Origin of the sequence: Brevibacterium rongguiense, from assembly GCF_009857845.1 — a bacterium.
Taxonomy (GTDB): domain Bacteria; phylum Actinomycetota; class Actinomycetes; order Actinomycetales; family Brevibacteriaceae; genus Brevibacterium; species Brevibacterium rongguiense.
This window is the reverse complement of sequence record NZ_WWEQ01000001.1, coordinates 1-54737: the sequence shown is the minus strand read 5'-3', so window position 1 is coordinate 54737 and position 54737 is coordinate 1. Positions and strand designations below refer to the sequence as shown.

62 protein-coding genes, 1 pseudogene and 1 riboswitch (1 of these 64 running past the window's edge) are annotated in these 54737 nt (G+C 70.1%); of the genes and pseudogenes, 50 read left to right on the top strand and 13 right to left on the bottom strand.

Annotated features, from left to right (window positions below):
- The 30 genes and pseudogenes from fusA to map all read left to right on the top strand — a co-directional run.
- Nucleotides 1-1395: the 3' portion of an elongation factor G gene (fusA, locus tag GSY69_RS00315; RefSeq protein WP_160951926.1), read on the top strand. Its footprint begins 753 nt before the window's first position; only the last 1395 of its 2148 coding nucleotides appear in the window; the start codon falls outside the window, past its left edge; it ends in the stop codon at nt 1393-1395.
- A 101-nt stretch (nt 1396-1496) separates the two neighbouring features.
- A complete protein-coding gene (gene tuf / locus GSY69_RS00310) occupies nt 1497-2690 on the top strand; it encodes an elongation factor Tu (protein ID WP_160951925.1) in 1194 nt (397 codons plus the stop codon).
- Between the two features lie 232 nt (nt 2691-2922).
- The gene (locus GSY69_RS00305) at nt 2923-4620 is read left to right on the top strand and encodes a glycoside hydrolase family 13 protein (protein ID WP_235936166.1); all 1698 of its coding nucleotides are present in this window, start codon (nt 2923-2925) and stop codon (nt 4618-4620) included.
- Nucleotides 4621-4912: 292 nt separating this feature from the next.
- Entirely contained in the window at nt 4913-6100 is a 1188-nt protein-coding gene (locus tag GSY69_RS00300) for an extracellular solute-binding protein (RefSeq protein WP_328698700.1), read from the top strand.
- A gap of 41 nt (nt 6101-6141) precedes the next feature.
- Nucleotides 6142-6984: a carbohydrate ABC transporter permease gene (locus tag GSY69_RS00295; protein ID WP_160951964.1), complete on the top strand. Its 843-nt coding sequence runs from the start codon at nt 6142-6144 to the stop codon at nt 6982-6984.
- 1 nt (nt 6985) lies between these two features.
- The gene (locus GSY69_RS00290) at nt 6986-7825 is read left to right on the top strand and encodes a carbohydrate ABC transporter permease (RefSeq protein ID WP_160951924.1); all 840 of its coding nucleotides are present in this window, start codon (nt 6986-6988) and stop codon (nt 7823-7825) included.
- A 72-nt stretch (nt 7826-7897) separates the two neighbouring features.
- On the top strand, nt 7898-9169 hold the full coding sequence (locus tag GSY69_RS00285) for an ABC transporter ATP-binding protein (protein ID WP_160951923.1): 1272 nt from the start codon (nt 7898-7900) through the stop codon (nt 9167-9169).
- Between the two features lie 462 nt (nt 9170-9631).
- Nucleotides 9632-9940 (top strand): 30S ribosomal protein S10, encoded by a 309-nt coding sequence (rpsJ, locus tag GSY69_RS00280; RefSeq protein ID WP_009379191.1) that lies wholly within the window; start codon nt 9632-9634, stop codon nt 9938-9940.
- 9 nt (nt 9941-9949) lie between these two features.
- A complete protein-coding gene (gene rplC / locus GSY69_RS00275) occupies nt 9950-10624 on the top strand; it encodes a 50S ribosomal protein L3 (RefSeq protein ID WP_160951922.1) in 675 nt (224 codons plus the stop codon).
- Nucleotides 10625-10629: 5 nt separating this feature from the next.
- Nucleotides 10630-11304, top strand: coding sequence for a 50S ribosomal protein L4 (gene rplD, locus GSY69_RS00270; protein WP_160951921.1), 675 nt, complete (start codon nt 10630-10632; stop codon nt 11302-11304).
- Nucleotides 11301-11603, top strand: a complete 303-nt coding sequence (gene rplW / locus GSY69_RS00265) for a 50S ribosomal protein L23 (protein WP_160951920.1) — start codon at nt 11301-11303, stop codon at nt 11601-11603. Before rplD ends, rplW begins: the two co-directional genes overlap by 4 nt.
- A 33-nt stretch (nt 11604-11636) precedes the next feature.
- On the top strand, nt 11637-12473 hold the full coding sequence (gene rplB, locus GSY69_RS00260) for a 50S ribosomal protein L2 (RefSeq protein ID WP_160951919.1): 837 nt from the start codon (nt 11637-11639) through the stop codon (nt 12471-12473).
- A 15-nt stretch (nt 12474-12488) separates the two neighbouring features.
- Entirely contained in the window at nt 12489-12770 is a 282-nt protein-coding gene (rpsS, locus tag GSY69_RS00255; protein ID WP_160951918.1) for a 30S ribosomal protein S19, read from the top strand.
- A 38-nt stretch (nt 12771-12808) separates the two neighbouring features.
- Nucleotides 12809-13186, top strand: coding sequence for a 50S ribosomal protein L22 (gene rplV, locus GSY69_RS00250; protein ID WP_160951917.1), 378 nt, complete (start codon nt 12809-12811; stop codon nt 13184-13186).
- Nucleotides 13186-14010 carry a 30S ribosomal protein S3 gene (rpsC, locus tag GSY69_RS00245; protein WP_160951916.1) on the top strand — a complete coding sequence of 275 codons (825 nt, stop codon included), beginning with the start codon at nt 13186-13188 and terminating at the stop codon, nt 14008-14010. The genes rplV and rpsC overlap by 1 nt, the downstream gene beginning before the upstream one ends.
- A gap of 3 nt (nt 14011-14013) precedes the next feature.
- Entirely contained in the window at nt 14014-14430 is a 417-nt protein-coding gene (rplP, locus tag GSY69_RS00240; RefSeq protein WP_160951915.1) for a 50S ribosomal protein L16, read from the top strand.
- 2 nt (nt 14431-14432) lie between these two features.
- Entirely contained in the window at nt 14433-14684 is a 252-nt protein-coding gene (rpmC, locus tag GSY69_RS00235; protein WP_160951914.1) for a 50S ribosomal protein L29, read from the top strand.
- Nucleotides 14684-14959 (top strand): 30S ribosomal protein S17, encoded by a 276-nt coding sequence (rpsQ, locus tag GSY69_RS00230; RefSeq protein WP_160951913.1) that lies wholly within the window; start codon nt 14684-14686, stop codon nt 14957-14959. The genes rpmC and rpsQ overlap by 1 nt, the downstream gene beginning before the upstream one ends.
- A 136-nt stretch (nt 14960-15095) precedes the next feature.
- Nucleotides 15096-15464 carry a 50S ribosomal protein L14 gene (gene rplN, locus GSY69_RS00225; RefSeq protein ID WP_160951912.1) on the top strand — a complete coding sequence of 123 codons (369 nt, stop codon included), beginning with the start codon at nt 15096-15098 and terminating at the stop codon, nt 15462-15464.
- Between the two features lie 2 nt (nt 15465-15466).
- The gene (rplX, locus tag GSY69_RS00220; RefSeq protein WP_160951911.1) at nt 15467-15835 is read left to right on the top strand and encodes a 50S ribosomal protein L24; all 369 of its coding nucleotides are present in this window, start codon (nt 15467-15469) and stop codon (nt 15833-15835) included.
- Nucleotides 15835-16407: a 50S ribosomal protein L5 gene (rplE, locus tag GSY69_RS00215; protein WP_160951910.1), complete on the top strand. Its 573-nt coding sequence runs from the start codon at nt 15835-15837 to the stop codon at nt 16405-16407. The genes rplX and rplE overlap by 1 nt, the downstream gene beginning before the upstream one ends.
- A 58-nt stretch (nt 16408-16465) precedes the next feature.
- Nucleotides 16466-16864, top strand: coding sequence for a 30S ribosomal protein S8 (gene rpsH, locus GSY69_RS00210; RefSeq protein ID WP_160951909.1), 399 nt, complete (start codon nt 16466-16468; stop codon nt 16862-16864).
- A 15-nt stretch (nt 16865-16879) separates the two neighbouring features.
- A complete protein-coding gene (gene rplF, locus GSY69_RS00205; RefSeq protein ID WP_160951908.1) occupies nt 16880-17416 on the top strand; it encodes a 50S ribosomal protein L6 in 537 nt (178 codons plus the stop codon).
- A gap of 2 nt (nt 17417-17418) precedes the next feature.
- Nucleotides 17419-17799: a 50S ribosomal protein L18 gene (rplR, locus tag GSY69_RS00200; RefSeq protein ID WP_160951963.1), complete on the top strand. Its 381-nt coding sequence runs from the start codon at nt 17419-17421 to the stop codon at nt 17797-17799.
- Nucleotides 17796-18494 carry a 30S ribosomal protein S5 gene (gene rpsE / locus GSY69_RS00195; RefSeq protein ID WP_160951907.1) on the top strand — a complete coding sequence of 233 codons (699 nt, stop codon included), beginning with the start codon at nt 17796-17798 and terminating at the stop codon, nt 18492-18494. Before rplR ends, rpsE begins: the two co-directional genes overlap by 4 nt.
- On the top strand, nt 18494-18676 hold the full coding sequence (gene rpmD / locus GSY69_RS00190) for a 50S ribosomal protein L30 (protein ID WP_160951906.1): 183 nt from the start codon (nt 18494-18496) through the stop codon (nt 18674-18676). Before rpsE ends, rpmD begins: the two co-directional genes overlap by 1 nt.
- 1 nt (nt 18677) lies before the next feature.
- A complete protein-coding gene (gene rplO, locus GSY69_RS00185; protein WP_160951905.1) occupies nt 18678-19130 on the top strand; it encodes a 50S ribosomal protein L15 in 453 nt (150 codons plus the stop codon).
- 251 nt (nt 19131-19381) lie between these two features.
- Entirely contained in the window at nt 19382-20683 is a 1302-nt protein-coding gene (secY, locus tag GSY69_RS00180) for a preprotein translocase subunit SecY (protein ID WP_160951904.1), read from the top strand.
- A gap of 35 nt (nt 20684-20718) precedes the next feature.
- Entirely contained in the window at nt 20719-21288 is a 570-nt protein-coding gene (locus tag GSY69_RS00175; RefSeq protein ID WP_160951903.1) for an adenylate kinase, read from the top strand.
- Nucleotides 21288-22114: pseudogene (gene map, locus GSY69_RS00170) on the top strand (type I methionyl aminopeptidase). Before GSY69_RS00175 ends, map begins: the two are co-directional and overlap by 1 nt.
- 40 nt (nt 22115-22154) lie before the next feature.
- Here map and GSY69_RS00165 read toward each other — a convergent pair.
- Entirely contained in the window at nt 22155-22412 is a 258-nt protein-coding gene (locus tag GSY69_RS00165; protein WP_160951902.1) for a hypothetical protein, read from the bottom strand.
- A 104-nt stretch (nt 22413-22516) separates the two neighbouring features.
- On the opposite strand from GSY69_RS00165, the gene GSY69_RS00160 reads away from it, so the two are divergent.
- Both GSY69_RS00160 and GSY69_RS00155 read left to right on the top strand, forming a co-directional pair.
- On the top strand, nt 22517-23365 hold the full coding sequence (locus GSY69_RS00160; protein WP_160951901.1) for a hypothetical protein: 849 nt from the start codon (nt 22517-22519) through the stop codon (nt 23363-23365).
- A 204-nt stretch (nt 23366-23569) separates the two neighbouring features.
- Nucleotides 23570-23965, top strand: a complete 396-nt coding sequence (locus GSY69_RS00155) for a hypothetical protein (protein ID WP_160951900.1) — start codon at nt 23570-23572, stop codon at nt 23963-23965.
- A gap of 159 nt (nt 23966-24124) precedes the next feature.
- On the opposite strand, the gene GSY69_RS00150 is transcribed toward GSY69_RS00155, so the two are convergent.
- A complete protein-coding gene (locus GSY69_RS00150) occupies nt 24125-25189 on the bottom strand; it encodes a C2 family cysteine protease (protein WP_160951899.1) in 1065 nt (354 codons plus the stop codon).
- 298 nt (nt 25190-25487) lie between these two features.
- On the opposite strand from GSY69_RS00150, the gene infA reads away from it, so the two are divergent.
- From infA to rplQ, 6 genes are all read left to right on the top strand, one after another.
- Nucleotides 25488-25709 carry a translation initiation factor IF-1 gene (gene infA / locus GSY69_RS00145; RefSeq protein ID WP_101653563.1) on the top strand — a complete coding sequence of 74 codons (222 nt, stop codon included), beginning with the start codon at nt 25488-25490 and terminating at the stop codon, nt 25707-25709.
- An 83-nt stretch (nt 25710-25792) separates the two neighbouring features.
- Complete coding sequence (gene rpmJ, locus GSY69_RS00140) at nt 25793-25906, top strand: 50S ribosomal protein L36 (protein WP_160951898.1); 114 nt, start codon at nt 25793-25795, stop codon at nt 25904-25906.
- A 185-nt stretch (nt 25907-26091) separates the two neighbouring features.
- Nucleotides 26092-26460: a 30S ribosomal protein S13 gene (gene rpsM / locus GSY69_RS00135; RefSeq protein ID WP_160951897.1), complete on the top strand. Its 369-nt coding sequence runs from the start codon at nt 26092-26094 to the stop codon at nt 26458-26460.
- 32 nt (nt 26461-26492) lie between these two features.
- Nucleotides 26493-26897 carry a 30S ribosomal protein S11 gene (rpsK, locus tag GSY69_RS00130; protein ID WP_160951896.1) on the top strand — a complete coding sequence of 135 codons (405 nt, stop codon included), beginning with the start codon at nt 26493-26495 and terminating at the stop codon, nt 26895-26897.
- Between the two features lie 100 nt (nt 26898-26997).
- Complete coding sequence (locus tag GSY69_RS00125; RefSeq protein WP_160951895.1) at nt 26998-28002, top strand: DNA-directed RNA polymerase subunit alpha; 1005 nt, start codon at nt 26998-27000, stop codon at nt 28000-28002.
- Between the two features lie 21 nt (nt 28003-28023).
- Nucleotides 28024-28584, top strand: coding sequence for a 50S ribosomal protein L17 (rplQ, locus tag GSY69_RS00120; RefSeq protein ID WP_160951894.1), 561 nt, complete (start codon nt 28024-28026; stop codon nt 28582-28584).
- Between the two features lie 96 nt (nt 28585-28680).
- Here rplQ and purU read toward each other — a convergent pair whose 3' ends face one another.
- Nucleotides 28681-29559, bottom strand: a complete 879-nt coding sequence (gene purU / locus GSY69_RS00115) for a formyltetrahydrofolate deformylase (protein WP_160951893.1) — start codon at nt 29557-29559, stop codon at nt 28681-28683.
- Nucleotides 29560-29593: 34 nt separating this feature from the next.
- Nucleotides 29594-29698: riboswitch (ZMP/ZTP riboswitch) on the top strand.
- Between the two features lie 68 nt (nt 29699-29766).
- Here purU and glyA point away from each other — a divergent pair.
- The gene (glyA, locus tag GSY69_RS00110) at nt 29767-31029 is read left to right on the top strand and encodes a serine hydroxymethyltransferase (protein WP_160951892.1); all 1263 of its coding nucleotides are present in this window, start codon (nt 29767-29769) and stop codon (nt 31027-31029) included.
- Nucleotides 31026-31913 carry a bifunctional methylenetetrahydrofolate dehydrogenase/methenyltetrahydrofolate cyclohydrolase gene (locus GSY69_RS00105; protein WP_160951962.1) on the top strand — a complete coding sequence of 296 codons (888 nt, stop codon included), beginning with the start codon at nt 31026-31028 and terminating at the stop codon, nt 31911-31913. The genes glyA and GSY69_RS00105 overlap by 4 nt, the downstream gene beginning before the upstream one ends.
- A gap of 129 nt (nt 31914-32042) precedes the next feature.
- Here the strand turns inward: GSY69_RS00105 and GSY69_RS00100 are convergent, their stop codons facing one another.
- Complete coding sequence (locus GSY69_RS00100) at nt 32043-32534, bottom strand: GNAT family N-acetyltransferase (protein ID WP_160951891.1); 492 nt, start codon at nt 32532-32534, stop codon at nt 32043-32045.
- A gap of 58 nt (nt 32535-32592) precedes the next feature.
- On the opposite strand from GSY69_RS00100, the gene GSY69_RS00095 reads away from it, so the two are divergent.
- Nucleotides 32593-33405, top strand: coding sequence for an exodeoxyribonuclease III (locus GSY69_RS00095; RefSeq protein WP_160951890.1), 813 nt, complete (start codon nt 32593-32595; stop codon nt 33403-33405).
- 700 nt (nt 33406-34105) lie between these two features.
- Here the strand turns inward: GSY69_RS00095 and GSY69_RS00090 are convergent.
- A complete protein-coding gene (locus GSY69_RS00090; RefSeq protein ID WP_160951889.1) occupies nt 34106-34312 on the bottom strand; it encodes a CstA-like transporter-associated (seleno)protein in 207 nt (68 codons plus the stop codon).
- Nucleotides 34312-36546 (bottom strand): carbon starvation CstA family protein, encoded by a 2235-nt coding sequence (locus tag GSY69_RS00085; protein ID WP_160951888.1) that lies wholly within the window; start codon nt 36544-36546, stop codon nt 34312-34314. Before GSY69_RS00085 ends, GSY69_RS00090 begins: the two co-directional genes overlap by 1 nt.
- A 334-nt stretch (nt 36547-36880) precedes the next feature.
- On the opposite strand from GSY69_RS00085, the gene trpS reads away from it, so the two are divergent.
- Entirely contained in the window at nt 36881-37885 is a 1005-nt protein-coding gene (gene trpS / locus GSY69_RS00080) for a tryptophan--tRNA ligase (protein WP_160951887.1), read from the top strand.
- Between the two features lie 50 nt (nt 37886-37935).
- A complete protein-coding gene (locus GSY69_RS00075) occupies nt 37936-38937 on the top strand; it encodes an App1 family protein (protein WP_160951886.1) in 1002 nt (333 codons plus the stop codon).
- 71 nt (nt 38938-39008) lie between these two features.
- On the opposite strand, the gene GSY69_RS00070 is transcribed toward GSY69_RS00075, so the two are convergent.
- The 5 genes from GSY69_RS00070 to sdhC form a co-directional block, all read right to left on the bottom strand.
- Entirely contained in the window at nt 39009-40322 is a 1314-nt protein-coding gene (locus GSY69_RS00070) for a D-alanyl-D-alanine carboxypeptidase family protein (protein WP_160951885.1), read from the bottom strand.
- A gap of 344 nt (nt 40323-40666) precedes the next feature.
- Nucleotides 40667-41467, bottom strand: a complete 801-nt coding sequence (locus GSY69_RS00065; protein ID WP_160951884.1) for a succinate dehydrogenase iron-sulfur subunit — start codon at nt 41465-41467, stop codon at nt 40667-40669.
- Complete coding sequence (gene sdhA, locus GSY69_RS00060; protein ID WP_160951883.1) at nt 41467-43227, bottom strand: succinate dehydrogenase flavoprotein subunit; 1761 nt, start codon at nt 43225-43227, stop codon at nt 41467-41469. Before sdhA ends, GSY69_RS00065 begins: the two co-directional genes overlap by 1 nt.
- A 51-nt stretch (nt 43228-43278) precedes the next feature.
- Nucleotides 43279-43728, bottom strand: coding sequence for a succinate dehydrogenase hydrophobic membrane anchor subunit (locus GSY69_RS00055; protein WP_160951882.1), 450 nt, complete (start codon nt 43726-43728; stop codon nt 43279-43281).
- 3 nt (nt 43729-43731) lie between these two features.
- A complete protein-coding gene (gene sdhC, locus GSY69_RS00050) occupies nt 43732-44109 on the bottom strand; it encodes a succinate dehydrogenase, cytochrome b556 subunit (RefSeq protein WP_160951881.1) in 378 nt (125 codons plus the stop codon).
- A gap of 292 nt (nt 44110-44401) precedes the next feature.
- Between sdhC and GSY69_RS00045 the strand changes: the two genes are divergently transcribed.
- The 4 genes from GSY69_RS00045 (at nt 44402) to GSY69_RS00030 (ending at nt 48562) form a co-directional block, all read left to right on the top strand.
- Nucleotides 44402-45508, top strand: coding sequence for a mannose-1-phosphate guanylyltransferase (locus GSY69_RS00045; protein WP_160951880.1), 1107 nt, complete (start codon nt 44402-44404; stop codon nt 45506-45508).
- A gap of 253 nt (nt 45509-45761) precedes the next feature.
- Nucleotides 45762-46964 carry an amidohydrolase gene (locus GSY69_RS00040; protein ID WP_160951879.1) on the top strand — a complete coding sequence of 401 codons (1203 nt, stop codon included), beginning with the start codon at nt 45762-45764 and terminating at the stop codon, nt 46962-46964.
- A gap of 9 nt (nt 46965-46973) precedes the next feature.
- A complete protein-coding gene (locus GSY69_RS00035; protein WP_160951878.1) occupies nt 46974-48080 on the top strand; it encodes an adenosine deaminase in 1107 nt (368 codons plus the stop codon).
- On the top strand, nt 48077-48562 hold the full coding sequence (locus tag GSY69_RS00030; protein WP_160951877.1) for a hypothetical protein: 486 nt from the start codon (nt 48077-48079) through the stop codon (nt 48560-48562). The genes GSY69_RS00035 and GSY69_RS00030 overlap by 4 nt, the downstream gene beginning before the upstream one ends.
- Before the next feature lie 237 nt (nt 48563-48799).
- Here the strand turns inward: GSY69_RS00030 and GSY69_RS00025 are convergent, their stop codons facing one another.
- Nucleotides 48800-49522 (bottom strand): hypothetical protein, encoded by a 723-nt coding sequence (locus GSY69_RS00025; protein ID WP_160951876.1) that lies wholly within the window; start codon nt 49520-49522, stop codon nt 48800-48802.
- 108 nt (nt 49523-49630) lie between these two features.
- Nucleotides 49631-50128, bottom strand: coding sequence for a MarR family winged helix-turn-helix transcriptional regulator (locus tag GSY69_RS00020; RefSeq protein WP_160951875.1), 498 nt, complete (start codon nt 50126-50128; stop codon nt 49631-49633).
- Between the two features lie 237 nt (nt 50129-50365).
- On the opposite strand from GSY69_RS00020, the gene sucC reads away from it, so the two are divergent.
- From sucC to GSY69_RS00005, 3 genes are all read left to right on the top strand, one after another.
- A complete protein-coding gene (gene sucC / locus GSY69_RS00015) occupies nt 50366-51535 on the top strand; it encodes an ADP-forming succinate--CoA ligase subunit beta (protein WP_160951874.1) in 1170 nt (389 codons plus the stop codon).
- 27 nt (nt 51536-51562) lie between these two features.
- Complete coding sequence (gene sucD / locus GSY69_RS00010) at nt 51563-52459, top strand: succinate--CoA ligase subunit alpha (RefSeq protein ID WP_160951873.1); 897 nt, start codon at nt 51563-51565, stop codon at nt 52457-52459.
- Between the two features lie 117 nt (nt 52460-52576).
- Nucleotides 52577-54037 carry a class I SAM-dependent methyltransferase gene (locus tag GSY69_RS00005; RefSeq protein WP_160951872.1) on the top strand — a complete coding sequence of 487 codons (1461 nt, stop codon included), beginning with the start codon at nt 52577-52579 and terminating at the stop codon, nt 54035-54037.
- Nucleotides 54038-54737 lie beyond the last annotated feature (700 nt).

Below are 54737 nucleotides of genomic sequence, written 5' to 3'. Positions count from 1 at the left end.
GACCTCACCGTCGAGCAGCTGAAGAAGGGCATCCGCGAGCTCACCGTGACCTCGCAGGCCTACCCCGTCTTCGCGGGCTCCGCGTACAAGAACAAGGGCGTCCAGCCCATGCTCAACGCGGTCATCGACTACCTGCCGTCGCCGCTGGACGTGCCGCCCATGATCGGCCACGACACCAAGGACGAGGAGATCGAGCTCACGCGCGAGCCCTCGACTACGGAGCCGTTCTCCGCGCTCGCGTTCAAGGTCGCGACCCACCCGTTCTTCGGCACGCTCACCTATGTGCGCGTGTACTCGGGCCACGTCAAGACCGGCGACCAGGTGCTCAACGCCACGAGCGGCAAGAAGGAGCGCGTCGGCAAGCTCTTCCAGATGCACTCCAACAAGGAGAACCCGGTGGATGAGGCCTTCGCGGGCCACATCTACGCGTTCATCGGCCTCAAGGACACGACGACCGGCGACACGCTGTGCGACCCGGCCAACCCGATCGCCCTCGAGTCGATGACGTTCCCCGAGCCCGTCATCTCCGTGGCCATCGAGCCCAAGACGAAGGGCGACCAGGAGAAGCTGTCGGCGGCCATCCAGAAGTTCGTCAAGGAGGACCCGACCTACCAGGTCGAGCTCGACGAGGAGACCGGTCAGACGGTCATCCGCGGCATGGGCGAGCTGCACCTCGACATCCTCGTGGACCGCATGCGCCGCGAGTTCAAGGTCGAGGCCAACGTCGGCAAGCCGCAGGTGGCCTACCGTGAGACCATCCGCCGCAAGGTGGAGAAGCAGGACTACACCCACAAGAAGCAGACCGGCGGATCCGGCCAGTTCGCGAAGGTGCAGGTCACCATCGAGCCCCTCGAGGTCGAAGGCGACACCATCTACGAGTTCGACAACGCGATCACCGGCGGCCGCGTCCCGCGCGAGTACATCCCGAGCGTGGACGCCGGCATCCAGGATGCGATGCAGGTGGGCGTCCTCGCGGGCTACCCGATGGTGGGCGTCAAGGCCACCCTGGTCGACGGCGCGTACCACGACGTCGACTCCTCGGAGATGGCGTTCAAGATCGCCGGCTCGATGGTCTTCAAGGAGGCCGCGCGCAAGGCGAACCCGGTGCTGCTCGAGCCGCTCATGGAGGTGGAGGTCCGCACGCCCGAGGAGTACATGGGCGACGTGATCGGCGACCTCAACTCGCGGCGCGGGCAGATGCAGTCGATGGAGGACGCTTCCGGTGTGAAGGTCATCCGCGCCCTTGTTCCGCTCTCGGAGATGTTCGGCTACATCGGCGACCTGCGTTCCAAGACGCAGGGCCGCGCCGTGTACTCGATGCAGTTCCAGAGCTACTCGGAGGTCCCGAAGGCAGTCGCCGACGAGATCATCCAGAAGACCCGCGGCGGAGAGTAATCTCCCCGTTTGCCGCGGGGCACACGCCCCGCGGCAGCATCAATAAGGAAAGGCGCGGCGCATGGACCACATGAGCCGCACCAACCACGAGGAGGAACCCAGTGGCAAAGGCTAGTTTCGACAGGACTAAGCCGCACGTCAACATCGGTACCATTGGTCACGTTGACCACGGTAAGACGACTCTGACCGCGGCAATCACCAAGGTTCTGGCTGACAAGTACCCGGATCTGAACGAGGCCAAGGCCTTCGATCAGGTCGACAACGCGCCCGAAGAAAAGCAGCGCGGCATCACCATCAACGTGTCCCACGTTGAGTACCAGACCGAGAAGCGCCACTACGCGCACGTCGACGCTCCCGGTCACGCCGACTACATCAAGAACATGATCACCGGCGCGGCCCAGATGGACGGCGCGATCCTCGTGGTCGCCGCCACCGACGGCCCCATGCCGCAGACGCGCGAGCACGTGCTGCTCGCCCGCCAGGTGGGCGTGCCCTACATCGTCGTCGCCCTGAACAAGGCCGACATGGTGGAGGACGAGGAGCTCCTCGATCTCGTCGAGATGGAGGTCCGCGAGCTGCTAAGCGACCAGGAGTTCGACGGCGACAACGCGCCCGTCGTCAAGGTCTCGGCGCTCAAGGCCCTCGAGGGCGACCCCGAGTGGGTCAAGTCCGTCGAGGACCTCATGGACGCCGTGGACGAGTACGTCCCGGAGCCCGAGCGCGACATCGACAAGCCGTTCCTCATGCCCGTCGAGGACGTCTTCACCATCACCGGCCGCGGCACCGTCGTGACCGGTCGCGTGGAGCGCGGCGTGCTGCTGCCGAACGAGGAAATCGAGATCGTCGGCATCAAGCCGCACTCCTCGAAGACCACCGTCACGGCCATCGAGATGTTCCGCAAGACCCTCCCCGACGCGCGCGCCGGTGAGAACGTGGGCCTCCTGCTGCGCGGCACCAAGCGCGACGACGTGGAGCGCGGCCAGGTCATCGTGAAGCCGGGTTCGATCACCCCGCACACCAAGTTCGAGGGCCAGGTCTACATCCTGTCCAAGGACGAGGGCGGCCGTCACAACCCGTTCTACTCGAACTACCGTCCGCAGTTCTACTTCCGGACGACCGACGTCACCGGCGTCATCACGCTGCCCGAGGGCACCGAGATGGTCATGCCCGGCGACAACACCGACATGTCGGTCGAGCTGATCCAGCCGATCGCCATGGAGGACGGCCTGCGCTTCGCCATCCGCGAGGGCGGCCGCACGGTCGGCGCCGGCCGCGTCACCAAGATCATCGAGTGATGATCTTCGGCTGATCCGCGCGCCTGCGGTGCTGCGGGCCCCGGCAGGATTCGTCCTGCCGGGGCCCGTTCGCATGTCCAGGGCAGGCGCGCCGCGCCTTCGCGGCCCGCAGCCGCCGAGGGGCACCCGGGCAGGCGCGCCAGCCCGGCGGGGCCGCTGATAGCCTGGGGCGCGCGCGGCGGGGCCCGTCCCGCGCGCGGCACCCGTCCGCACGTTGAAGGGATCCCCGCCGTTGAGCGAGTCGCAGGCCCCCTGGTGGGCCGACGCCGTCATCTACCAGATCTACCCCCGCTCGTTCGCCGACTCCGACGGCGACGGGATGGGCGACCTGCCGGGGATCACCGCGCGGTTGGACTACCTGGCCGGCCTGGGCGTGGACGCCGTGTGGCTCTCGCCGTTCTACCGCTCGCCCCAGCGCGACGCGGGCTACGACGTCGCCGACTACCGCAGCGTCGATCCGATGTTCGGCACGCTTGCCGATGCCGAGGCGCTCATCTCCCGGGCCCACGCGCTCGGCCTGCGCGTCATCGTCGACCTCGTGCCCAACCACACCTCGGATGAGCACGCCTGGTTCCGCGCGGCGCTGGCCGCGCAGCCCGGTTCGCCGGAGCGGGCGCGCTATCACTTCGCGGACGGCCGGGGCGCGCACGGCGAGCTGCCGCCCAACAACTGGTCCTCCGTGTTCGGCGGCGGGGCGTGGACGCGGACCGCGGATGCCGCCGGGCGGCCGGGGCAGTGGTACCTCCACCTCTTCGACTCCTCCCAGCCGGACCTCAACTGGGACAGCCCGGAGGTCCACGCCGAATTCGCTGCTGTCCTGCGCTACTGGCTCGACCGCGGCGCGGACGGGTTCCGCGTCGATGTGGCCCACGGCCTCGTCAAGGCCGAGGGGCTGCCCGACCACGCCGGGACCGTCCACATGGTCTCCGGGGCAGACGACGAGCCGGCCGGCCACGATCCGATGGCCGCGGCCCCGTATTTCGACCAGGAGGGCGTCCACGCGATCTACCGGGAGTGGAACGCGGTGCTCGCCCAGTACCCGGGGCAGCGGATGCTCGTCGCCGAGGCGTGGGTCGAGCCGGTCGAGCGCCTGTTCCGGTACGTCCGGCCGGGGGAGATGCACCAGGCCTTCAACTTCGGCTTCCTCGTGGCCGGCTACGACGCGGCGGCGATCGACGCCTCGGTGCGGGCCACGCTCGAGGCGGCGCGCAGCGTCGGCGCGCCCGCGACCTGGGTGCTGTCGAACCACGACACGGTGCGCCACTCGGCGCGCTTCGGCCTGGCCCAGGCCCCGGCGCAGCAGCGGGGGATCGGCGCGGGGGACCCGCAGCCGGACCACGGCCTCGGGCGCCGCCGCGCGATCGTCGCTGCGATGATCGAGCTCGCCCTGCCGGGCTCCGCCTACCTCTACCAGGGCGACGAGCTGGCCCTCACGGAGCACACCGTGCTCGCCGACGAGCTGCGCCAGGACCCCGCGTACTTCCGGACGGCCGGCGCGGACCTCGGCCGGGACGGCGCCCGCATCCCGCTGCCGTGGGACTCCCAGGCCCCCGGCCTGGGGTTCGGACCCGGGCGGCCGGGCGACGCCGCGCCGTGGCTGCCGCAGCCCGCGGAGTTCGCGGCGCTGGCCGTGGACCGGCAGGAGGCCCGGCCCGGCTCGGCGCTGCACCTCTACCGGACCCTGCTGCACGTGCGGCGGGCCCGCGGGATGGGGCGGGCGCGGCTGCGCCCGGGCGCCGAGCACGATCCGGCAGGCGGGCTCATCCACTACGTCCTCGACTCGCCGGAGGGGACCACCGAGGTGCTGGCGAACCTCTCCGCGCGCGCCCGGGAGATCGCACCGCGCGCGGTGCTCGCGGCATCCTCGCCCGAGGCGCTGCGGGGCACGCTGCTGCCGGCCGACGCGGCCGTGTGGGCGGCCGCGGACTGAGCGCACCGCCCGCCCGAGCCAGCGGCCGAATCCGCGGCGCCACCAGCCCGAACGCCCAACCTCTGAGAATTCTTGGCGGTTGCGCAGAAGAGCGTGGGAACAGGGGTAGTCTGTCACCACGATTCGAACGGCGGAACTGGTGGTACGACGGCAATGACGCTCACAACCTCGCGCGGTCGACGGCGGCTGCGCCGCCTGGCGACCCGGCTGACGGCGGCGGTGACCGCCGTCGCCGCGCTGTCGCTGGCCGGCTGCGGCTCCGACACCGGCACCCCCCACGCTCACGTGGTACATCAACCCCGATGACGGGGGCCAGGAGACGATCGCGCAGAAGTGCACGGACGCCTCGGGCGGGAAGTATCGGATCAAGACGAGCCTGCTGCCCAGCGACGCCCCGGGCCAGCGCGAGCAGCTCATCCGCCGCCTCGCCTCGCACGACTCCTCCATCGACATCATGAGCCTCGACCCCGTCTTCGTCGCGGAGATGGCGCAGGCCGACTACCTCGCCCCGGTGCCCGCGCGGTACGAGCAGGAGTTCACCGAGGGCGTCAACGAGGCCTCCGTCGACTCCTCGACGCGCCAGGACCAGCTGGTGGCGGCCCCGTTCTGGGCCAACACGCAGCTGCTGTGGTACCGCAAGTCGGTGGCCAAGGAGGCGGGCCTCGACATGTCGAACCCCGTGACGTGGGACCAGGTGATCGCGGCCGCGCAGAAGTCGGACAGGCTGCTGGGCGCCCAGGGCATCCGCGCCGAATCGCTGACGGTCTGGGTCAACGCGCTCGTGGAGTCCGGCGGCGGCCACATCGTGGAGAACCCGGACGTCGAGCGCCCCGAGGACGTCAAGCTCGGCCTCGACTCCGAGGCGGGCAAGAAGGCCGCGGAGGTCGTGGGCACCATCGGCAAGGAGGGCCTGGCCGGCCCCACGTTCTCCAACCTCGACGAGAACAACACGATGCTCGGCTTCCAGGGCGACGACGGCGGGTTCATGGTCAACTGGCCGTTCGTCTACGCGGCGATGAAGAAGGGCGCGGAGGAGGGCACGCTCGACAAGTCCGTGCTCGACGACGTGGGCTGGGCGCTCTACCCCCGCGTCGACGCCGACCGCGCCTCCGCGCCGCCGTTCGGCGGGATCGAGCTGGGCGTCGGGGCGTTCGGCGAGCACCAGGCCGAGTCCTTCGAGGCGGTCAAGTGCATCCGGTCGAAGGACAACCAGATCGAGTACTTCCTCACCGACGGCAACGCGCCCTCGCTGCTGGCCGCGTTCGACGACTCCCGGATCCGCGAGGAGCTGCCCGCGGCCGCGACGATCAAGCAGTCGCTGGCGATGGCCAAGGCCCGCCCCACGACGCCGTACTACAACGAGGTCACCGGCGGCGTGCAGAAGACCTGGCATCCGCCGCAGGACGTCAGCCCCGACTCGACGCCGGCGGACGCGGCGAACTACATCTATGAGGTGCTGAGAGGGGAGCGGCTGCTGTGAGTGCGACCGATCGCGCGAAGTCCGAGGCCAAGCTCGGCTGGATGCTCTCCGCCCCGGCGGTCATCATCCTCCTGGCGGTCACGGCCTATCCCATCGTGCAGGCCATCTACTTCTCCCTGTTCAACTACCGGATGACGGATCCGGACAACCGGTCGTTCAACTGGGGCCACAACTACATCGTCATCCTCAGCGACCCGCAGTGGTGGCAGACCCTGGGCGTCACGGTGCTCATCACCGTCATCACGGTCGCGGTCGAGCTCGTGCTGGGCTTCGCGCTCGCGCTCGTGATGATCAACGCGATCCGCTCGGTGCGGCCCTGGGTGCGCACCGTCATCCTCATCCCCTACGGCATCATCACCGTGGTCTCCGCCTTCGCCTGGAAGTACGCGTTCGACCTGCCCACCGGCTTCGTGGGCACGTGGACGGGCAACAGCGACTTCGACTGGTTCGGCCACTTCGGCTCCTCGATCGTCGTCATCTGCCTCGCGGAGATCTGGAAGACCACGCCGTTCATCTCGCTGCTGCTGCTCTCCGGCCTCGCCCAGATCCCGGGCGACATGCTCGAGGCGGCCACGGTCGACGGCGCCAGCTGGTGGCAGCGGATGACGAAGGTCATCCTGCCCAACATGAAGGCCGCGATCCTCGTGGCGCTGCTGTTCCGCACGCTCGACGCGTTCCGCGTCTTCGACTCGGTCTTCGTCATGACCTCCGGTGCGCAGGACACGGCGACGGTGTCGTTCCTCGCCTACGACCAGTCGATCTCGCAGCTGCAGGTGGGCATGGGCTCCGCGCTGTCGGTCATGCTCTTCCTGTGCGTGGCGATCATCTGCTTCATCTTCATCAAGGGCTTCAAGGTCGATCTCGGCCAGGTGCGGGGAGACTGATATGAAAGCGAATCCGAAGAAGACGATCCTCTGGGTGATCGTCGGCCTCCTCATCGCGGTGTACGCGCTCTTCCCCATCGTGTGGATCGTGTCGCTGTCGATGAAGTCCGCCAGCGACATCGCCAACCGGCACTTCTGGCCCACGAACATCTCGTGGGAGAACTACCAGCTCATCTTCACCGGGGACGCGCACGACCTGTTCATCCCCGCGCTCATCAACTCGATCGGCATCTGCCTCATCTCCACCCTGGTGGCCGTGGTGCTCGCGACGCTGACCGCCTACGCGGTGGCGCGGCTGGACTTCCCCGGCAAGAGCCTCATCCTCACGATGGCGCTGGGCGTGTCGATCTTCCCCGTCATCTCGCTCGTCACACCGCTGTTCAACGTGTGGTCGAAGATCGGCCTCTACGACACGTGGCTGGGCCTCATCATCCCGTATCTGTCGCTCACGCTGCCCATCTCGATCTGGACCCTCGCGGCCTTCTTCCGGCAGATCCCGTGGGAGCTCGAGCAGGCCGCGCAGGTGGACGGGGCGACGCCGTTCCAGGCGTTCCGGAAGGTCATCGTGCCGCTGGCCTCGCCCGGCGTGTTCACCACCGCGATCATCGCGTTCTTCATCGCCTGGAACGACTTCCTCTACGGCATCTCGCTGACCTCCACCTCGGCGGCCCGCCCGGTGCCGGCCGCGCTGTCGTTCTTCACCGGCGCCAGCCAGTTCGAGGAGCCCGCCGGCGCCATCGCCGCGGCCGCGATCGTCGTGACGATCCCCGTCATCATCATCGTGCTGCTCTTCCAGCGCCAGATCGTCAGCGGCCTCACCTCCGGAGCCGTCAAGGGATGACGTCCGCACCCCGCCCCCACGCACACCGCCCCACCGCGCGCCCAGCGCCGCGCCGCCCCGAAGGAGCCGAGCATGTCTGAGATCGTCCTGGAGCACATCGTCAAGAAGTACGGTGACGGCTTCCCGGCCGTCAACGACGTGAGCCTGACGATCGCCGACGGCGAATTCGTCATCCTCGTGGGCCCCTCGGGTTCGGGCAAATCGACGCTGCTGCGAATGATCGTGGGCCTCGAGGACATCAGCGACGGCAGCCTGAGCATCGACGGCAAGCGGGTCAACGACGTCGCCCCCCGCGAGCGCGGGCTGTCCATGGTGTTCCAGAACTACGCGCTCTACCCCCACCTGACGGTCTACGAGAACATCGCGTTCCCGCTGCGCCTGGCCAAGGGGCAGTTCTCGGACCAGGAGATCGACCGCCGGGTCAACCAGGCGGCGCAGATGCTCGAGCTCGGCGAGCACCTGCAGCGCAAGCCTGCCAACCTCTCCGGCGGCCAGCGCCAGCGCGTGGCCATGGGCCGGGCGATCGTGCGCGACGCGAAGGCGTTCCTGTTCGACGAGCCGCTGTCGAACCTCGACGCGAAGCTGCGCGGGCAGATGCGCACGGAGATCTCGCGCATGCAGCGCACGCTGGGGACCACCACGGTCTACGTCACCCACGACCAGACCGAGGCGATGACGCTGGGCGACAAGGTCGCGGTCCTCAAGCGCGGGGTGCTCCAGCAGTACGCGAGCCCCAAGGAGCTCTACGACGAGCCCGTCAACCTCTTCGTCGCGGGCTTCATCGGATCCCCGCCCATGAACTTCCTGCCCGTCCAGAACCGCGACGGCGCCCTGCACTCCCCGTTCGGCTCGTTCTCCCTCCCGGAGGGCCGTGCCCGGGCGTTCGACGGTGCGCCGGAGCTGCTCATCGCTGGCATCCGGCCCGAGCACTTCCGCGACTGGGAGCTCGTCGAGCCGGAGGACCAGGCGCGCGGGGCCGAGTTCACCGCCAAGGTCGACGTCACCGAGTGGCTGGGCCACGAGCTCTACGTCTACCTGCCGTTCGAGGCCGATGCGGAGGTCCGCGAGGCACTCGAGGAGCTCGACCGCGACCTCGACGGCGAGTCGCTGCGCACGCAGATCGTCGCGGCGCTCGAGCCGGGCTCGCTCGTGCGCGAGGGCGATGACATGTCGCTGTGGTTCGACCCGGCCAACGTCATGGTCTTCGACCCGAAGACGGGGGACAACCTCACCCGGGACCCCGCCAACGCCCGGCGCCTGGCCGAGCGCTCGGAGCAGATGCGCCAGCGCGCGCTCGAGCGGGCGCAGGCCGAGGGCGCCTCGGTCGTCGGCGGCAAGGAGTAGGCCGTCCGCGCGCCCGTGGCGCGCACGTCCGAGGGGGCGGGACCGGAGCGCCGGTCCCGCCCCCTCGGGCCTGCGGTGGCAAAGCTCACATGGCAGTCGCTCGAGATGTGAGCTGTGCCACCGCAGGCCCCGACACGCCGTGCGACACGCCCGGGCGCAGGTGCTTTCGGCCCGCGGATTTGCGCGGCCCGCGCAGTCCGTGCCAAGATGGTCAGGTTGCATTTCGGACGATGACCCCTGCACAGCGGCCTCGCCGCGAACGGTCCGAAAGCCTCCGGAAAGAATCTGCGCACAGCGGTTTCGATGTACCGGGCAGCCAATGAAGAAGCGCGGAGTTCTGTCGGAAGACACGGACGACACGCCCGACCTCGGGGGTCGGTCAGCTCAGCCGGCGCAGACCGCGCGATCCGCACAGGACCGCGGTTGATGGCCGGGAAGATCAACGGAAAGAGATACGACGCCATGGCGGGACAGAAGATCCGCATCCGGCTCAAGTCGTACGACCACGCGGTGATCGACAGTGCAGCACGCAAGATCGTGGACACTGTGACCCGCGCGGGCGCTACGGTGGTGGGCCCCGTGCCGCTGCCGACCGAGAAGAACGTGTACTGCGTCATCCGGTCGCCGCACAAGTACAAGGACAGCCGCGAGCACTTCGAAATGCGCACGCACAAGCGGCTCATCGACATCGTCGACCCGACGCCGAAGGCCGTTGACTCGCTCATGCGCCTCGACCTCGCCGACGACGTCAACATCGAGATCAAGCTGTAAGGGGGAGCCATGGCAAACACCCGTTCCAAGCCGCTCCCCACCACGCGCAGCGTCAAGGGCCTGCTGGGCACCAAGCTCGGCATGACCCAGGTGTGGGACGAGAACAACGTCCTCGTGCCGGTCACCGTCATCAAGACGGGCCAGAACGTCGTCACGCAGGTGCGCAGCGCAGACACCGACGGCTACCCCGCGGTCCAGATCGCCTACGGCGAGATCGACCCGCGCAAGGTCAACAAGCCGCTCACCGGACACTTCGAGAAGGCCGGCGTCGCGCCGCGCCGCCACCTCGCCGAGCTGCGGACCGCGGACGCCGCGGACTACTCGCTCGGCCAGGAGCTCGGGACCGAGGTCTTCGAGCCCGGTGTGAAGGTCGACGTGACCGCCAACACCAAGGGCAAGGGCACCGCGGGCGTCATGAAGCGCCACGGCTTCAAGGGCGTCGGCGCCTCGCACGGCCAGCACCGCAACCACCGCAAGCCCGGCTCGATCGGCGGAGCGTCGACTCCCAGCCGCGTGTTCAAGGGCATGCGCATGGCGGGCCGCATGGGCAACGTGCGCCACACCACGCAGAACCTCACCGTTCACGCAGTCGATGCGGACAACGGCCTGCTGCTCGTCAAGGGCGCCGTCCCCGGCCCCAAGGGCGCCGTCGTCCTCGTCCGCTCCGCTGCGAAGGGAGCATGAGCACAATGACTGAGACCAAGACGATCGACGTGCTCGACGCCGCTGGCAAGAAGTCCGGCACCGCGTCCCTTCCCGCCGAGGTCTTCGGCGTGGAGGCGAACATGCCGCTCATCCACCAGGTCGTCGTGGCGCAGCTGGCAGCAGCGCGCCAGGGCACGCACAAGACCAAGACCCGCGCCGAGGTCCGCGGCGGCGGCAAGAAGCCGTACCGCCAGAAGGGCACCGGCAACGCCCGCCAGGGCTCGATCCGCGCGCCGCAGTACGCCGGCGGCGGCATCGTGCACGGCCCCGTGCCGCGCGACTACTCGCAGCGGACGCCCAAGAAGATGAAGGCGGCCGCGCTGCGCGGCGCGCTCTCGGACCGCGCCCGCCTCGACCAGGTGTTCGTCGTGTCCGGCCTCATCGAGGGCGATGCGCCGTCCACCAAGCAGGCCCGCCTCGCGCTGGGCAAGCTCTCGGACCGCGCCAACAAGCTCGTCGTCGTGGATGCGGCGGACGAGCTCACCTACCGCAGCGTTCGCAACCTGCCGAAGGTGCACGTGCTCACCCCGGGCCAGCTCAACACGTACGACGTGCTGATGGCCGATGACATCGTGTTCACCCAGGCCGCGCTGGACTCGTTCCTCGATTCGGCCGCAGCGGGCGCAGCACGCTCGAGCAGCGAGGAGGACGCCAAGTGAGCAGCGTGACGATCAAGGACCCGCGCGACATCATCATCGCGCCGGTCGTCTCGGAGAAGACCTACGGGCTCATGGACGAGGGCAAGTACACGTTCCTCGTCGATCCCCGGTCGAACAAGTCCGAGATCAAGTACGCAATCGAATCCATCTTCGGCGTGAAGGTCGCCTCGGTGAATACCCTGAACCGTCAGGGCAAGCGCCGCCGCACCCGCTCCGGCTGGGGCAAGCGCAATGACACCAAGCGTGCCATTGTCGCCCTGAGCGAAGGATCGATCGACATCTTCGGCGGATCGCTCTAAGCGATACACCTCGGTAGAGAAGGATCAGGACTCATGGGAATCCGTAAGCACAAGCCGACAACGCCGGGCCGTCGCGGCTCGTCCGTTGCCGACTTTGTCGAAGTGACCCGGTCTACGCCGGAGAAGTCGCTTCTGCGCCCGCTGCCCAAGAAGGGCGGCCGCAACAGCAATGGTCGTGTCACCACCCGCCACCAGGGCGGCGGGCACAAGCGCCAGTACCGCGTCATCGACTTCCGTCGCCATGACAAGGACGGCGTGCCCGCCAAGGTCGCGGAGATCGAATACGACCCCAACCGCACCGCGCGCATCGCGCTGCTCCACTACGTGGACGGCGAGAAGCGCTACATCATCGCCCCGAACCGCCTCAAGCAGGGCGATCGGATCGAGGCCGGCATCGACGCGGACATCAAGCCGGGCAACAACCTGGCGCTGCGCAACATCCCGGTCGGCACCGTCATCCACGCAGTCGAGCTGCGTCCGGGCGGCGGCGCGAAGATCGGCCGCTCGGCGGGCGCCTCCGTGCAGCTCGTCGCGAAGTTCGGCCCCTACGCCCAGCTGCGGATGCCCTCGGGCGAGATCCGCAACGTGGACGTGCGCTGCCGCGCGACGATCGGCGAGGTCGGCAATGCCGAGCAGTCGAACATCAACTGGGGCAAGGCCGGCCGCATGCGCTGGAAGGGCAAGCGCCCGACCGTCCGCGGTGTCGTCATGAACCCCGTCGACCACCCGCACGGCGGCGGCGAGGGCAAGACGTCCGGCGGCCGCCACCCGGTGAGCCCCTGGGGCAAGCCCGAGGGCCGCACGCGTCGCCCCAACAAGGAAAGCGACAAGCTCATCGTCCGTCGCCGGCGTACCGGCAAGAAGCGCTGATAGGGAGCCTGAGAAATGCCTCGCAGTCTGAAGAAGGGCCCCTTCGTCGATGAGCACCTCTACAAGAAGGTCGCTGCTCAGAACGAAAAGGGCACCAAGAACGTCATCAAGACGTGGTCCCGCCGCTCGATGATCGTCCCGGATTTCCTGGGCCACACGATCGCCGTGCACGACGGGCGCAAGCATGTCCCGGTGTTCATCACCGAGTCCATGGTCGGGCACAAGCTCGGCGAATTCGCACCGACGCGGACGTTCCGCGGCCACGAGAAGGACGATCGCAAGGGCCGTCGCCGCTGAGGCGCCGACCCGCGGTCATCAAAAGAGAGAAGGAAACGATGGAAGCCAAGGCGAAGGTGCGCTACCTGCGCGTCACGCCCCAGAAGGCTCGGCGTGTCGTTGACCTCATTCGTGGTCAGCAGGCAACCGAAGCCCTCGCGGTCCTGAAATTCGCAGAGCAGGCCGCCTCCGAGCCGGTCTACAAGCTCGTCGCGTCCGGCATCGCGAATGCCCGCGTGCAGGCCGACAGGTTCGGCGAGGCGTTCAACGAGGATGACCTGGTCATCTCGGAGGCGTACGTCGACGAAGGCCCGACGATGAAGCGGTTCCGGCCGCGCGCACAGGGCCGTGCCTACCGCATCAACAAGCGCACGAGCCACATCACCCTGGTGCTCTCCTCTGAGGAAGCCGGCGCTTCACGGAAGGAGAACGCCTGATGGGCCAGAAGATCAACCCGAACGGATTCCGCCTGGGAATCACGACCGACCACAAGTCGAAGTGGTTCGCGGACTCCAACAAGCCCGGCCAGCGCTACGCCGACTACGTCGGCGAAGACGTCCGGATCCGCCGGCTGCTCAAGAGCAGCCTCGAGCGCGCCGGCCTCTCGCAGGTCAACATCGAGCGCACCCGCGACCGCGTCCGCGTGGACATCCACACGGCGCGTCCGGGCATCGTGATCGGGCGCCGCGGCTCCGAGGCCGACCGCCTGCGCGGTCAGCTCGAGAAGCTCACCGGCAAGCAGATCCAGCTCAACATCCTCGAGGTCAAGAACCCCGAGGTCGACGCCCAGCTCGTCGCGCAGGGCGTCGCCGAGCAGCTCGCCAGCCGCGTGGCGTTCCGCCGCGCGATGCGCAAGGCCATCCAGTCCGCGCAGCGGGCCGGGGCCAAGGGCATCCGCGTGCAGTGCGCCGGCCGCCTGGGCGGCGCCGAGATGAGCCGGTCGGAGTTCTACCGCGAGGGCCGGGTGCCGCTGCACACGCTCCGCGCGAACATCGACTACGGCTTCTACGAGGCGCAGACCACCTTCGGCCGCATCGGCGTGAAGGTGTGGATCTACAAGGGCGACCTGACCGACAAGGAACTCGCCGCCGTCGAGGCGCAGCAGCCGAACAACCGCGGTCCCCGCGGTGCCGGCCGCGGCCGCGGACGCGCGGGAGGCCCCGGCCGCGGCCGCGCGCCGGAGCGCCAGGGCGCCCCCCAGAAGAAGACTGAGAACTCTGCCGACGCCGCGTCTGAGGCGCCGGCCGGATCGGAGGGCTGACCCGTGCTGATCCCGCGTCGCGTCAAGTACCGCAAGCAGCACCATCCCAAGCGCCGTGGCGTCGCCAAGGGCGGCACCGAGGTGTCGTTCGGCGACTGGGGCATCCAGGCGCTCGAGCACGCCTACGTGACCAACCGGCAGATCGAGGCCGCGCGTATCGCCATGACCCGCCACATCAAGCGCGGCGGCAAGGTCTGGATCAACATCTACCCGGACCGCCCGCTGACCAAGCGCCCCGCCGAGACCCGCATGGGCTCCGGCAAGGGCTCGCCCGAGTGGTGGGTGTCCAATGTCAAGCCGGGCCGCGTCATGTTCGAGCTGGCCGGCGTGTCCGAGGAAGTCGCTCGCGAGGCCCTGCGCCTGGCGATCCACAAGCTTCCGCTCAAGGCGCGCATCGTTTCGCGCGAAGGTGGTGAGTGATCATGGCGATCGGTTCGAAGGACCTCTCCATGGACGTGCTCGACGGCTATGACGAGCAGCGTCTGGTCGAGGAGCTCAAGAAGGCCAAGGCCGAGCTGTTCAACCTCCGCTTCCAGTCGGCCACCGGCCAGCTGGAGAGCAACGGCCGGCTCAAGGCCGTCCGCCGGGACATCGCCCGGATCTACACCGTGCTCCGAGAGCGCGAGCTGTCGATCCGCACCAACCCCGCCGAGGCGAAGGAAGAGGATAAGTGATGTCCGAGCAGACCCAGGCCGCCGAGCGCGGCTCGCGCAAGGTGATGCGCGGCTACGTCGTCTCCGACAAGATGGACAAGACCATCGTCGTCGAGGTCGAGGACCGCAAGAAGCACCGCCTCTACGGCAAGGTCTTGCGCACCACCAGCAAGATCAAGGCGCACGACGAGGAGAACACCGCCGGCATCGGCGACCTCGTCCGCGTCGCCGAAACCCGCCCGCTCTCGGCTTCCAAGCGCTGGCGGCTGCTCGAGGTCGTCGAGCGCGCCAAGTGATGTGAAGCCCGCCCGGTCCCTCCCGGTCCCGCCTGTTCCGCGGCGGCCACCGGGAACCCGGGCGGGGCAGTTGACCATGACCGTTCCGCAAGGCTCGCCCCAGGCGAGAACCCGCGTGACGACAGGAGAATGAACAGTGATCCAGCAGGAGTCGCGACTCAAGGTCGCCGACAACACCGGAGCGAAGGAAATCCTCGCGATCCGGATCCTCGGGGGCTCGGGCCGGCGCTACGCCGGCATCGGCGACACGATCGTCGCCACCGTCAAGGACGCCATCCCCGGGGGCAACGTCAAGAAGGGCGATGTGGTCAAGGCCGTCATCGTCCGCACCGTCAAGGAGCGCCGCCGCAGCGACGGCTCCTACATCCGCTTCGATGAGAACGCGGCCGTCATCCTCAAGAACGACGGCGAGCCCCGCGGCACCCGCATCTTCGGACCCGTGGGCCGCGAGCTGCGCGACAAGAAGTTCATGAAGATCGTCTCGCTCGCGCCGGAGGTGCTGTGAACATGGCGAACAAGCTCAAGATCAAGAAGGGCGACCTCGTCCAGGTGATCTCCGGTGCCCGGCAGGCCCGCGGCGGCGACCGCGGCAAGCAGGGCAAGGTCCTCGAGGTCTACCCGGAGCGCAATCGCGTGCTCGTCGAGGGCATCAACCGCGTGACCAAGCACAAGAAGGCCGGCCAGACCGCCAACGGCGCCACCGCCGGCGGCATCGAGGTCGTCGAGGCGCCCATCCACGTCTCGAACGTCATGCTCGTGGATCCGAAGGACAAGAAGCCCACCCGCGTGGGCTACCGCGAAGAGGTCGTGGAGCGCGACGGTCGGCAGAAGACCGTGCGGATCCGCATCTCGCGCCGCACCGGGGAGGACATCTGATGACCGAGAACACCGTGTCCAACCGTCCCGCACCGCGCCTCAAGCAGGTCTACCGCGATGAGATCGTGGCCAAGCTGCAGGACGAGTTCGGCTACGCCAACCCCATGCAGGTGCCGACGCTGACCAAGGTCGTCGTCAACATGGGCGTCGGGGACGCCGCCCGCGACTCGAAGCTCATCGAGGGCGCGATCAACGACCTCACGCTCATCACGGGCCAGAAGCCGGTCGTGACCCGCGCACGCAAGTCGATCGCGCAGTTCAAGCTGCGCGAGGGCCAGCCGATCGGCGCGCACGTCACGCTGCGCGGCGCGCGCATGTGGGAGTTCCTCGACCGCGTCGTGTCGCTCGCGCTGCCCCGCATCCGCGACTTCCGCGGCCTGTCGGACCGCCAGTTCGACGGCAACGGCAACTACACGTTCGGCCTCACGGAGCAGTCGATGTTCCACGAGATCGACCAGGACGCGATCGACCGGGTGCGCGGCATGGACATCACCGTCGTGACGACCGCCAAGTCGGACGAGGACGGCCGGGCACTGCTCCGCCACCTCGGCTTCCCGTTCAAGACCAACTGATCTCTACGCTGCAGGTCCCCCGCGCGGGGAAACCTCAACGAGGAAGGGCACGAGCCCAATGACTATGACCGATCCCGTCGCAGACATGCTCACGCGTCTGCGCAACGCCAATTCGGCGTATCACGAAGAAGTCAGCATGCCCCACAGCAAGCTGAAGACGAACATCGCCGAGATCCTCAAGGCCGAGGGCTACATCGCCGACTACCGCGTCGCGGACGCGGAGGTCGGCAAGAGCCTCGAGCTCGACCTCAAGTTCGGCCCGAACCGCGAGCGGTCGATCGCCGGCCTCAAGCGCGTGTCGAAGCCGGGTCTGCGGGTCTACGCGAAGAGCACGAACCTGCCGAAGGTCCTGGGCGGACTGGGCATCGCGATCCTGTCGACGTCCTCCGGCCTGCTCACCGATCGTCAGGCCGCCAAGAAGGGCGTGGGCGGAGAAGTCCTCGCCTACGTCTGGTAAGGAAGGAGAGAGCACATGTCACGCATTGGCAAGCAGCCGATCTCCGTTCCCTCGGGCGTGGAGGTCGCGATCGACGGGCAGCACGTGTCCGTCAAGGGGCCCAAGGGCGAGTTCGCCGTCACGGTCCCGGAGCCCATCCGGGCGACCCTGGACGACGGCGTCATCACGGTGACCCGCCCCGACGACGAGCGCGAGTCGCGTTCGCTCCACGGGCTGAGCCGGACGCTCATCAACAACGCCATCATCGGCGTCACCGAGGGCTTCAAGAAGTCCCTCGAGATCGTGGGCACGGGCTACCGTGTGCAGGCCAAGGGCGCGAACCTCGAGTTCGCCCTGGGCTACAGCCACTCGATCACCGTTGAGCCGCCGGAGGGCATCACGTTCTCCGTGGAGGGTCAGAACAGGCTGACCGTCTCCGGCATCTCGAAGCAGCAGGTCGGCGAGGTTGCGGCGAAGATCCGCAAGCTGCGCAAGCCCGAGCCGTACAAGGGCAAGGGCGTTCGCTACGCCGGCGAGAACATTCGCCGCAAGGTCGGAAAGGCTGGTAAGTGACCATGGCCTTCGGAAAGAAGCAGAGCTACGGCAAGGGCAAGGCCGCCGCGCGCGCCCGTCGCCACACCCGTCTGCGCAAGCACATCTCCGGCACCGCGGAGCGCCCCCGCCTCGCGGTCACCCGGTCCTCGCGGCACGTGTTCGTGCAGGTCATCGACGATGCGAAGGGCCACACGCTGGTCTCGGCGTCGACGATGGAGCCCGAACTGCGCGCCGACGCGGGCGACAAGACCGCCAAGGCCCGCAAGGTGGGCTCCCTGGTGGCCGACCGCGCGAAGGCCGCCGGCATCGACTCCGTGGTCTTCGACCGCGGGGGCAATGCCTACCACGGCCGCGTTGCGGCCATCGCCGAAGGCGCACGTGAAGGAGGGCTGAGCCTGTGAGCGAAGAGAACAAGGACCAGCAGCAGACCGCCGACCAGGCCCAGGGCCAGAACCAGGGCCAGGGGCAGGGCCAGAACCAGTCCCAGGGTCAGGGCGACGATCGCGGCCGTGGCCGCGGCGGCCGTGGCCGCGGGGACGGCGGCAACCGCCGCGGCAACCGCCAGGACCGCGACGACAAGAACCAGTTCGTCGAGCACGTCGTGACGATCAACCGCGTGTCCAAGGTGGTCAAGGGCGGACGTCGGTTCTCCTTCACCGCACTGGTCGTCGTGGGCGACGGCAACGGCATGGTGGGCATGGGCTACGGCAAGGCCAAGGAAGTTCCCGCGGCCATCGCCAAGGGCGTGGAGGAGGCGAAGAAGAACTTCTTCCGCGTCCCCCGCATCCAGAAGACCATCCCGCACCCCGTCCAGGGCGAGGAAGCGGCCGGCGTCGTCCTGCTGCGCCCGGCCGCACCCGGCACCGGCGTCATCGCCGGCGGCCCCGTGCGCGCCGTCCTCGACGCAGCGGGCATCCACGACATCCTGTCGAAGTCGCTGGGCTCCTCGAACGCGATCAACATCGTGCACGCCACGATCGCCGCGCTCAAGGCCCTCGAGACGCCGCAGGCCGTCGCCGCCCGCCGCGGGCTGCCCGTGGACGAGGTCGCACCGCAGGCCATGCTGCGCGCAGAGGAAAGCGGGGCGAACGCCTGATGGCCAAGCTGAAGATTACCCAGACCAAGTCCGAAATCGGTGGCAAGCGCAACCAGCGCGAGACGCTCCGGACCCTCGGCCTCAAGCGGATCAGCGATTCCGTCGTGAAAGAGGACCGTCCGGAGATCCGCGGCATGGTGAATGTCGTGAGCCACCTCGTGAAGATCGAAGAGGTGGACTGATATGGCAGATCAGCGCTCGCTCAAACTCCACCACCTGCGCCCTGCCCCCGGCTCGAACACTCCCAAGACCCGCGTGGGTCGCGGCGAGGGCTCGAAGGGCAAGACCGCCGGCCGCGGCACCAAGGGCACGAAGGCCCGCTACCAGGTGCCCCACGGCTTCGAGGGTGGGCAGACGCCGCTGCACATGCGGCTGCCCAAGCTGCGCGGGTTCAAGAACCCGAACAAGGTGACCTTCCAGGTCGTCAACCTCGACAAGCTCTCCGCGCTGTTCCCCGAGGGCGGCACCGTGGGCATCGAGGAGCTCGTCGCCAAGGGCGCCGTGCGGGCCAACCAGCCCGTCAAGGTGCTCGGCACCGGTGAGATCACCGTGAAGCTCGACGTCACCGCGAACAGGTTCTCCGGCTCCGCAGCGGAGAAGATCGCGGCGGCGGGCGGTTCGACCACCACCGTGTGATCGAACGCCATTCGCACTCCGGAGGGGAGGACGGCCGCTCGGCCGTCCTCCCCTCCGTGCGTGCGCGGAGCCCCGCGCACCGGCGCGGGCGGGCTCACGCGCCTCGGGCCCCGCATCGGCCGCACCGGGCCGGTGGGCGGCCGCGCGATTGCCGCCAGACCCGCCCACCCTGGTAAGGTTCCACTGGTACCCGGCCGCGCCATGCCCCGGGACCCACCTGCATCGCACTGATCATCTACCGAGGAGGACGCTTGCTCGGCGCTATTGGGCGGGCTTTCAGAACGCCCGATCTGAGGAAGAAACTCCTCTTCACTCTCAGCATCATCGTGCTCTACCGCGTGGGCTGCTACATCCCCTCGCCCGGCATCGACTTCAAGCGCGTGCAGGAGTGCGTGGCCTCGCCGGAGCTCACCCAGGGCGCGTTCGGGCTCATCAACCTGTTCAGCGGCGGGGCCCTGCTCCAGCTGTCGATCTTCGCGCTGGGCATCATGCCCTACATCACCGCGAGCATCATCACCCAGCTGCTGCGCGTGGTCATCCCGCGCTTCGAGGCCCTCCACAAGGAGGGCGCCTCCGGCCAGGCGAAGCTCACGCAGTACACCCGCTACATGACGATCGGGCTCGCGATCCTCAACGCGACGACCCTCGTCTCGACGGTCCGCTCCGGCGCGCTGTTCGGCAACAACGAGTCGTGCACGAACCTCATCGTCAACGACGAGTGGTGGGGCATCGCGATCATCATCGTGACGCTGACCGCGGGCACCGGCCTCATCATGTGGCTGGGCGAGCAGATCACCGAGCGGGGAATCGGCAACGGCATGTCGCTGCTCATCTTCACCTCGGTGGCCGCGGGCTTCCCCTCGGCATTCGGCGCGATCCTCAAGACGAAGGGCCCGGACACCTTCGCGATCGTCGTGCTCGTGGGCCTCGCGATCGTCGCCCTCGTCGTCTTCGTCGAGCAGTCCCAGCGCCGCATCCCCGTCCAGTACGCCAAGCGCATGGTGGGCCGGCGGATGTTCGGCGGCACCTCGACGTACATCCCGATCAAGGTCAACCAGGCCGGCGTCATCCCCGTGATCTTCGCATCCTCGGTGCTCTACCTGCCCTCGCTCATCGCGCAGTTCGGACCCAAGGACGCGGGCTGGACGCAGTGGATCCAGACCTACCTGACCCGCGGCGACCACCCGATCTACATGATCGCCTACGCGGTGCTCACGATCTTCTTCGCCTACTTCTACGTGGCGATCACCTTCAACCCGGAGGAGGTCGCGGACAACATGAAGAAGTACGGCGGCTTCATCCCGGGCATCCGCGCCGGCCGGCCGACCGAGCGCTACCTGAGCTTCGTGCTCACGCGCATCACGTTCCCCGGTTCGATCTACCTGGCGTTCGTCGCCATGATCCCGCTCGTCGCGCTCGTGCTCGTCGGCGCCAGCCAGAACTTCCCGTTCGGCGGCACCTCGCTGCTCATCGTGGTGGGCGTGGGCCTCGAGACCGTCAAGCAGATCGACTCGCAGCTCCAGCAGCGCCACTACGAGGGCCTGCTGCGCTGAGCACACCGGCCGCGGCCGTCTACGAAAGGATTCCCATGAGCGAGCGCATCATCCTCATCGGCCCTCCCGGGGCCGGCAAGGGCACGCAGGCCGAGCGCCTGAGCGAGGAGCTGGGCATCCCCGCGATCTCCACCGGCGACATCTTCCGCGCCAACGTCAAGGGCGAGACGGAGCTGGGCACCACCGCCAAGCGCTACATGGACGCCGGCGAGTACGTGCCCGACGAGGTCACGAACAAGATGATCGCGGACCGCCTGGCCCAGGACGATGCCGCGGACGGCTTCCTGCTGGACGGCTACCCGCGCACCGCGGCCCAGGTCGAGGAACTCGACCGCATGCTCTCGGCGCAGGGGCACGGCCTCGACCACGTCGTCGAGCTCACCGCCGACACCGATGAGGTGGTCGCCCGCCTGCTCACCCGCTCGCAGCTGCAGGGCCGCTCGGACGACACGGAAGACGTCATCCGCCACCGCCTGGACGTCTACGCGGAGCAGACGCAGCCGCTGACGGACATCTACGCCGACCGCGGGCTGCTGCGCCGCGTCGACGGCCTGGGCGAGGTCGAGGAGATCACCGCGCGGATCCTGGCCGCCCTCGGCCGCTGATGTTCTCCCCGCGCGTCGAGCTCAAGAGCCCGGACCAGATCCGCACCATGCGCCGCGCCGGGCTCGTCACCCGCGCCGCGCTCGAGGCCGCGCGCGCGGTCTGCGTGCCCGGCGCCACCACCGACGATGTGGACTCCGCCGGGGCCGCCGCGATCGCCGGGGCGGGCGCCGCCTCGAACTTCCTGGGCTACATGGGCTATCCCGCGACGCTGTGCGTGTCCGTCAACGACGTCATCGTCCACGGCATCCCCGGGCCGCGCAACCTCGAGCCCGGCGACGTCGTGTCGATCGACGGCGGCGCGATCGTCGAGGGCTGGCACGGGGACGCCGCGATCACGGTCATCGTGGGCGGCGATGCGGCCGCCGATCCCGTGGACCTGGCCCTGAGCAGGGCCACCGAGGGTGCGATGTGGGCCGGCATCGCCGCATTCGCCTCCGCCAAGCGGGTGGGGGACATCGGCGCGGCCATCGACGACTTCGCCGCGCGCGAGGCCCCGGAATTCGGCCTCGTCGAGGAGTACACCGGGCACGGCATCGGCACGCAGATGCACATGGAGCCCGAGGTCCTCAACTACCGGGCGAGGAACCTGGGACCGAAGGTCCGGCCCGGCATGGTGCTCGCCATCGAGCCGATGCTCACCTCCGGCGGCATCGCGAGCCACACCCTCGCCGATGAGTGGACCGTCATGACGACGACGGCTCGCGGGCCGCGCACTGGGAGAACTCCGTGGCCCGCCACGCGGACGGGATCTGGGTGCTCACCGAGGACGACGGCGGCGCCGCGGGGCTCGCGCCCTACGGGATCGCCCCGGTTCCGCTCGACTGAGAGCCGCGCTCCCGCTCGGGCCGGCTGGCGGCCGTGGGCCTCAGGCCCCGGGGGCCCGACGTTCGCGCGAACGGGCAATCAGCAGCGTCGGGGCGAAGGTGGCGCCGAAGGCCAGCAGGCCCAGCGCGAGCATCCACACGAGGGTGGCGTCGATGCCGAATCCCATGAGCATGAAGAGCCCGAACGACAGCACCAGCGCGAACGAGGCGCCCAGCAGCGCCGACTGCGCCGCTGCCGCCAAGGCGGCGGGACGGGGTGCGGGGGGACGGCCACCCGGGTGCTGCGGGTCAGTGGTCATGGGGAGTCCTTCCGGGTCACGGGCGCTGCGGCGGGCGCCGCATGGCCCTCACAGTAGGATCGGGTGAACCGGATCACCATTTCCTCACGAACCGCGGTGAAACTGTGTCACCATCTCAGCGCTACCGCCTCACCCGTCCTGCCTTCGACATCGTCTCCGTCTTCGGCAGCCTGCGGGCGCATGCCCTGCCCACCTCGGCGTTCATTGCGGTCCTCGCCGCGCGCGGATACTCCGAGACCAACGTGCACACCCAGCTCAACCGGCTCGTGCACCGGGGCCTGCTCGTCCGCGCGCCGCGCGGCGGCCGGGCCGTCTTCTTCCTGGGCGCGCGCCTGCTGGTCTCCTTCGATGCGCTGTCCGGCGCGGGCGACCGTGCGGTCTACGCCGGGCGCCTGACGCTGCTGCTCACCGCCGTGCCCGAGTCCGACCGGGCCGCCCGCGACCGCCTCGACTACCTGGCCCGGCGCCACGGCTTCGGCCGGCTGCGCCCGGGGGCGTTCGTCTCCGCCGCCGCCGAGGCGCCCGCCGCGCTCGTCCCCGAGCTCGCGGCACTGCCCGCGGCGGCATGGGCCGACACCAGCGCGCTCGTGCCCCGCTGCCACGAGCACGCGCGCGAGCTCATCGCCCGCGCCTTCGACCCGGTCGGCCTGCGGGCGGGCCTCAGGGCCGCCGCCGCGCGCACCCCCGCCCTGGGCGACGCGCTGGCGGCGGGTCCGGCGCCCTCCGACGCGGCGCTGCGCAGCTTCGGCGAGCACTTCTTCCGGGCGGCCGCGCTCGTCCTCGACACCCCGGCCCTGCCCGCCGAGCTCACGCCCGGGGTCGATCTGGCCGCGGACGCCGGTGCCCTCATGTGCGGCTTGCGCGCCCTGCACGCCGCGCACATCGCCGATCGCCTGCGGACGCTCGTCGCGGACCTGCCCGGTGCCGAGCACATCGAGTGGGCCGGCTGCTAGCCATGGCGGTCGAAAACCTCGATCACGACCGCGTGCCTCGGCCGCTCGCGAGGCGGGGGGGGGGGAGGGGGCTGGGGCACCGTCTCCCATGGTCGACCAGTGCCCCCGCCCCCCGCCATCGCCGATCGCCCATCGACGGACCTGGGCCGGCGAGATACATTCGGCTCATGCCCACCGTGAGCGCTGACATCCTGGCCGCAGCCCGTGCCTGACCACCGCGGGCGCAGGGCCATGCGCATCGGCGCATGGGCAGCGAGCGCGATGCTGCTGCTGTCGCTGGGTCTCTGGCTGACACCGCGCGCTTTCGCTGCGAGCAGGCTCCACGGCGCCGTCGGAGACCCGGAATCCTACTGCCCCGGTGGGGCCAGCGGGATCGACGTCGCCTACGACGAGCGCACGCAGAGGATCTACTGCGAGACCACGGGTGAGAACAACCCGAGCCGGTGGCTGCAGGACGACATGAGCCGGCTCTTCCACGACACCGGCGCCGCGCTGCTCCTCTTCGCCTCGCTCGCCGTATGGGTGGCACTCCTCTTCGCGACCTCGCGCGCGAAGCGCCGGGCGCGCGGCGATCGACCGGCCAGGGGCAGCCACCGGTAACGCGCTCGCAATCCAATCCCGGCCCGCCTCATCGGGCCGCCTTGTCGGACCCGCGTCGCGAGCGCTGCCCGATTCGGATCGCGCAGGCGGCCGCGAGCCGAGCCGGAAGAGCGGACCCGTCCCGACTGCCTTCTCCCTGGGCCGCACGGGCCCCGGCGCTCACGGGCGCGCCGCCAGCACCGGCCCGACATTCACGCTGAGGAACGCGCGGCGCAGCTGGCGGGCCGAGAGCCAGAGGTCCGCGCCGGCGGCCGGCCCGCTGCCGCCCAGCGGGTTGCGCAGCCGCGCCCGCGGGGGCTGCCGGGGATCCGGGCGGCCGTCCTCGTCCGTGCGCGCGACGCCGAGCACCGCATAGACGTGTCCGTCCATGATCGGCACTGCGGTGCGCCCATCCTCGCGCGGCAGGCGGAACGAGCCGCGCGGCCGCACGAGAGTCGAGGCGACGACCGGGCGGCCCGCGCGCAGCGCGCGGTCCAGGCCGTCCAGGCGTCGCGGCACGGGCCGTGCCGGTGCCGCGCGGCCCGTGAGCAGCCAGAGCGCGACGTCGGCAAGATTGGATTCCAGGCGCCGATACGAACCGCCCAGCGCCACCGCGACCGCCTTCTCCACGATGCTCGCGGCGGTGGGAGCCAGGCCCCCGTCGCCACAGCGGTGGGCGACGGGCAGGCGGTCGGAGACCACGATGCGCCGGCGCGCCGGCGCCCACAGGTCCACGGCCCAGAAGCCGATCGCCGGGTGCGCCCCGGCCGGCGGGCCGTCGGCGCCGGCGGCCGCGGTGGGTCCGAGCGGGGTGAGCTGGGAGCGCGCAAAGCCCGGGCGCGCAGCCTCGCAGGCGATGAGGACGGCGACGAGCCAGCAGTCGCCCAGCCGGCCCTGGCGCAGGTCCGGAACCACGCCCCTCGGCGACCGGTCGACGGTCTCGACCGCGCGACCGGCCGGCTCCGCGCAGCCGCCGCCCCGCGCCGCCGGCTCGAGGGCCGGCAGGCGGGGGAGCAGGGTGCCCAGCGCATCGGGTCCGAGCTCGGCGAGCAGGGGGCCGAGGAGGCGGGGCGCGGTGCGCACGCCGAGGGCGGCGCGCAGGCGCTGCGCGGGCGTCGTCGGGGCGGGCAGCAGCTCGGCGCTCAGCGCTGCGAGATCGGCGCGGCAGGCGCCCGGGTCTGCCAGACAGGCGCGCAGTCGCGCTGCGAGGGCCGCCGCGGAGTGCGCGCCTCGGCCCTCGGCCACGGTGCCGTGCGCGTGTCCGTGGGGCAGGCGTGACCCGCGGGGCGGGCAGGGCCCGTCGGGCGATCGCAGGGGAGAGCGGCGGACTGGCATCGCGGCCCGATTCTGTGTAATGTAGACGATTGGTCTGTGATCGTCGGGGAGACTGCACCCACCGTGGCACGAGCGAGCCTATCGTATCGGGCGCGGAGAGTGTGGGAACCGCGGCGCTTCGGGCCGCCGGTACCGGCCCCCGCATCAGGGGGCAGGCACATTCGATGCGCAGTCGACGGGCTGCGGGAAACTGAGGTTGACGAAGGATATGGCCAAAAAAGAAGGGGTCATTGAGATCGAAGGCAGCGTTGTCGAGGCCCTCCCGAACGCAATGTTCCGGGTGGAGCTGACCAACGGCCACAAGGTGCTCGCGCACATCTCCGGAAAGATGCGCCAGCACTACATCCGCATCCTCCCCGAGGACCGCGTCGTCGTGGAGCTCTCCCCGTACGACCTCACTCGAGGGCGCATCGTCTACCGGTACAAGTAAGTTCGGCATTTCGGCACCTCTCGCCGCGCGGCCCCGCAGGCTCAGCCCTGCAGGGGTCTTCGCTGTGAGGAGAAGGAAGAGCGATGAAGGTTAAGCCCAGCGTCAAGCCGATCTGCGAGAAGTGCAAGGTCATCCGCCGCAACAGCCGCGTCATGGTGATCTGCGACAACCCGCGCCACAAGCAGCGTCAGGGCTGATCGGCCACTTCCGGCAGATCCGGAGTTCGGCACCCCGCAGGGGCGCGCGAACCCACACCCAAGCAGGCCCCGCCCCCCGTCCAGGGGACGGGACGACACCCCCGGTCGGAGGCCGGGGACCCGCCTCACGATGAGGCGGGACGGGCCTGAGCAAGCACCTCCGTATCGACAATTGGAGTAGACACATGGCACGTCTTGCCGGAGTCGACCTCCCGCGCGAAAAGCGCGTGGAAGTCGCCCTGACATACATCTACGGTGTGGGCCGCACTCGCGCGAGCCAGACCCTGACCGACACGGGCGTGAGCCCCGATACCCGCGTGAAGGACCTGAGCGACGACGAGCTCGTCCGCCTGCGCGACTACATCGAGGGCACGTTCAAGGTCGAAGGCGATCTCCGCCGCGAGGTCACCGCCGACATCCGCCGCAAGGTGGAGATCGGCAGCTACGAGGGCCTCCGCCACCGCCGCGGGCTGCCCGTGCGCGGCCAGCGCACGAAGACCAATGCGCGCACCCGCAAGGGCCCCAAGCGCACGGTCGCCGGTAAGAAGAAGTAAGCCCTCAGCTTTCGATCAGGAGTTTTCACACTATGCCTCCCAAGTCACGCGCAGCAGCCGCGCGCAAGCCCCGCCGCAGGGACAAGAAGAACATCGTCAACGGCCAGGCGCACATCAAGTCGACGTTCAACAACACGATCGTCTCCATCACGGACCCCACGGGCGCCGTCATCTCCTGGGCCTCGTCCGGCGAGGTGGGCTTCAAGGGCTCGCGCAAGTCCACGCCCTACGCCGCGCAGATGGCCGCCGAGTCGGCCGCGCGCCGCGCCCAGGAGCACGGCCTCAAGAAGGTCGACGTCTTCGTCAAGGGCCCGGGTTCGGGCCGCGAGACCGCGATCCGCTCGCTGCAGGCCACCGGCCTGGAGCTCGGCACCATCCAGGACGTCACCCCGACGCCCCACAATGGCTGCCGTCCCCCCAAGCGCCGTCGCGGCTGATCAGCCTCGTCCCAACCCACCCGCCAGCGTCACGCAGGCCCCGCCTCGTGAAGTGCAGTGCGAGCGTCAGATAGCGGATGCTCGCTGAAAGGAAGCCCACGTGCTGATTGCACAGCGCCCCACGCTTACGGAAGAGGTCGTCGACGCCCATCGGTCGCGGTTCGTCATCGAGCCGCTCGAGCCCGGCTTCGGCTACACCCTCGGCAACTCGCTGCGCCGGACCCTGCTGTCCTCGATTCCCGGCGCGGCCGTGACGAGCATCCGGGTCGACGGTGTCCTCCACGAGTTCACCACCGTGCCCGGTGTGAAGGAAGACGTCACCGAGTTCATCCTCAACCTCAAGTCGCTCGTCGTCTCCTCGGAGTTCGATGAGCCGGTCGTCGCCTACCTGCGCAAGCAGGGACCGGGCGAGGTCACGGCCGCGGACATCTCCGCGCCCGGCGGCGTCGAGATCCACAACCCGGAGCTCTTCATCGCCACGCTCGACGAGAACGCGCGCCTGGACATGGAGCTGACGATCGAGCGCGGCCGCGGGTACGTGTCCGCCGCCCAGAACAAGAACATCGACGCGGAGATCGGCCGGATCCCGGTCGACTCGATCTACTCGCCGGTGCTCAAGGTGACCTACAAGGTCGAGGCGACCCGCGTCGAGCAGCGCACCGACTTCGACCGCCTGGTCGTCGACGTCGAGGCCAAGCCGTCCATCAGCCCCCGCGACGCGGTGGCCTCGGCCGGCAAGACCCTCGTCGAGCTCTTCGGGCTGGCCCGCGAGCTCAACGTCGAGGCCGAGGGCATCGACATCGGGCCCTCGCCGGTCGATGCGGCGATGGCCGCGGACCTCGCCCTGGCGATCGAGGACCTCGACCTCACCGTGCGGTCGTACAACTGCCTCAAGCGCGAGGGGATCCACACCGTGGGCGAACTCGTGGGCCGCAGCGAGGCCGACCTCATGGACATCCGCAACTTCGGCTCCAAGTCAATCGACGAGGTCAAGCAGAAGCTCAGCGAGCTGGGTCTGAGCCTCAAGGACAGCCCGGCCGGCTTCGGCGAGTCGGTCCCCGCCGACGGCGACGACGAGTCCTTCGTCGAGGACGAACAGTTCTAAGAATTCCAAGGAGACAAACCCATGCCTACGCCTACGAAGGGACCCCGCCTCGGCGGCTCCCCGGCGCATGAGCGGCTCATGCTCAACAACCTTGCCGCACAGCTGTTCGAGAACAAGTCGATCACGACGACCGTGACGAAGGCCAAGCGCCTGCGCCCGGTCGCGGAGCGCCTCATCACGTTCGCGAAGCGCGGCGACCTCGCCGCTCGCCGCCGCGTGCTGGGCCGCATCTCCGACAAGGGGATCGTCCACGAGCTGTTCACCTCGATCGCTCCGGCCGTCGCCGAGCGCCCGGGCGGCTACACCCGCATCACGAAGATCGGCCCCCGCAAGGGCGACAACGCCCCGATGGCCGTGATCGAGCTCGTGCTCGAGGCCTACTCGCCCAAGCAGGCGACGGTCAAGGAGGCCGAGGCGGTTGCCCAGGCCAACTCGACCCCGGCCCGGGACGAGCCGGCCGAGCCGGCTCAGACCGAGGCGCCGCAGGAGACGCAGGAGCAGGCGCCCCCCGCCGAGCCCGACGTCGCCGACGGCCCCCACGAGGACGAGGCGCAGGAGGCCGCGGACGACTCGAAGGAGTGATCCGCAGCCCGGCGCACCGCGCCGCGCACGCCCACAGCAGGCCCCGCCGCACCTCGAGTGCGGCGGGGCCTGCTGTGCTGCGGGTGGGGCTGCGGCCTAGCTGAAGACGACCGTGCGCTTGCCGTCGAGGATGACGCGGCGCTCGGCGTGCCAGCGCACCGCGCGGGCGAGGACCGATGCCTCGACCTCCTGGCCCTGCTGGACGAACTCGGCGTTGGACTGCGCATGGGTCACGCGGGTGACGTCCTGCTCGATGATGGGGCCCTCGTCGAGGTCCGCGGTGACGTAGTGGGCGGTCGCGCCGATGAGCTTGACGCCGCGCTCGTGGGCGCGCTGATAGGGCTTCGCGCCCTTGAAGCTGGGCAGGAACGCGTGGTGGATGTTGATGATCCGCCCGCCCATGGCCTCGGTGAGCTCGGGGGAGAGGATCTGCATGTAGCGCGCGAGCACCACGAGCTCGGCGTCGAGCTCGTCGACGAGTTCGAGCATGCGCGCCTCGGCCCCGGCCTTGTCGTCCGGGCGCGCCGGCACGTGGAAGAACGGGACGCCGTAGAACTGCGCCATGGGCTCGAGGTCCGGGTGGTTGCCGATGACGCCGACGACGTCGATGGGCAGCATGCCGGCGTCCCGGCGGAACAGCAGCGTGTTGAGGCAGTGCGCGGTCTTCGAGACCATGATGAGGGTGCGCATGCGGCGCGCGGCGGGCGCGAGCTCGAACTCCATGTCCAGGCGCTGCGCGTTCGGCTCCAGCGCCGCGCGGATCTCCTCCTCGCCGGCATGGGTGCGGAACTGCAGGCGCAGGAAGAAGCGGCGGGTGTCCGGTGAGCCGAACTGCTGGGACTCGGTGATCGTCGCGTCGAGGGCGACGAGCGCACCGGTGACGGCGTAGACGATGCCGCCCTGATCGGGGCAGGAGAGGGAGAGGATCCATTCGGGGGCGGCGGCCGGATCGGCCGGGGTGCTGGCGCTGGTCATGCCCTCATCCTAGGGATCGCCGGCTGGTAGTCTGAGCCCAGGTCGTGACTGGCGAGACAGTGGAGCCCACCACGGGGAGCGACCGCGGGGCGCGGCAGCGCTGCCCCGCCACCGGAGGCCGTTCGCCTGGGCCGAGCAGAGTTGAACACCGCAGCGCTGCCGTGCTGCAGACCGCAAGGAGCCGTTTTGCCGACTAGCCCGCATTCCATGGACGCCTCGCTGGGCGCCATCGACCCGGAGATCGCCGCCGTCGTCGACGACGAGCTCAATCGCCAGCGCTCGACGCTGGAGATGATCGCCTCGGAGAACTTCGTTCCGCGCGCCGTGCTCGAGGCGCAGGGCTCCGTCCTGACGAACAAGTACGCCGAGGGCTACCCCGGGCGCCGCTACTACGGCGGCTGCGAGTTCGTCGACGTCGCCGAGGAGCTCGCGATCGACCGTGCGAAGTCGCTCTTCGGCGCGGCCTACGCCAACGTCCAGCCCCATTCCGGCGCGAGCGCGAACGCCGCCGTCATGCACGCCTTCGCCCGCCCCGGCGACGGCCTGCTCGGCCTCGACCTGGCCCACGGCGGGCACCTCACCCACGGCATGAAGCTCAACTTCTCCGGCCGCCTGTTCGACGTCTCCACCTACGAGGTGGACCCGCAGACCTACCGCGTCGACATGGACATGGTCCGCGAGCGCGCGCTGGCGCACCGGCCCAAGGTCATCGTCGCCGGCTGGTCGGCGTACCCCCGCCAGCTCGACTTCGAGGCGTTCCGCGCGATCGCCGACGAGGTCGGCGCGGCCCTGTGGGTCGACATGGCCCACTTCGCGGGCCTCGTGGCCGCCGGGCTGCACCCCAACCCCGTGCCGCTTGCCGACGTCGTCTCCTCCACCGTGCACAAGACGATCGGCGGCCCCCGCTCCGGCTTCATCCTCAGCCGCGACGAGGCCAACGCCAAGAAGCTCAACTCGGCCGTCTTCCCGGGGCAGCAGGGCGGCCCGCTCATGCACGTCGTCGCGGCCAAGGCCGTCGCCTTCAAGCTCGCCGCGAGCCAGGAGTTCAAGGACCGTCAGGAGCGCACGGTGCGCGGCGCCCGGCTCCTCGCCGAGCGCCTGCTGGCCTCCGACGTCGCCCAGGCCGGCGCCAGCGTGCTGACCGGCGGCACCGATGTCCACCTCGTCCTCGTCGACCTGCGCGAATCCGCGCTCGACGGCAAGCAGGCCGAGGACCTCCTCCACGAGATCGGCATCACGGTCAACCGCAACGCCGTGCCCTTCGACCCGCGGCCCCCGATGGTCACCTCCGGCCTGCGGATCGGCACGCCGGCGCTGGCCACCCGCGGCTTCGGCGATGCGGAGTTCGCCGAGGTCGCCGACGTCATCGCCGAGGCGCTCAAGCCCGGCGCGGACGCCCAGGCGCTGCGCGGCCGGGTCGCGAAGCTCACCGCGGACTTCCCCCTCTACGACGGACTGGAGCAGTACTGATGGCACAGGTCCTGGACGGCAAGGCCACGGCCAAGGCGATCAAGGGCGAGCTCGCCGCGCGCGTCGAGGCGCTCGCCGCGGCCGGCCGCACGCCCGGCCTGGGCACGCTGCTCGTGGGCAAGGACCCGGGTTCGCAGTGGTACGTTGCGGGCAAGCACCGCGACTGCGCCGAGGTGGGCATCGCCTCGATCCGCGAGGACCTGCCCGCCACCGCCTCGCAGGCCGATATCGAGGCGGCGGTGCGCCGGCTCAACGAGGACCCGGCCTGCACCGGCTTCATCGTCCAGCTGCCCCTGCCCGACGGGATCGACGCCAACCGCGTGCTCGAGCTCGTCGACCCGGACAAGGACGCCGACGGGCTGCACCCGACGAGCCTCGGACGCCTGGTGCTGCGGGTCAACGGCCCCATCGACACGCCCCTGCCGTGCACCCCGCGCGGCATCGTCGAGCTCATGGAGCGCCACGGCATCGACATGGCCGGCAAGCACGTCGTCGTCCTGGGCCGCGGCGTCACCGTGGGCCGGCCCATCGGCCTGCTGCTGACCCGCAAGGCGGTCAATGCGACCGCCACCCTCACGCACACCGGCACGCGGAACCTGGCCGACCTGGTCCGGCAGGCCGACGTCATCGTCTCCGCCGCCGGGGTCAAGGACATCGTGAGCGCGGACATGGTCAAGGACGGGGCCGTGCTCATCGATGTGGGCGTCTCCCGCGAGGAGGATCCGGAGACCGGCAAGTCGAAGGTCGTGGGCGATATCTCGCGCGAGGCCCGGGAGCGCGCCTCGTGGTACTCGCCCAACCCCGGGGGAGTGGGCCCCATGACCCGGGCCATGCTGCTGGCCAACGTCGTCGACCTCGCGGAGGCGCAGGCGGACCGCGCGTAGGCGGCGCACTCCTCCCACAGCGCCCGAGGCGCGGCCCGAGCGATGCTCGGACCGCGCCTCGGGCGCGTCTGCAGTGCGGGGACTGCGAGTGCGGCGACTGGGAGTGCTGCGTCTGCGAGTGCGGGAGGCTCAGCTCTCCACGGTCAGGGAGCGGGTGAACAGCACGCGCGGGCGCTCGGGGCCCGCGTAGTCGCTGATGAGCTCGCTCTCGAAGCCCAGGTCCGTGTGGAAGGCGATCGCCCCGGTGTTCTCCGGCTCCGTGGTCGCCTGGACCTCCTGCTTGCCCAGCTGCCGGGCGCGGTCGACGAACGCGGCGTAGAGCGCGCGCCCGATCCCCAGGTGCCGGAAGTCGTTGTGCGCGGCGGCGAGGTGGATATAGCCCGGCCCCTCCTGCGGGACGACGCCCAGCAGGTAGCCCACGATCTGGTTCTGGTAGCGGGCCACGAGGCCGGACGAGTCGAGCTGGCGGAACCAGTAGGGATCATGGCTCGAGGTCAGGTCGCGCTCGCCCCAGAAGTCCTCCTGGGCGGTGACGAGGAAGTCGCGCAGCTCGAGCGCATCGATCTCGTCCAGGGGGCTGATCGTCAGGCGATCGGCGTCGTAGTCGGTCGAATCCGCCATGGCTCCTCCTCGTGGTCGGCGTTGGTTCAACAATACGCCCCCGTGAAAGGATGGAGCCATGATTCGCATCGCAGGCGTCAACGTCAACGGCATCCGCGCGGCCATGCGCAAGGGCATGGAGCCGTGGGCACGCGAGGCCGGGGCCCACCTCATGACGCTGCAGGAGGTCCGCGCGCAGGACGACGTCGCCCTGAGCGCCATGGAGCCGCTGGGCATGCACGCCCACAGCGCGGACGCCGAGGCCAAGGGCCGCGCAGGCGTCGCGGTGCTGGGCCGGGTGCCCGCCCGCGCGGTGCGCCGGGGGATCGGCGATGAGTACTTCGACCGGGCCGGGCGCTGGCTCGAGGCCGACTACGAGCTCGCCGACGGCTCGCTGCTCACCCTCGTCTCCGCCTACGTGCATTCGGGGGAGGCGGGCACCCCCAAGCAGGAGGACAAGTACCGGTTCATGAACCGGATGCTCACGCGCCTCCCGGAGCTGCGCGAGCACGCGGACTTCGCCCTCGTGACGGGCGACCTCAACGTGGGGCACACGGAGCTCGACATCAAGAACTGGAAGGCCAACCGGAAGAAGGCGGGCTTCCTGCCGGAGGAGCGGGCCTACTTCGACCGCTTCTTCGGGGAGCTGGGCTGGGTGGACGTCCACCGGCTGCTCGCCGGTGAGGTCCCGGGGCCCTACACGTGGTGGTCGATGCGCGGGCAGGCGTTCGACAACGACGCCGGGTGGCGGATCGACTACCAGCTGGCCACCCCGGAACTCGCCGCGCTGGCGCGCACGGCTCGCGTCGACCGGGCGCCCAGCTGGGGAGAGCGCTGGTCGGACCACGCCCCCCTCGTCATCGACTACGACCTGCCGGACCTGCAGGGCTGAGCCCGGGCGCCGCCCCAGCTCCCACTCCACCGCCACCTGGAAGGTCTTCGGGACCGACGCCTCGAACCCCAGCGCGTACCTGGGGCTCTACAAGGTCGTCGCCACCGCCGACGGCGAGAAGCTGGCCGATAGCTTCCGCGTCACCGACACCCCCCACAAGGGCGGCAGCGATGACGACGGCGACAACGGCAACGGCGGCGGCAACGGCGACAACGGGTCGGGCGACGACTCGAACGGCGGTGGCAACGGCAGCCTGCCGCGCACCGGTGCCGAGCTCGGCGCGCTCGGCCTGGGCACGGCGCTGCTCGTCATCGGCGGCGCGACGGTGTTCGTCACGCGCCGGCGCATGAACGGCTGAGCGGGCGGCACCGCTCACCCGACCGCGGGCGCTCCCCGCGCCAGCTGGGCCCCGGAGGCATCCGCCTCCGGGGCCCAGCTGCGTGTATGCGGAACTCTGCCCGCGTCCCGCGCCGCGCGGTCTCCCACGCCGTGTGCGAAGCCCATGCGCAGGGCTGTTCCGCGCCGCGGCTCCGCCCTGCGGTACCGGCCTGCGGCGGGCCGCCCCTGCGCGGAGCCCACACGGCCAGCGGCTCCGCTCGGGGGCATGCGCGAGGGCCGGGGCCCTCCGATCGGAAAGCCCCGGCCCTCGGGGAGTGGTGCGGACGGCACCAGGCGGTTCAGTGCCGCCAGTGCAACCGCCTCAGCAGCAGCGCGCCTTCGGATCGCGGTCCTGCGCGTCGGTGAGGTCGCGCCAGAACTCGCGCTCGCCCATCGCGCCCTCGCGGGTGCCGTGCCGGCGCTCGAAGGACTCCAGGTAGTGGACGTAGGCGTTCTCGCCCATCACCTCCTTGAGGTACCACCACGCGGCCGTGAAGGGCCGCGCGGCAAGCGCCAGCGCGCGGGGCATCAGTGCGCCCCTCCCACCCGTTCGGGGGCCTTGCCGCTGGCCGCCCACTCGGCGGCCACCTCGCGCTCGGCCTTCGTGGAGATAAGGCCCGCAGGCGCGAACATGCGCGTCTCGACGAACGGCTCCTCGGAGGTGGAGAAGACGTGCGTGCGGATGGCCTTGATCGACACGTAGAGCGCCATGAGCACGACGAGGAGCACGAGCGCGGCGAACACGATCGACAGGGTGCCCTGGATGAACGTGTTGCGCACGACCGCCTCCATCTGAGCGACCCCCTTCGTGGTGCCGAGCTCGGTCTGGCCGGCGTCGAGCGCCTGCTTGTACGCGCTGTGCTGCGCCCAGTAGCCGAGCTTCGGGTTGGAGGAGAAGATCTTCTGCCACGACGCGGTCATCGTGACGATGAGGTCCCACGCGAGCGGCAGGCCCGGGATCCACGCCCACTTGGCCAGGCCGGACTTGCACACGATCGCGAAGATGACGGCCAGCGCGATCGCCGCCAGCAGCTGGTTGGAGATGCCGAACAGCGGGTAGAGGGTGTTGATGCCGCCCAGCGGGTCCGTCACGCCCATGATGAGGATCGAGCCCCAGCCGCCGACCATGACGAGCGTGGTCAGCCACGCGCCCACGGTCCACGACGGGTCGCGGAACTTCCGGTGGAAGTTGCCCAGCAGGTCCGAGAGCATGAAGCGGGCGACGCGGGTGCCGGCGTCGATCGTCGTGAGGATGAACAGCGCCTCGAACATCACCGCGAAGTGATACCAGAAGCTCTGCCAGGCCGGGCCGCCGAAGACGCCGTGGAGGATGTTGGCCATGCCCATCGCCAGGGTGGGCGCACCGCCGGTGCGCGAGACGATCGAGGGCTCGCCCACATTGGCCGCCGCCTGCTGGAGGAACTCGGGCGAGGTCGTCACACCCGGCATGCCGAGCTTCGTGTTGATGAACTCGGCGGCTCCCTGCGCGGTGCCGCCGGTCAGCGGCTCGGCGGCGTTCATCGCGAAGTACAGGCCCTTGTCCAGGCTGATGGCCGCGACGAGCGCCATGATCGCCACGAACGACTCCATGAGCATGCCGCCGTAGCCGATGAGGCGGATCTGCGATTCCTTCTCGATGAGCTTGGGGGTGGTGCCCGAGGAGATGAGCGCGTGGAACCCGGACAGGGCGCCGCACGCGATCGTGATGAAGAGGAACGGGAACAGGGTGCCCGCGAAGGCCGGGCCGTTCGCGTTGCCGGCGAAGACGGTGACCGCCGGCATCTGCACGGTGGGGTTGGCGATGATGATGCCCACGGCGAGCAGGAGGATCGTGCCGATCTTCATGAACGTCGACAGGTAGTCGCGCGGGGCCAGCAGCACCCACACCGGCAGGACCGCGGCGAAGAAGCCGTAGATCATGAGGCACCAGGCCAGCGTCGTCTTGTCCAGGTGGAAGACCGCCGACCACGTCGGATCGCTGTGCACCCAGCCGCCGGCGACGATCGCGAGGATGAGGAGGACGACGCCGATGATGGAGACCTCGACGACGCGGCCCGGGCGCAGGAAGCGCATGTAGATGCCCATGAACAGCGCGATCGGGATGGTGCACGCGATCGAGAAGACGCCCCAGGGCGATTCGGCGAGGGCGTTGATGATGACGATGCCGAGCACGGCGATGAGGATCACCATGATGAGGATGATGCCGATCGAGGCGATGATGCCGCCGGTGCGGCCCAGCTCGTCGCGGGCCATCTGGCCGAGCGAGCGGCCGTTGCGCCGGGTGGAGAAGTACAGGGTCATGTAGTCCTGGACACCGCCGGCGAGGATGACGCCGAAGATGATCCACAGGGTGCCGGGCAGGTAGCCCATTTGGGCGGCGAGCACGGGGCCCACGAGCGGGCCGGCGCCGGAGATCGCGGCGAAGTGGTGGCCGAAGAGCACGCGGCGGTCCGTGGGTGCGAAGTCCCGGCCGTTGTCGTTGATCTCCGCCGGGGTGGCTCGGCGGGGGTCCGGACGGCAGACCTTCCACTCGATGAACTTCGCGTAGAAGCGGTAGGCCACGAGGTAGCTGCCGACCGCCGCGGCGACGAACCAGCTGGCGCTGAGGTTCTCTCCGCGCACGAACGCGACCATGATCCAGCCGAGCGCGGCGATGATGGCGATGGCGGCCCACAGCGCGATCTTCGCGGGGGTCCACCGGGGCTTCTCGACGACCGCCACCGGCGGCAGCGACTCCTCGGTTCTGACGATTTCGACCGACATCGGGGCTCCTTTGCTCCTACATCCATGGGGATCCGCAGCAGGCGGGGCCCTGGGGCCGGGAGCGTGCCCGCGGAGGTGTGGGAAGTCTGTGAGTTGGCTTACGACCCTCTTAGGGTGAGGCCTGCGCCCGGTGGTGTCCAATGCGTCACACTCCGGGCGGGGCTTTGACGCCCGAAATGTTATGAACGCACCCGGTTCACCCGCCCCGGCCGCACAGCGTCGGCGCCGTTCCCGCGCCCGAGGTGCGGGCCGGCGCCCGCACCTCGGGCCCGGGCGCGGGCGGGCCCGCAGCGGCGAGCCGCGGCGCGGCGGGCGCGGGTGGCAGAATGGGGCCATGACCGCAACCGCGCACGCACGTCCCCGCTCGCTCTCCGGAATCCAGGCCACCTCGGACTCGCTGCACCTGGGCAACTACATCGGCGCCCTCCAGCAGTTCGTGGCCCAGCAGGAGACGAGCGATGCGTGGTACTTCATCGCGAACATGCACGCGATCACGGTGCCTCAGGATCCGGCCAAGCTGCGCGAGCGGACGCTGCTCACCGCCGCCCAGTTCATCGCCGCGGGCGTGGATCCGGAGCGCTCGGTCCTCTTCGTCCAGTCCCAGGTCGACGCCCACCCCAAGCTGGGCTGGATCATGGAGTGCGTGGCCTCCGAGGGCGAGGCGCGGCGGATGACCCAGTTCAAGGACAAGTCCGCGAAGAACGAGCAGGTGTCCCTGGGACTGCTGACCTACCCCGCGCTCATGGCAGCGGACATCCTCCTCTACCAGGCCGACGTGGTGCCGGTGGGCGAGGACCAGCGCCAGCACCTCGAGCTCACGCGCAACCTGGCCGAGCGCTTCAACAAGCGCTTCGGCCACACGTTCACGGTGCCCGAGCCCGGGATCGTGAAGGAGACCGCGAAGATCTACGACCTGCAGGACCCCACCGCCAAGATGTCGAAGTCCGCGCAGTCCCCGGCGGGGCTCGTGGGCATCCTCGACGAGCCCAAGGCGATCGCGAAGAAGTTCAAGTCCGCGGTCACCGACGACGGCACCGAGGTCGCCTTCGACCGCGAGGCGAAGCCGGGGGTGAGCAACCTCCTCACCATCTACTCCTCGCTGGCGGGCGTGGACATGGCCACCGCCGTCGAGCACTTCGAGGGCAAGATGTACGGCCACCTCAAGGGCGAGCTCGCGGACCTCGCCGTCGAGACGCTGGCGCCCGTGCGCGAGCGGACCCTCGAGCTGCTCGCCGACCGCGCCGAGCTCACCCGCATCCTCGCGGCTGGCGCGCAGCGGGCCGCCGAGGTGGCCGACCCGACCGTCGCCGCCGCCTACGAGCGGGTGGGGTTCCTGTGATCGGCCGGAGGCGCTCGCGGGGCGCGAAGCCGCGCAGCCTTGCCCCGGAGATGCTCCACACCGCCGCGCGCTTCGAGGACAAGTGGCACGCGTGGGCGGGGGAGAAGGTGCGGGCGCGCGGCTGGAAGCGCACCGTCATCGCCTACGACTCCTACGGCTCGGAGACGAGCGCGCGCGTGCTCGCCCGCATCGTGCTCACGAAGACCGGCCAGCCCGCCGCCGATACCGAGGCGAGCATCCGGGGATTCCGCTCGTTCGGCAACGTGCCCCTGCCCGGTGAGACCGCGTGGGTGCGCATCGCGGGCGCCGAGCACATGGTGACCGCGGACCGCGGGGGGATCGTCGACGCGATCATCCCCGGCGACTTCCGGCCCGGCAAGCTCGACATCCAGATGTGGACCGAGGGCTCGCGGGTGGACACCGCCACCGTGCACATCGTGGGCGCCGACCAGCAGTTCGGGATCATCTCCGACATCGACGACACGGTCATGGTCACCGCGCTGCCCCGGCCGTTCCTCGCCGCCTGGCACACGTTCGTCCTCGACGAGCACGCGCGCTCCCCGGTGGCGGGCATGTCCGTGCTCTACGACCGCCTCGTCTACATGCGACCCAATTCGCCCATCATCTACCTGTCCACCGGCGCCTGGAACACGGCGCCCACGCTCAAGCGCTTCCTCAGCCGCAACCTCTACCCCGACGGCCCGCTGCTCCTCACCGACTGGGGGCCCACCGCCACCCGCATGTTCCGCTCCGGCCAGGAGCACAAGCGCATCCAGCTCGAGCGCCTGGCCCGCGAGTTCCCGCAGATCAAGTGGCTGCTCATCGGCGATGACGGGCAGCACGACGAGGAGCTCTACGGCGAATTCATCGAGAACCACCCGGACAACGTGGCCGCGGTGGCCATCCGGCAGCTGACCGTGGGCGAGGCCGTGTGGGCCGGCGGCCGCTCGAAGAAGAGCGGCCGGGGCCAGGGCGTGCCGTGGGTGTATGCGAACGACGGCGCGGGACTGGCCTCGAAGCTCACCGAGCGGGGCATTGTCTCCGGGTTCTGAGCCGCGCCGCGAGCCGCCTGGGCGCCGTGCGCCGGTGCTGCGCCTTGGGCCCCTGCCGCGCAGGCGGCGGGTCAGTCCTCGCGGTCCCAGTCCTCGGTGGTCTCGCCGCGGTCGTAGTCGGCCCGCGGTCCGCGACCCGCGCCCGGCGCGCCGCTGGGGGCGTCAGCGCCGTTTCCAGCATTGGTGGCCGAGGAGAACTCCGGGCGCCGGCGCCGGCGCCGCAGCACGGTCACCGCGGCAATGAGGACAATGACGACGAGGAGTGCCGCCGCCGTCGACCAGATAGCGGCTGCATCGCCCGCGGGGCCGGCGGCGGGCGTCGCCGCCCCCTTGTCACCGGGCCCCTGGCCGACCTGCGGGGCACCCGGATCCGACGGCGCGGGCTCGGAGCTGGGCGGTGCCGAGCCCGACTGGCGGGCCGCGCTCAGATCGATCGTGCCCGCTTCGGGCGCCTGCCGCTGGTTGAGCGCCCACCCGATGAGGTCCATGCACGGCTGCCGCGGGTTCGGCACGGACGACAGCACGGCCGCCGCGAACGTGCGGCCGCCGCGTTTGACCGCGCACACGAACGAGCCCTTCGCGGCGATCGTGTAGCCGTTCTTCAGGCCCAGCCCGCCGGGGTAGGCGCCGACGATCTTCGTGTGGTTCTGGATCTCGTAAGGCTTGACCTTCTTCTTCGTCCGGGGGTCCTTGCCGCCGGGGAACGTGTAGGTCTGCGTGCCGATGACCCGCATGAGGTAGGGGCTGCCGACGACCGCCCGGGCGATGATGAAGAGGTCGTGGACGGTCATCGACTGGTTGGGCGCATCGAGCCCGTTGAGCGTCATGGGCACGGTTCCGGTCAGCCCGAGCTGCTTGGCCTTGGCGCGCATGAGGCCCAGCGCCCTGTCCTGGCCCCCGGCGGCGTTGCCCAGGGCGAACGCAGCGTCGTTGGCGCTCGACATGAGCATGGCGTGGAAGAGCTGGTCGACCGTGTAGGCGTTGCCCTCCATGAGGCCCACCTTCGTGCCGTCGACGCTCGAGTCCGCGGGCCTGGCCGTGTAGCGCTTGCGCTTGTCGGAGAGGACGTCGACGAGTGTGACCCCGGTCAGCAGCTTCATGACCGAGGCGGGCGCGAGCCTGCGGTCAGGGTCGTGCGAGGCGTACAGGCGCCCGGAGTCCAGGTCGCCCACGAGGTAGGCCCGGGCATCGAACGACGGTGCGGGCCTGCCGTTGTCCAGCGGCGGGCTCGTGTACTCCTTCGAGGGCGTGGGCCCCGGTTTGGCCTGGGCGGCGCTCGGCGCCAGCGCGAGCACGAGGGCGAGCAGCAGGGCCAGGGCGCCGCGGGCGCTCGACTTCCCGCGGCGCGGCGCTGGCCGCTGCGGGCGAGGATCGGAGGCGGTCACGAGGCACGAGTCTACTCGGCGCGGAGGCAGGCGCAGGAGCCTGTGAGGCCCCGTCTCGCCCGCGCGCCAGGGCCACACGCGGGTCCATCGCAAGGCCGGTTGTCGGGTCGAGCCACCCGGTTTGTCGGGTCGAACAGCCCGTTGAACCCGAGCACGGAGCGGCGTCATGGGCGGCACCGGGGACCGAGCGCATCGACACGGCAGGCCTTTCCCCAACTGCGCTCACAGTAGCGCTCCGCAGCCGGCGTGCGAGTCAGGGCGCGGGCCTGCGGGGCCGGACGGGCAGAGAAAAGCGGCGGGCCCGGGACTCTCGTCCCGGGCCCGCCTACGGTGCGGAGCGCGAATCAGAAGGCGCGTTCGAGCAGCGCCTGCTTGACCTCGGCGATGGCCTTCGTGATCTGGATGCCGCGGGGGCAGGCCTCGGTGCAGTTGAAGGTCGTGCGGCAGCGCCACACGCCCTCCTTGTCGTTGAGCACCTCGAGCCGCAGATCGCCGCCCTGGTCGCGCGAGTCGAAGATGAAGCGGTGGGCGTTCACGATCGACGCGGGGCCGAAGTACTGGCCATCGGTCCAGAACACCGGGCAGGACGTCGTGCACGAGGCGCACAGGATGCACTTCGTGGTGTCGTCGAAGCGCTCGCGGTCCTCCGCGGACTGCAGGCGCTCACGGGTGGGCTCATGGCCGCTCGTGATGAGGAACGGCATGATCTCCCGGTAGCTCTGGAAGAACGGGTCCATGTCGACGATGAGGTCCTTCTCCAGCGGCAGCCCCTTGATCGCCTCGACGGTGATCGTCTTGTTCGTGTCGAGGTCCTTGAGCAGGGTCTTGCAGGCCAGGCGGTTGCGGCCGTTGATGCGCATGGCATCCGAGCCGCACACGCCGTGCGCGCAGGAGCGGCGGAAGGACAGCGAGCCGTCCATCTCCCACTTGATCTTGTGCAGGGCATCGAGCACGCGGTCCGTGCCGTGCATCGTGACCTTGTACTCCTCCCAGTGCGGCTCCGAGTCTTCTTCGGGATTGAAGCGCGCGATGAGGAAGGTGCAGTCGAACGAGGGGATCTCGCCGGCTCCGCCGCCCAGGTGATCCGGGATGTCGACCTTCGAGGCCGGCTCCGCGGTCTCCTTCGTCGCTGTGTCTGCGCTCATCAGTACTTACGCTCCATCGGCTGGTAACGGGTGACGACGACGGGCTTCGTCTCCAGGCGCATGCCGGGCACTCCCTCGGCCTCGGAGTCCGGATCCGCGTACGTCATCGTGTGGTGCATGAAGTTCTCGTCATCGCGCTTGGGGAAGTCCTCGCGGAAGTGGCCGCCGCGCGATTCCTTGCGGTGCAGCGCTGCGACGACGACGACCTCGGCGATCTGGAGCAGGAAGCCCAGCTCCACGCCCTCGAGGAGGTCGAGGTTGTAGCGCTTGCCGCGATCCGAGATGCCCACGTGCTTGTAGCGCTCGCGCAGCTTCTCGATCTCGTCGAGCGCCTCGCGCAGCGTCTCCTCCGTGCGGAACACCTGGACGTTGGCGTCCATGATGTCCTGCAGGTCCTTGCGGATGGCGCCCACGTGCTCGGGGCCGTCGGCATGGCGCATCTCGTCGATGAGCTTGATCGTGTCATCGGCGGCGCCCTCGGGAAGCGGGGGCAGCTGCGCCGTCTTCGCGAACTCCGCGGCGGCGATGCCGGCGCGCTTGCCGAAGACGTTGATGTCGAGCAGCGAGTTGGTGCCCAGGCGGTTCGAGCCGTGGACGGACACGCACGCGCACTCGCCGGCGGCGAAGAGGCCGGGCACGACGTCGTCGTTGGAGCGCAGCACCTCGGAGGCGATGTTCGTGGGGATGCCGCCCATCGCGTAGTGCGCGGTGGGGAACACCGGCACCGGCTCCGTGTAGGGCTCGACGCCCAGGTAGGTGCGCGCGAACTCGGTGATGTCCGGCAGCTTCGCGTCGATGTGCGCGGGCTCCAGGTGGGTGAGGTCGAGCAGGACGTAGTCCTTGTTCGGCCCGGCGCCGCGGCCCTCGCGCACCTCGTTGGCCATCGAGCGGGCGACGATGTCGCGCGGCGCGAGGTCCTTGATGGTGGGCGCGTAGCGCTCCATAAACCGCTCGCCGTCGGCATTGCGCAGCACGGCGCCCTCGCCGCGGGCCGCCTCGGACAGGAGGATGCCCAGGCCCGCGAGCCCGGTCGGGTGGAACTGGAAGAACTCCATGTCCTCGAGCGGCAGGCCGTTGCGGTAGGTCACGGCCACGCCGTCGCCGGTGAGCGTGTGGGCGTTCGAGGTGGTCTTGAAGACCTTTCCGAAGCCGCCGGTGGCGAACACGATCGACTTCGCGCGGAAGATCTGGATCTCGCCGGTCGCCAGCTCGTAGGAGACGACGCCGGCGGGGCGCAGCTCGCCCTCGAACTCCGTCATGATGAGGTCGAGCACGTAGTACTCGTTGTAGAACTCCACCGAGTGCTTCACGCAGTTCTGGTAGAGCGTCTGGAGGATCATGTGGCCGGTGCGGTCCGCGGCGTAGCAGGCCCGGCGCACCGGGGACTTGCCGTGGTCGCGGGTGTGGCCGCCGAAGCGGCGCTGGTCGATCTTGCCCTCGGGCGTGCGGTTGAACGGCAGGCCCATCTTCTCGAGGTCGAGGACCGCGTCGATGGCCTCCTTGGCCATCACCTCGGCGGCGTCCTGGTCGACGAGGTAGTCACCGCCCTTGACGGTGTCGAACGTGTGCCACTCCCAGTTGTCCTCCTCGACGTTGGCGAGGGCCGCGCACATTCCGCCCTGGGCGGCCCCCGTGTGCGAGCGGGTGGGGTAGAGCTTGGTCAGCACGGCGGTGCGCGCGCGCTGGCCGGCCTCAATGGCTGCGCGCATGCCCGCGCCGCCTGCGCCGACGATCACGACGTCGTACTCATGTACCTGCATGGAAGGGGTGTCTCCTTGGAATCGGATTGAGGCGCTGCGGCGGGGCGGGGATCAGGCCTTGCAGAAGCTGGCGAGCAGGCTCGGGTCCGCGCCGGTGGGGCACGGGTTGAACGTGAAGACCACGAGCGTGCCGAGGACGACGACGATCCCGGAGGCGATGTAGAGCGTCAGCTGCAGGGCCACGCGGGTGCCCGGCTTCTCCGTGTAGTCGCTGATGATCGTGCGCATGCCGTTCGTGCCGTGGAGCATGGCCAGCCACAGCATGACGAGGTCCCAGATCTGCCAGAACGGGTTCGCCCACTTGCCGCCGACGAACCCGAAGTCGAGCTGGTGGACGCCGGAGCCGGACCACAGGTTGACGAAGAGGTGGCCGAAGATGAGGATGACGAGCACGACGCCGGAGAGGCGCATGAAGAGCCAGGCGAACAGCTCGAACTGCGAGCGCGTGGTCTTGTGGCGGTCGTATTCGGCGCGGGGCGCGGGAATCGTGGGGGTTGCCATGGCTCAGCCTCCGAACGTGTGCATCAGCTGGCGGGGGATGAACGCGAGCATCATGAGCGCCCACAGGATCAGGACGATCCAGAACATCTTCTTCTGGTTCTTGGGCCCGCCCTTCCAGAAGTCCACGAGGACGATCCGCACGCCGTTGAAGGCGTGGAAGACGATGCCCGCCACTAGGCCGATCTCGCCGAACGCCATGATCGGGGTCTTGTACGTGCCGATGACGGCGTTGTACGCCTCCGGCGAGACGCGGACGAGAGAAGTGTCGAGCACATGGACCAGCAGGAAGAAGAAGATGCCGACGCCCGTGACGCGGTGAGCGACCCAGGACCACATCCCCTCGTTGCCGCGGTACAGAGTGCCCGTTGACGCTTTGGCCACGGGTCATCCTCCAATGGTGACGAGCAGATCGATACCCCATGAAAGTACGCCGAAAAAGTGGGCGGTGCCAATCGCCTCGCCCTCGGTTCCCGCAAGGCTGCGCGTATATTGCCCGCACCCTGCGAAATGGGCTCCGGGAAGCGTCGTGGATCACCTTCGAGGGGCCCCCGTGCGCAGCGCCCGGCTTTTAAGCAAAGACTGCGTGACGTAATTCCGGCCGGTTTGGCTCCCAAACGGGGCGGGCGTGCGTGTCCTGCGGCCGGGGCCGCGCCCGGGCTGAAAAGATGGGGCCATGATCTCCTCGTTCCACGCCGTCATCCCGGCGGGGGGCTCCGGCACGCGGCTGTGGCCGCTGTCGCGCTGCTCGTCGCCCAAGTTCCTCCACGATGTGCTCGGCACCGGCCGCTCGCTGCTGCAGGCCACGTGGGATCGCGTCGAGCCGCTGGCGGGGCCCGAGCGGACGTGGGTCGTCACCGGCGCGGCCCACGCCCGCGCCGTGGCGGACCAGCTGCCGCAGCTGTCCGAGGCCAACCTCGTCACCGAGCCCTCCCCGCGGGACTCGGCCGCAGCGATCGGGCTGGCGGCGATGCTCATCCACGACCGCGAGCCCGATGCCGTCATGGGCTCGTTCGCCGCGGACCACTCCATCACGAACGAGTGGGAGTTCCGGCATGTCATCGAGCAGGCGGTGGCCGCCGCGGCCGGCGGGGACATCGTGACGATCGGGATCACCCCCACCTATCCCTCCACCGCCTACGGCTACATCCGCACCGGCGAGGCGCTCGGGCTGCCCGGGGCGCCCACCGCGCGCCGGGCCCGCGAGTTCGTCGAGAAGCCGGCCGCGGGCCTCGCCCGGCGCTATGCCTACTCCGGGCGCTACCGCTGGAACGCGGGCATGTTCATCGCGCGCGCCGACGCGCTGCTCGACCAGTTCGCCCGTCGCGCCCCCGAGCTGTCCGCGGCCCTGCGCACGATCGCCGACGCGTGGAACACCCCCGAGCGCGAGGCGGTGGTCGCCCAGGTCTGGCCGCGCCTGGAGAAGAAGGCGATCGACTACGTGCTCGCGGAAGGAGCGGCGGCCGAGGGGCAGGTCGTCGTGGTGCCCGGCGACTTCGGCTGGGACGACGTGGGCGACTTCGACTCCGTGGCGAAGCTGCGCCAGCCCCTGCCGGGTGAGCCGGACTCCGTCCACGCGATCGGCCGCGGCGATGTGGTCGACATCGAGTCCTCCGGCATCGTCTTCTGCGATGAGCCCAAGGTGGTTGCGCTCGTGGGCGTGGACGACGTCATCGTCGTCGACTCCGGCGATGCCCTCCTCGTCGCCTCGCGCGCGCACGCGCAGGACGTCAAGCGAGCGGTCGCGCGCGCCAGGGAGATCGGCCGCGCCGACGTCCTCTGAGGACGCCCTCTGAGCGTGCCCCGGGTGCGTGAGCCCCGCCGCGCCCCGCCGCTCCGGCCAGCGCCGGTGCCCGGACCGGGCCGGTGCCGGTGCCCCGCGCCGGGCCCGCGTGCACGGCCGGCCGCGGGGCGCCTCGGCGGCGGTGTGTCACATTGCGACGCCCGCCGCGCCGGGCCGCGGGCGCGGTCCTAGACTGTCGGCACCGACCGGGCGCGGTGCGCCCGCGCCGCGCTCCCCACTGCCCACCCGAAGGATGCCGGAGACCGTGATCGCCCCGCCCCTGCACCGCCTGCTCGACGAACTCGCGGACTTCCGCCACGACATCCACGCCCACCCCGAGCTGTCCTATGCGGAATCGCGCACGACCGAGCGCGTCGTGGCCCGCCTCGAGGAGGCGGGCCTTGCCCCGCGCCGCCTCGAGGGCTCGGGCTGCGTCGTGGAGGTGGGGCGCGGCGACATCGCGGTGGCGCTGCGGGCCGACATCGACGCGCTGCCCATCGACGACCTCACGGACACGCCCTTCGCCTCGACGGTGCCCGGCGCCTGCCACGCGTGCGGGCACGATGTGCACCTGACCGCGCTGCTGGGGGCCGCGCTCGTCCTCCACGAGCTCGACGGCCAGCTGCCCGGCGGCCTGGGCGGGCGCGTGCGATTCATCTTCCAGCCGGCCGAGGAGGTCACGCCCGGGGGCGCGCTCAAGGTGATCGGCCAGGGCGCGCTCGACGACGTACCGTGCGTCTACGCGATCCACTGCGACCCGAACGTCGACGTGGGCCGCGTGGGCTCGCGGATCGGCGCGATCACCGCCGCCGGCGACACCGTCGTCATCCGCCTCACCGGCCACGGCGGCCACACCTCGCGCCCGCACCTGACCGAGGACCTCGTCTACGCGCTGGCCAAGCTCGCCACCGACCTGCCCGCGACGCTCTCGCGCCTCATCGACCCACGGCACGCGATCTCGCTGGTGTGGGGGCAGGTCACCTCCGGCCACGCGCCCAACGTGGTGCCCGGGGACGGGATGCTCCAGGGCACCCTGCGCTGCCTCGACGTGGACGGCTGGAACCAGGTCGCCCAGGTGCTGCCCGACCTCGTCGACCGGATCGCGGGGCCCTACGGCGTCGACGTCGAGCTCGAGCACCGCCGGGGGGTGCCGCCCGTGGTCAACACCGAGGACGAGGTGGCGCTGGCCGAGGCCGCGGTGCGCCGCGAGCTGGGGGAGGGGTCCGTGCTGCTGACGCCGCAGTCGATGGGCGGGGAGGACTTCGCCTGGTACCTCACCCACGTGCCCGGTGCGCTCGTGCGGCTGGGCACGCGCACTCCCGGCGGGATCACCTACGACCTGCACCAGGGCGATCTGCTCGTCGACGAGCGCGCCCTGGAGATGGGCATCCGCGTGTTCGCAGCGATCGCCCTGCGCGCGCTGGGGATCGAGGAGGAGCGGGCCGGCGAGCGCTAAGCTGAGGACGTGGATACGCGACTCTTTCCGACGCCCGCCGGCGTCGACCCCCATGACCCCATCCTGAGCCTGCCGAAGGTCTCGCTGCACGATCACCTGGACGGCGGCCTGCGCCCCGCCACGATCGTGGAGCTGGCCGCCGAGGCGGGCCATGAGCTGCCCACGACGGATCCCGAGGCGCTGCGCGCCTGGTTCCGCGACTCGGCCGAGTCGGGTGACCTGGTGCGCTACCTCGAGACGTTCGAGCACACCGTCGCCGTCATGCAGACAGCCGTTGCGCTCACCCGCGTGGCGCGCGAATGGGTCTGCGACCAGGTCGCGGACGGCGTCTTCCTCGCCGAGGCGCGCTGGGCGCCCGAGCAGCACCTGCGGGAGGGCCTCGACATGGACGAGGCCGTCGCCGCCGTGCAGCGCGGCCTGGAGGAGGGCGTGGCGCTCGCCGCGGACAACGGCCGCGTCATCCGCGTGGGCCAGCTCATCACCGCCATGCGCCATCAGGACAACTCGCTGGCCGTGGCCGAACTCGCCCTGCACTGGCGCGAGCACGGCGCGGTGGGCTTCGACATCGCAGGGCCCGAGGAGGGCTTCCCGCCCTCGGCGCACCTCACGGCCTTCGACCTGCTGCACCGCGAGTGCTTCCCGGTCACCATCCACGCCGGTGAGGCCGACGGCCGCGAGTCCATCCTCGAGGCCGTCCAGGTCTGCCACGCGCAGCGCCTGGGCCACGGCGCCCGCATCGTCGAGGACATGGACGTCGTCGACGGCGAGGGCACGCTCGGCAACCTCGCCGCCTGGGTCCTCGACCAGCAGGTGCCGCTCGAGCTGTGCCCGTCCTCGAACGTGCAGACCGGTGCGGCCCGCTCGATCGCCGAGCACCCCATCACCGGCCTCAAGGACCTGGGGTTCCACGTCACGGTCAACCCGGACAACCGCCTCATGTCCGCGACCTCGATCAGCCGCGAGATGCGCCTGCTCGTCGACGAGGCGGGCTGGGACCTGGGAGACCTGGAGCTCGCCACCGTCAACGCGCTCTCCTCGTCCTTCACGCCCTACGACGTCCGCGACCGCTTCATCGACGAGATCCTCATTCCCGGCTTCGACCGGGTGGAGCTGTGACGCAGGAGTCCTCGCGGGAGTCTCCGCAGGAGTCCTCGAAGGCCGGTGGGCCGGGGGACCGCGCGCGCGGCCCCTGGACCCTCCTGCTGGCGGTCGCCATGACTGCGCTCGAGGCGCTCGCCCTCACCGTGGCCGCCGTCGCCTACGTGGTGGTCGCCGTGGGCCAGCGCGCGGACCCCGTGCCGCTCATCGCGCTGGCCGCGATGTTCCTGCTCCTGGCGGTCGGGCTCGTGGGCGTCGCGATCGGCCTGGCCCGCTTCGGCCGCTGGGCCCGCCCGGCGTGCGTGGCGTGGCAGGTCCTCCTGCTGCTCTTCGCGTTCAACGTGGGGCCCGCGGCGGGCCTCATGTTCTGGGCGGCTCTCATCCCCGCCGTCCTGTCCCTCGTGGGGATCTTCCTGCCGCCGAGCCTGCGCGCCTACGACGGCGCGCTCGCCGACCAGGAGGCCCGCCTGCGCGCCGCCCGCCAGGAGGATGCGGCCTAGGAGCGCCCGCGAGGCGATGGGCGGTGGGCGGCGTTGGCGGATGTAACCGCTGGGCGTCGCTGCGTGCTCTATTGCCCGAGGTGAGAGGACGATTCCGTTCGGTCTCACTGCGCCACAGCGAACAGGATCGACCTTTCGGCCAGCTGCGCGGCCGGTCGGGATTGCCAACTGCTCAGCCAGCGCGGTCCCCTTCCGGCCGGTTGCCTCGTGGGGGTCAGCCCCTGGGCAGCCGACTGCTCAGCCGGCCTCCATGTACTGCTCGCACGCCTCCGTGAAGAAGTCGCCCTGCGCATCGCCGTTGGACTGCCGCAGGCTCGCCGCGGTGGCCTGGATGGCCCACCAGACGGCCGGCGAGCCGCCCCACTGCAGCCGCATCTCCGCGCGCTTGCTCGGGTCGTCGGCCAGATTCTGCGCGGCCAGCTGGAGGCGGTCTCCCGCGTCCGAGGCGGTGCAGCGGGCCTTCGTACTCGGGCTCTTGGGATTGAGCTCGGGCTGTTCCTTCGTGTTGACGGTCTTCAGTGTGAACGCGGAGTCCGCGGTCTTCTCCACGTCGAACGTGCCGAGGATGCGGTAGAACGGCGCATCGGACTTCTCCACCGCCTTCGAGTCGACCGTGACGCTCACGCTCTCGGCCGCGTCCGGGGTCAGCGTGACCTGGCCGGAGTCGGCGAGCTTCGAGTCGTAGTGGATCCAGGCGGACAGATAGGCCCGCTGCTTGCCCTCGGCCGCCTTCTTCAGCCCCTGCCATAGCGGGTCCTGGTCCTCCGGCCCACCGGGGGAGGCATCGACGATCGCCACCTCGTCGCCCGTGGCCGTGGGCACGGGGGTCGCGGACTCGGGGCTCACGGAGATGGACGGGAAGCCCTCATCGGGGCGCTTCTCGCCCTTGGCGGTGCATCCGGACAGGGCGAGGGCTGCGCACACGGCGGCTGCCGAGGCGCTCAGGGAGGCGTGCTTCATGGTGACCTCACGGGGGAAGGGGCGGTCGGCTGGTTCACGGTGCTGCTGGTTCACGGTGCTGCTGCGCCGAGTCTACCGGCGCCGCCGGCTGAGCGGCCGACCCCGGGCTCAGTCCTCACCCGTGTGCTCGAAGCCGTGGGAGAGCACGCGCAGCAGCTCGGCGAGCCGGCGGCGCTGGGCGGGGCTGAGCTCGGAGAGGAGGTCGGCCTCCTGCTCGAGCAGCTGCGCGAGCGCGGCATCGACCGTCGCCCGCCCGGCGGCGGTGAGGCCCACGAGCACTCCGCGCCGATCATCGGGGTCCGGGCGCCGCGAGACGAGGCCCGCGTCGAGGAGGCGGTCGATCCGGTTCGTCATGGTGCCCGAAGTCACCATCATCTCGCCGATGAGGCGCGAGGGGGAGAGCTCGAACGGCTCGCCCGCGCGGCGCAGGGCGGAGAGGACGTCGAAGGCCCAGACCTCGAGGCCGTGTTCGGCGAACGTGGACTTGCGCGCCTTGTCCAGCTGCTTGGCCAGCCGCGACACGCGGGAGAGCACCTCCATGGGCGCGACGTCGATATCGGGGCGCACCCGCTGCCACGCCGCGACGATCCGGTCGACCTCATCCATGAGGACATGATATGTCTCGCCGTCGAGATACTTGTCCAGGAAGTATCTTGATGAGCCCGCGTGTTCGCGGGCGGCGAACGCGCGGTGCGATGCGCGGTCGGCAGGCGCCCGCATCCGGGCCAGGGACTAAGGTGGGCATCGGTCGGGTGTGCTCCACCCTCCCATCCGTCACCGGTGCGAGCCCGCGCGGAGCACGATCTGTGCGCGCGGGCAGCGCCCCGAGCTAAGGAAGAACACGTGGATCTTTTCGAGTATCAGGCCCGCGACCTCTTCGAGAAGCACGGCGTGCCCGTGCTGCGCGCGAAGGTCGCCGAAACCCCCGAGGAAGCCAAGCAGGCCGCCGAGGAGCTGGGCGGCGGCACTGTCGTCGTCAAGGCCCAGGTCAAGGTGGGCGGCCGCGGCAAGGCCGGCGGCGTCAAGCTCGCCAAGAGCCCGGACGAGGCCGCCGAGAAGGCCAAGGAGATCCTCGGCCTCGACATCAAGGGCCACGAGACCAAGAAGGTCATGATCGCCGAGGGCGCGGACATCGCGGAGGAGTACTACTTCTCCGTGCTCCTCGACCGCTCCGAGCGCACCTACCTCGCCATGTGCTCGAAGGAGGGCGGCATGGAGATCGAGCAGCTGGCCGTCGAGCGCCCCGAGGCGCTGGCCCGCGTGCCCGTCAACGCCCTCACCGGAATCGACGAGGCCAAGGCCCGCGAGATCGTCGAGGCCGCCGGCTTCGATGACCAGGTGGGCCCCAAGATCGTCCCCGTCCTGCAGAAGCTGTGGGACGTGTTCAAGGAAGAGGACGCGACGCTCGTCGAGGTCAACCCGCTGGTCAAGACCGGTGCCGGTGACATCGTCGCGCTCGACGGCAAGGTCTCGCTCGACGACAACGCGGACTTCCGCCACAAGGACCACGAGGAGCTGCGCGACATCAGCGCGGAGGACCCGCTGGAGCTCAAGGCGAAGAAGCTCGGCCTCAACTACGTCAAGCTCGACGGCCAGGTGGGCATCATCGGCAACGGCGCGGGCCTCGTCATGTCGACCCTCGACGTCGTCGCCTACGCGGGCGAGAAGCACGACGGCGTGAAGCCGGCGAACTTCCTCGACATCGGCGGCGGCGCCTCGGCCGAGGTCATGGCCAACGGCCTCGACGTCATCCTGGGCGATGACCAGGTCAAGAGCGTCTTCGTCAACGTGTTCGGCGGGATCACCGCGTGCGACGCGGTGGCCAACGGCATCGTCAAGGCCCTCGAGATCCTGGGCGACAGCGCGACCAAGCCGCTCGTCGTCCGCCTGGACGGCAACAAGGTCGAGGAGGGCCGTCAGATCCTCAAGGACGCGAACAACCCCCTCGTCACGCTCACCGACACCATGGACGCGGGCGCGGACAAGGCCGCCGAACTCGCGGCCGCCAACTGACCGCCCGAAAGGACTAGGACAACCACCATGTCGATTTTCCTCAACCAGGATTCGAAGATCATCGTCCAGGGCATCACCGGCAGCGAGGGCGCCAAGCACACCGCGCGCATGCTCGCCGCCGGCTCGAACGTCGTGGGCGGCGTCAACGCGCGCAAGGCCGGCACCACGGTCAGCCACCAGGACAAGGACGGCAAGGACGTCGAACTCGACGTCTTCGGCTCCGTGTCCGAGGCGATGGAGAAGACCGGCGCGAACGTGTCCGTGGCCTTCGTGCCGCCTGCGTTCACGAAGGACGCCGCGATCGAGGCCATCGATGCCGGGATCGGCCTGCTCGTCATCATCACCGAGGGCGTGCCGGTCCAGGACTCCGCCGAGGTCTGGGCCTACGCGACCGACAAGGGCAACAGGACCCGCATCATCGGGCCCAACTGCCCCGGCATCATCTCGCCCGAGCAGTCGCTGGCCGGCATCATCCCGGCCAACATCACGAACCGCGGCAAGCTGGGCCTCGTGTCGAAGTCCGGCACGCTGACCTACCAGATGATGTACGAGCTGCGGGACCTGGGCTTCACCACCGCCATCGGCATCGGCGGTGACCCGGTCATCGGCACGACGCACATCGATGCGCTCGCGGCCTTCCAGGAGGACCCGGAGACCGAGGCGATCGTCATGATCGGCGAGATCGGCGGCGACGCCGAGGAGCGCGCGGCGGAGTACATCAAGGACAACGTCACGAAGCCCGTCGTGGGCTACGTGGCCGGCTTCACCGCCCCGGAGGGCAAGACGATGGGCCACGCCGGCGCGATCGTCTCCGGCTCGTCCGGCACCGCCGAGGCGAAGAAGGAGGCCCTCGAGGCCGCCGGCGTCAAGGTGGGCAAGACGCCGTCTGAGACTGCGCAGCTCATGCGCGACATGCTCAAGTGACTCACTGAGGCGCAGCCGGGCGGTATGCCTGGCCACGGCTGACGGGGCGCCGCGCGGGGGACCGCGCGGCGCCCCGCGCGTGTCTGCGGGTCCCTTAGCGCTCCTAGACTGGGGCGCATGTCGCGATCCCTGCTGCCCGATCCCGCCCTGCTCGCCCCCCTCGCACAGCGCCTGCGCAGCGCGTCCGCCCCCGCCCTGCCCGCCTGGCCCGATGGGGCACCCGAATCGCGGATCCTCGCGGAGTACCTCGTGGGCCGGGCCCACGGTGTGCTGGACGTCTCCGGCCGCCGGTCCGGTGGTGCGGACCAGGACGGCGCTGTTCAGCGGGACGCCGAAGGGTTCGCAGACCTGCCGCTGCTCGTGATCGACGACGACGAGGCCGGCGCCCTGTGGGCCGTGGCCGCCGGCGTCGCGGTTGGCTCGACCTCTCTGGCGGCCGAGGGCCTGGCAGTCGAGGGCCTCGCGGCGGACATCCCGGGGACCCACGGCTGCGCGGCCGACGACCGGGCGGGCAAGGGTGCGGTGCCGGCGGGTGGCCGCGTCCTTGCGTACAACGACCGGGTGAGCGCAGATCCGGCCGCGCGGGCCGCGGGCGCCGAGCTCGTCGGCGCGCTGCCGGCCGACGTCGTCGAGCGCGCACCGCTGCGCTGCATCGTCTCCGCTCCCAAGGCCGTCGATGCGCTGAGCGAGACGCTGCAGGCGCTTGAGGGGATCGCCGCCGAGGTCATCGTCGTCGGCCGCGACAAGCACCTCACGCCCTCCGTCAACGCGGAGCTGGCGCGACGCTTCCGGCGCGTGGACGTCTCGCCGGGCATCGCGAAGTCCCGGCTCATCATCGGTAGCGAGCCGTTCGCGCCCGCGGGGGAGCCACTCTCTGTGGAAGGCGAAGGGGCCGCCGAGGTGGCCGGGGCCCAGGCGGGCGCGCCAGGCGTCGCTGCAGGCGACTCCGCCTCCCGGGAGACGAACGACGTCCTCTTCCCCGGTTGGGCCAGCAGGGCCTCGGGCATCCCCGGCGTGCCCGATCTGGATGTCGCCGCGCACGGGGCGTGCTTCGGCGGCAGCGCCGTTGACCCGGGCTCGCAGCTCCTCGTGCGCGCACTCGCGCAGCGGCGGGCGGAGGTCGCACCGGGTGCGCGCACGATCCTGGACCTGGGCTGCGGCAACGGCTGGCTGCTCGCCGCGGCGGCCGCACTGCTGCGGCCGGCGGAAGCGGTTGGCACCGATGCGTCGCGAGCTGCGTGCGCCTCCGCAGCTGCGACGCTGCGTGCGGCGCGGGCGGCCGGTGCCGTGGATGCCCCGTGGAGGGTGGTGCTCGCCGATGCGGGGGAGGGGCTTGCGGATGGCTCCTTCGACCTTGTGCTCCTCAACCCTCCATTCCATGCCGGCACCGTGGTGACCACGGAGGACGCACATCGCATGATCGACGCCGCGCACCGGCTCCTGGCCCCTGGCGGGCTGCTTGTGTGCGTCTACAACTCGCACCTGCGCTACCGCTCGCACCTGAACGCGGCATTCGGCGGCAGCGAGCAGTGGGCGCGCAACGCGAAGTTCACGGTGGTCGCTGCGCGTAGGGGCTGAGGGACCGGGGTGCGCGAGATGAGACTTGAACCGACTGGCTCCCCCTCGCGTGCATGATCGCGTATCGGCGTTCTGCCGCATGATTCCGCGGTTTCCGCGAGGCTTGCCAGTGGAAAACTCCACCGCGATACACATGCCTACGCGGTCGGTACCACATGAGATTTCACACCCGGGAGCTGCAGAGCACGCGAGACGCCGACACCTGGACCCTCACACGATGCACCTGGCGGGCAGTGACGCCGGTAGCGGATCGGACTTGCGCACATGTATCTGCGGAAACTTCTTGACGCCTGACCATCTTGGGGTGCCCATCCGGCACGTCCGGATCCGGTGACGATGGATTCGTTCGTCTCACCGATGAGGAGTGCCATCTCTCGCACTCGCAACATGGAGAGGTCCACCAGTAGCGCCGGCACCGAGAATCACCGATCTCTTGGTGCGCAAACTGATCCTGACAGCGTCAGAGACAACCGCAGCGACCGTGTGACGTGTTCTCGTTGCTTGTGCTCGTCTCGCCCCTGCTCCATGCTCGATTGGCCCGCGACTTCGTCATTCTGATTCGCTCTCACCGCCGGGCCCTGACCCCGGGTCTTGGACACGTGGAATCCAGCAGTTGCTGGAGGAAGCGAGATGATCAGGACTATGGCCAGGAAGAACTACTCCGATGAGTTCCGTCGGCAGGCCGTCGACTTGTACGAGT

Excerpts from the sequence above, each read along its gene's own strand:
- GSY69_RS00090 (WP_160951889.1), bottom strand. The coding sequence starts at position 34,312 with ATGCCCCGCGCGCTGGCGCTTGCCGCGCGGCCCTTCACGGCCGCGTGG.
- rplX (WP_160951911.1), top strand. The coding sequence starts at position 15,467 with ATGGCGAACAAGCTCAAGATCAAGAAGGGCGACCTCGTCCAGGTGATC.
- rpsC (WP_160951916.1), top strand. The coding sequence starts at position 13,186 with ATGGGCCAGAAGATCAACCCGAACGGATTCCGCCTGGGAATCACGACC.
- rplF (WP_160951908.1), top strand. The coding sequence starts at position 16,880 with ATGTCACGCATTGGCAAGCAGCCGATCTCCGTTCCCTCGGGCGTGGAG.
- sdhA (WP_160951883.1), bottom strand. The coding sequence starts at position 43,227 with ATGCAGGTACATGAGTACGACGTCGTGATCGTCGGCGCAGGCGGCGCG.
- rplD (WP_160951921.1), top strand. The coding sequence starts at position 10,630 with ATGACTGAGACCAAGACGATCGACGTGCTCGACGCCGCTGGCAAGAAG.
- rplC (WP_160951922.1), top strand. The coding sequence starts at position 9,950 with ATGGCAAACACCCGTTCCAAGCCGCTCCCCACCACGCGCAGCGTCAAG.
- rpsH (WP_160951909.1), top strand. The coding sequence starts at position 16,466 with ATGACTATGACCGATCCCGTCGCAGACATGCTCACGCGTCTGCGCAAC.
- GSY69_RS00290 (WP_160951924.1), top strand. The coding sequence starts at position 6,986 with ATGAAAGCGAATCCGAAGAAGACGATCCTCTGGGTGATCGTCGGCCTC.
- rpsS (WP_160951918.1), top strand. The coding sequence starts at position 12,489 with ATGCCTCGCAGTCTGAAGAAGGGCCCCTTCGTCGATGAGCACCTCTAC.
- glyA (WP_160951892.1), top strand. The coding sequence starts at position 29,767 with ATGGACGCCTCGCTGGGCGCCATCGACCCGGAGATCGCCGCCGTCGTC.
- rplQ (WP_160951894.1), top strand. The coding sequence starts at position 28,024 with ATGCCTACGCCTACGAAGGGACCCCGCCTCGGCGGCTCCCCGGCGCAT.
- rpmJ (WP_160951898.1), top strand. The coding sequence starts at position 25,793 with ATGAAGGTTAAGCCCAGCGTCAAGCCGATCTGCGAGAAGTGCAAGGTC.
- rpsM (WP_160951897.1), top strand. The coding sequence starts at position 26,092 with ATGGCACGTCTTGCCGGAGTCGACCTCCCGCGCGAAAAGCGCGTGGAA.
- GSY69_RS00055 (WP_160951882.1), bottom strand. The coding sequence starts at position 43,728 with ATGGCAACCCCCACGATTCCCGCGCCCCGCGCCGAATACGACCGCCAC.
- GSY69_RS00285 (WP_160951923.1), top strand. The coding sequence starts at position 7,898 with ATGTCTGAGATCGTCCTGGAGCACATCGTCAAGAAGTACGGTGACGGC.
- rplE (WP_160951910.1), top strand. The coding sequence starts at position 15,835 with ATGACCGAGAACACCGTGTCCAACCGTCCCGCACCGCGCCTCAAGCAG.
- GSY69_RS00040 (WP_160951879.1), top strand. The coding sequence starts at position 45,762 with ATGCCGGAGACCGTGATCGCCCCGCCCCTGCACCGCCTGCTCGACGAA.
- rplB (WP_160951919.1), top strand. The coding sequence starts at position 11,637 with ATGGGAATCCGTAAGCACAAGCCGACAACGCCGGGCCGTCGCGGCTCG.
- rpsJ (WP_009379191.1), top strand. The coding sequence starts at position 9,632 with ATGGCGGGACAGAAGATCCGCATCCGGCTCAAGTCGTACGACCACGCG.
- GSY69_RS00045 (WP_160951880.1), top strand. The coding sequence starts at position 44,402 with ATGATCTCCTCGTTCCACGCCGTCATCCCGGCGGGGGGCTCCGGCACG.
- sucD (WP_160951873.1), top strand. The coding sequence starts at position 51,563 with ATGTCGATTTTCCTCAACCAGGATTCGAAGATCATCGTCCAGGGCATC.
- GSY69_RS00100 (WP_160951891.1), bottom strand. The coding sequence starts at position 32,534 with ATGGCGGATTCGACCGACTACGACGCCGATCGCCTGACGATCAGCCCC.
- GSY69_RS00020 (WP_160951875.1), bottom strand. The coding sequence starts at position 50,128 with ATGGATGAGGTCGACCGGATCGTCGCGGCGTGGCAGCGGGTGCGCCCC.
- rpsK (WP_160951896.1), top strand. The coding sequence starts at position 26,493 with ATGCCTCCCAAGTCACGCGCAGCAGCCGCGCGCAAGCCCCGCCGCAGG.
- rplV (WP_160951917.1), top strand. The coding sequence starts at position 12,809 with ATGGAAGCCAAGGCGAAGGTGCGCTACCTGCGCGTCACGCCCCAGAAG.
- GSY69_RS00175 (WP_160951903.1), top strand. The coding sequence starts at position 20,719 with ATGAGCGAGCGCATCATCCTCATCGGCCCTCCCGGGGCCGGCAAGGGC.
- GSY69_RS00085 (WP_160951888.1), bottom strand. The coding sequence starts at position 36,546 with ATGTCGGTCGAAATCGTCAGAACCGAGGAGTCGCTGCCGCCGGTGGCG.
- rpmC (WP_160951914.1), top strand. The coding sequence starts at position 14,433 with ATGGCGATCGGTTCGAAGGACCTCTCCATGGACGTGCTCGACGGCTAT.
- GSY69_RS00295 (WP_160951964.1), top strand. The coding sequence starts at position 6,142 with ATGCTCTCCGCCCCGGCGGTCATCATCCTCCTGGCGGTCACGGCCTAT.
- rpsQ (WP_160951913.1), top strand. The coding sequence starts at position 14,684 with ATGTCCGAGCAGACCCAGGCCGCCGAGCGCGGCTCGCGCAAGGTGATG.
- trpS (WP_160951887.1), top strand. The coding sequence starts at position 36,881 with ATGACCGCAACCGCGCACGCACGTCCCCGCTCGCTCTCCGGAATCCAG.
- GSY69_RS00065 (WP_160951884.1), bottom strand. The coding sequence starts at position 41,467 with ATGAGCGCAGACACAGCGACGAAGGAGACCGCGGAGCCGGCCTCGAAG.
- GSY69_RS00005 (WP_160951872.1), top strand. The coding sequence starts at position 52,577 with ATGTCGCGATCCCTGCTGCCCGATCCCGCCCTGCTCGCCCCCCTCGCA.
- infA (WP_101653563.1), top strand. The coding sequence starts at position 25,488 with ATGGCCAAAAAAGAAGGGGTCATTGAGATCGAAGGCAGCGTTGTCGAG.
- rplO (WP_160951905.1), top strand. The coding sequence starts at position 18,678 with ATGGCAGATCAGCGCTCGCTCAAACTCCACCACCTGCGCCCTGCCCCC.
- GSY69_RS00095 (WP_160951890.1), top strand. The coding sequence starts at position 32,593 with ATGATTCGCATCGCAGGCGTCAACGTCAACGGCATCCGCGCGGCCATG.
- purU (WP_160951893.1), bottom strand. The coding sequence starts at position 29,559 with ATGACCAGCGCCAGCACCCCGGCCGATCCGGCCGCCGCCCCCGAATGG.
- rpmD (WP_160951906.1), top strand. The coding sequence starts at position 18,494 with ATGGCCAAGCTGAAGATTACCCAGACCAAGTCCGAAATCGGTGGCAAG.
- GSY69_RS00075 (WP_160951886.1), top strand. The coding sequence starts at position 37,936 with ATGCTCCACACCGCCGCGCGCTTCGAGGACAAGTGGCACGCGTGGGCG.
- rplR (WP_160951963.1), top strand. The coding sequence starts at position 17,419 with ATGGCCTTCGGAAAGAAGCAGAGCTACGGCAAGGGCAAGGCCGCCGCG.
- GSY69_RS00025 (WP_160951876.1), bottom strand. The coding sequence starts at position 49,522 with ATGAAGCACGCCTCCCTGAGCGCCTCGGCAGCCGCCGTGTGCGCAGCC.
- GSY69_RS00165 (WP_160951902.1), bottom strand. The coding sequence starts at position 22,412 with ATGACCACTGACCCGCAGCACCCGGGTGGCCGTCCCCCCGCACCCCGT.